This window comes from Meiothermus granaticius NBRC 107808 (genome assembly GCF_003574355.1).
Taxonomy (GTDB): Bacteria; Deinococcota; Deinococci; order Deinococcales; family Thermaceae; genus Meiothermus; species Meiothermus granaticius.
Map to the genome: position 1 here is coordinate 1 of NZ_QWLB01000024.1, position 52,533 is coordinate 52,533.

51 protein-coding genes are annotated in these 52,533 nt (G+C 64.2%); 24 read left to right on the forward strand and 27 right to left on the reverse strand.

The window, feature by feature from the left end:
* The first annotated feature begins 233 nt into the window (after positions 1 to 233).
* The 4 genes from Mgrana_RS09595 (at position 234) to Mgrana_RS09610 (ending at position 5,230) form a co-directional block, all read left to right on the forward strand.
* Positions 234 to 2,141, forward strand: a complete 1,908-nt coding sequence (locus tag Mgrana_RS09595; protein WP_119357393.1) for an alpha-amylase family protein — start codon at positions 234 to 236, stop codon at positions 2,139 to 2,141.
* Positions 2,142 to 2,152: 11 nt separating this feature from the next.
* Complete coding sequence (locus tag Mgrana_RS09600) at positions 2,153 to 3,742, forward strand: alpha-amylase family glycosyl hydrolase (RefSeq protein WP_119357394.1); 1,590 nt, start codon at positions 2,153 to 2,155, stop codon at positions 3,740 to 3,742.
* 76 nt (positions 3,743 to 3,818) lie between these two features.
* Complete coding sequence (locus Mgrana_RS09605) at positions 3,819 to 4,304, forward strand: low molecular weight protein-tyrosine-phosphatase (protein ID WP_119357395.1); 486 nt, start codon at positions 3,819 to 3,821, stop codon at positions 4,302 to 4,304.
* 164 nt (positions 4,305 to 4,468) lie between these two features.
* Entirely contained in the window at positions 4,469 to 5,230 is a 762-nt protein-coding gene (locus Mgrana_RS09610; protein WP_119357396.1) for a DUF4388 domain-containing protein, read from the forward strand.
* Positions 5,231 to 5,265: 35 nt separating this feature from the next.
* Here Mgrana_RS09610 and Mgrana_RS09615 read toward each other — a convergent pair whose 3' ends face one another.
* Both Mgrana_RS09615 and Mgrana_RS09620 read right to left on the reverse strand, forming a co-directional pair.
* The gene (locus Mgrana_RS09615; RefSeq protein WP_119357397.1) at positions 5,266 to 6,201 is read right to left on the reverse strand and encodes a RodZ domain-containing protein; all 936 of its coding nucleotides are present in this window, start codon (positions 6,199 to 6,201) and stop codon (positions 5,266 to 5,268) included.
* A 42-nt stretch (positions 6,202 to 6,243) separates the two neighbouring features.
* Positions 6,244 to 7,125, reverse strand: a complete 882-nt coding sequence (locus tag Mgrana_RS09620) for a pseudouridine-5'-phosphate glycosidase (protein ID WP_119357398.1) — start codon at positions 7,123 to 7,125, stop codon at positions 6,244 to 6,246.
* Positions 7,126 to 7,237: 112 nt separating this feature from the next.
* On the opposite strand from Mgrana_RS09620, the gene Mgrana_RS09625 reads away from it, so the two are divergent.
* Positions 7,238 to 8,674: an HD-GYP domain-containing protein gene (locus Mgrana_RS09625; protein WP_240631314.1), complete on the forward strand. Its 1,437-nt coding sequence runs from the start codon at positions 7,238 to 7,240 to the stop codon at positions 8,672 to 8,674.
* A gap of 26 nt (positions 8,675 to 8,700) precedes the next feature.
* On the opposite strand, the gene Mgrana_RS09630 is transcribed toward Mgrana_RS09625, so the two are convergent.
* The 5 genes from Mgrana_RS09630 to Mgrana_RS09650 form a co-directional block, all read right to left on the reverse strand.
* Positions 8,701 to 9,309 (reverse strand): helix-turn-helix domain-containing protein, encoded by a 609-nt coding sequence (locus Mgrana_RS09630; RefSeq protein ID WP_119357399.1) that lies wholly within the window; start codon positions 9,307 to 9,309, stop codon positions 8,701 to 8,703.
* Between the two features lie 125 nt (positions 9,310 to 9,434).
* On the reverse strand, positions 9,435 to 10,292 hold the full coding sequence (locus Mgrana_RS09635) for a serine/threonine-protein kinase (RefSeq protein WP_119357400.1): 858 nt from the start codon (positions 10,290 to 10,292) through the stop codon (positions 9,435 to 9,437).
* Positions 10,293 to 10,321: 29 nt separating this feature from the next.
* Positions 10,322 to 10,999, reverse strand: a complete 678-nt coding sequence (locus Mgrana_RS09640) for a metal-dependent hydrolase (RefSeq protein WP_119357401.1) — start codon at positions 10,997 to 10,999, stop codon at positions 10,322 to 10,324.
* Positions 11,000 to 11,050: 51 nt separating this feature from the next.
* Positions 11,051 to 11,497 (reverse strand): DUF3809 family protein, encoded by a 447-nt coding sequence (locus tag Mgrana_RS09645; RefSeq protein ID WP_119357402.1) that lies wholly within the window; start codon positions 11,495 to 11,497, stop codon positions 11,051 to 11,053.
* Between the two features lie 26 nt (positions 11,498 to 11,523).
* Positions 11,524 to 11,727 (reverse strand): DUF3248 domain-containing protein, encoded by a 204-nt coding sequence (locus Mgrana_RS09650; RefSeq protein ID WP_119357403.1) that lies wholly within the window; start codon positions 11,725 to 11,727, stop codon positions 11,524 to 11,526.
* Positions 11,728 to 11,804: 77 nt separating this feature from the next.
* Here Mgrana_RS09650 and mobA point away from each other — a divergent pair, with 77 nt between their 5' ends.
* Positions 11,805 to 12,521 (forward strand): molybdenum cofactor guanylyltransferase, encoded by a 717-nt coding sequence (mobA, locus tag Mgrana_RS09655; protein WP_119357404.1) that lies wholly within the window; start codon positions 11,805 to 11,807, stop codon positions 12,519 to 12,521.
* A 48-nt stretch (positions 12,522 to 12,569) separates the two neighbouring features.
* The gene (locus tag Mgrana_RS09660; RefSeq protein ID WP_119357439.1) at positions 12,570 to 13,109 is read left to right on the forward strand and encodes a hypothetical protein; all 540 of its coding nucleotides are present in this window, start codon (positions 12,570 to 12,572) and stop codon (positions 13,107 to 13,109) included.
* Between the two features lie 11 nt (positions 13,110 to 13,120).
* Here the strand turns inward: Mgrana_RS09660 and Mgrana_RS09665 are convergent, their stop codons facing one another.
* Together Mgrana_RS09665 and Mgrana_RS09670 are read right to left on the reverse strand one after the other, a co-directional pair.
* Positions 13,121 to 13,777 carry an MOSC domain-containing protein gene (locus tag Mgrana_RS09665; RefSeq protein WP_119357405.1) on the reverse strand — a complete coding sequence of 219 codons (657 nt, stop codon included), beginning with the start codon at positions 13,775 to 13,777 and terminating at the stop codon, positions 13,121 to 13,123.
* A 21-nt stretch (positions 13,778 to 13,798) separates the two neighbouring features.
* Positions 13,799 to 14,350, reverse strand: coding sequence for a YIP1 family protein (locus tag Mgrana_RS09670; RefSeq protein WP_119357406.1), 552 nt, complete (start codon positions 14,348 to 14,350; stop codon positions 13,799 to 13,801).
* Positions 14,351 to 14,485: 135 nt separating this feature from the next.
* Between Mgrana_RS09670 and lipB the strand changes: the two genes are divergently transcribed.
* The 3 genes from lipB to Mgrana_RS09685 are packed head-to-tail and all read left to right on the forward strand — an operon-like array spanning position 14,486 to position 16,571.
* Complete coding sequence (lipB, locus tag Mgrana_RS09675) at positions 14,486 to 15,187, forward strand: lipoyl(octanoyl) transferase LipB (protein WP_119357407.1); 702 nt, start codon at positions 14,486 to 14,488, stop codon at positions 15,185 to 15,187.
* Positions 15,184 to 16,170 (forward strand): lipoyl synthase, encoded by a 987-nt coding sequence (gene lipA, locus Mgrana_RS09680; RefSeq protein WP_119357408.1) that lies wholly within the window; start codon positions 15,184 to 15,186, stop codon positions 16,168 to 16,170. The genes lipB and lipA overlap by 4 nt, the downstream gene beginning before the upstream one ends.
* Before the next feature lie 8 nt (positions 16,171 to 16,178).
* On the forward strand, positions 16,179 to 16,571 hold the full coding sequence (locus tag Mgrana_RS09685) for a DUF3054 domain-containing protein (protein ID WP_119357409.1): 393 nt from the start codon (positions 16,179 to 16,181) through the stop codon (positions 16,569 to 16,571).
* 127 nt (positions 16,572 to 16,698) lie between these two features.
* Here Mgrana_RS09685 and Mgrana_RS09695 read toward each other — a convergent pair whose 3' ends face one another.
* Together Mgrana_RS09695 and Mgrana_RS09700 are read right to left on the reverse strand one after the other, a co-directional pair.
* Entirely contained in the window at positions 16,699 to 19,500 is a 2,802-nt protein-coding gene (locus Mgrana_RS09695) for a fibronectin type III domain-containing protein (RefSeq protein ID WP_119357410.1), read from the reverse strand.
* Between the two features lie 265 nt (positions 19,501 to 19,765).
* Entirely contained in the window at positions 19,766 to 21,820 is a 2,055-nt protein-coding gene (locus Mgrana_RS09700) for a galactose oxidase early set domain-containing protein (protein ID WP_119357411.1), read from the reverse strand.
* Between the two features lie 209 nt (positions 21,821 to 22,029).
* Between Mgrana_RS09700 and Mgrana_RS09705 the strand changes: the two genes are divergently transcribed.
* Positions 22,030 to 22,905: an NAD(P)-dependent oxidoreductase gene (locus tag Mgrana_RS09705; RefSeq protein ID WP_119357412.1), complete on the forward strand. Its 876-nt coding sequence runs from the start codon at positions 22,030 to 22,032 to the stop codon at positions 22,903 to 22,905.
* Between the two features lie 10 nt (positions 22,906 to 22,915).
* Here the strand turns inward: Mgrana_RS09705 and Mgrana_RS09710 are convergent, their stop codons facing one another.
* The 6 genes from Mgrana_RS09710 to trxA all read right to left on the reverse strand — a co-directional run bounded on the left by Mgrana_RS09710 (position 22,916) and on the right by trxA (position 28,842).
* Positions 22,916 to 24,544 (reverse strand): long-chain fatty acid--CoA ligase, encoded by a 1,629-nt coding sequence (locus Mgrana_RS09710; RefSeq protein WP_119357413.1) that lies wholly within the window; start codon positions 24,542 to 24,544, stop codon positions 22,916 to 22,918.
* 62 nt (positions 24,545 to 24,606) lie between these two features.
* Positions 24,607 to 25,596: a phosphate acyltransferase PlsX gene (plsX, locus tag Mgrana_RS09715; RefSeq protein WP_119357414.1), complete on the reverse strand. Its 990-nt coding sequence runs from the start codon at positions 25,594 to 25,596 to the stop codon at positions 24,607 to 24,609.
* Positions 25,597 to 25,631: 35 nt separating this feature from the next.
* Complete coding sequence (locus Mgrana_RS17265) at positions 25,632 to 25,757, reverse strand: hypothetical protein (protein ID WP_276309159.1); 126 nt, start codon at positions 25,755 to 25,757, stop codon at positions 25,632 to 25,634.
* Between the two features lie 74 nt (positions 25,758 to 25,831).
* Positions 25,832 to 27,109 carry an Nramp family divalent metal transporter gene (locus Mgrana_RS09720; RefSeq protein WP_119357415.1) on the reverse strand — a complete coding sequence of 426 codons (1,278 nt, stop codon included), beginning with the start codon at positions 27,107 to 27,109 and terminating at the stop codon, positions 25,832 to 25,834.
* A 100-nt stretch (positions 27,110 to 27,209) separates the two neighbouring features.
* A complete protein-coding gene (locus Mgrana_RS09725; RefSeq protein WP_119357440.1) occupies positions 27,210 to 28,436 on the reverse strand; it encodes a cytochrome P450 in 1,227 nt (408 codons plus the stop codon).
* Between the two features lie 73 nt (positions 28,437 to 28,509).
* The gene (trxA, locus tag Mgrana_RS09730) at positions 28,510 to 28,842 is read right to left on the reverse strand and encodes a thioredoxin (protein WP_119357441.1); all 333 of its coding nucleotides are present in this window, start codon (positions 28,840 to 28,842) and stop codon (positions 28,510 to 28,512) included.
* A 78-nt stretch (positions 28,843 to 28,920) separates the two neighbouring features.
* On the opposite strand from trxA, the gene Mgrana_RS09735 reads away from it, so the two are divergent.
* Positions 28,921 to 29,250, forward strand: a complete 330-nt coding sequence (locus Mgrana_RS09735) for a DUF309 domain-containing protein (protein ID WP_170146439.1) — start codon at positions 28,921 to 28,923, stop codon at positions 29,248 to 29,250.
* Between the two features lie 3 nt (positions 29,251 to 29,253).
* Here the strand turns inward: Mgrana_RS09735 and Mgrana_RS09740 are convergent, their stop codons facing one another.
* Positions 29,254 to 29,601, reverse strand: a complete 348-nt coding sequence (locus Mgrana_RS09740; protein WP_119357417.1) for a YegP family protein — start codon at positions 29,599 to 29,601, stop codon at positions 29,254 to 29,256.
* Between the two features lie 120 nt (positions 29,602 to 29,721).
* Here Mgrana_RS09740 and Mgrana_RS09745 point away from each other — a divergent pair, with 120 nt between their 5' ends.
* The 4 genes from Mgrana_RS09745 (at position 29,722) to Mgrana_RS09760 (ending at position 33,854) form a co-directional block, all read left to right on the forward strand.
* Positions 29,722 to 31,479: an alkaline phosphatase gene (locus Mgrana_RS09745; RefSeq protein WP_119357418.1), complete on the forward strand. Its 1,758-nt coding sequence runs from the start codon at positions 29,722 to 29,724 to the stop codon at positions 31,477 to 31,479.
* A 66-nt stretch (positions 31,480 to 31,545) separates the two neighbouring features.
* Positions 31,546 to 31,968, forward strand: coding sequence for a hypothetical protein (locus tag Mgrana_RS09750; RefSeq protein ID WP_119357419.1), 423 nt, complete (start codon positions 31,546 to 31,548; stop codon positions 31,966 to 31,968).
* A 12-nt stretch (positions 31,969 to 31,980) separates the two neighbouring features.
* A complete protein-coding gene (locus Mgrana_RS09755; protein WP_119357420.1) occupies positions 31,981 to 32,658 on the forward strand; it encodes an ABC transporter ATP-binding protein in 678 nt (225 codons plus the stop codon).
* Positions 32,655 to 33,854, forward strand: coding sequence for an FtsX-like permease family protein (locus Mgrana_RS09760; RefSeq protein ID WP_119357421.1), 1,200 nt, complete (start codon positions 32,655 to 32,657; stop codon positions 33,852 to 33,854). Before Mgrana_RS09755 ends, Mgrana_RS09760 begins: the two co-directional genes overlap by 4 nt.
* A 6-nt stretch (positions 33,855 to 33,860) precedes the next feature.
* Here Mgrana_RS09760 and Mgrana_RS09765 read toward each other — a convergent pair whose 3' ends face one another.
* Positions 33,861 to 35,480 (reverse strand): alpha-amylase family glycosyl hydrolase, encoded by a 1,620-nt coding sequence (locus Mgrana_RS09765; RefSeq protein ID WP_119357422.1) that lies wholly within the window; start codon positions 35,478 to 35,480, stop codon positions 33,861 to 33,863.
* 115 nt (positions 35,481 to 35,595) lie between these two features.
* Between Mgrana_RS09765 and hrpB the strand changes: the two genes are divergently transcribed.
* Positions 35,596 to 38,067 (forward strand): ATP-dependent helicase HrpB, encoded by a 2,472-nt coding sequence (hrpB, locus tag Mgrana_RS09770; protein WP_119357423.1) that lies wholly within the window; start codon positions 35,596 to 35,598, stop codon positions 38,065 to 38,067.
* 2 nt (positions 38,068 to 38,069) lie between these two features.
* Here hrpB and Mgrana_RS09775 read toward each other — a convergent pair whose 3' ends face one another.
* From Mgrana_RS09775 to Mgrana_RS09805, 7 genes are all read right to left on the reverse strand, one after another.
* On the reverse strand, positions 38,070 to 38,513 hold the full coding sequence (locus Mgrana_RS09775) for a sensory rhodopsin transducer (RefSeq protein WP_119357424.1): 444 nt from the start codon (positions 38,511 to 38,513) through the stop codon (positions 38,070 to 38,072).
* A 72-nt stretch (positions 38,514 to 38,585) separates the two neighbouring features.
* Positions 38,586 to 39,575, reverse strand: coding sequence for an autoinducer 2 ABC transporter substrate-binding protein (locus Mgrana_RS09780; protein ID WP_119357425.1), 990 nt, complete (start codon positions 39,573 to 39,575; stop codon positions 38,586 to 38,588).
* Between the two features lie 95 nt (positions 39,576 to 39,670).
* Positions 39,671 to 40,633 (reverse strand): ABC transporter permease, encoded by a 963-nt coding sequence (locus Mgrana_RS09785; protein ID WP_119357426.1) that lies wholly within the window; start codon positions 40,631 to 40,633, stop codon positions 39,671 to 39,673.
* Complete coding sequence (locus Mgrana_RS09790) at positions 40,630 to 41,601, reverse strand: ABC transporter permease (protein ID WP_119357427.1); 972 nt, start codon at positions 41,599 to 41,601, stop codon at positions 40,630 to 40,632. Before Mgrana_RS09790 ends, Mgrana_RS09785 begins: the two co-directional genes overlap by 4 nt.
* Before the next feature lie 57 nt (positions 41,602 to 41,658).
* A complete protein-coding gene (locus tag Mgrana_RS09795) occupies positions 41,659 to 43,155 on the reverse strand; it encodes a sugar ABC transporter ATP-binding protein (RefSeq protein WP_119357428.1) in 1,497 nt (498 codons plus the stop codon).
* Positions 43,145 to 43,930, reverse strand: coding sequence for a DeoR/GlpR family DNA-binding transcription regulator (locus Mgrana_RS09800; RefSeq protein ID WP_170146440.1), 786 nt, complete (start codon positions 43,928 to 43,930; stop codon positions 43,145 to 43,147). The genes Mgrana_RS09795 and Mgrana_RS09800 overlap by 11 nt, the downstream gene beginning before the upstream one ends.
* A gap of 128 nt (positions 43,931 to 44,058) precedes the next feature.
* Positions 44,059 to 44,511: a thiol-disulfide oxidoreductase DCC family protein gene (locus Mgrana_RS09805; protein ID WP_240631315.1), complete on the reverse strand. Its 453-nt coding sequence runs from the start codon at positions 44,509 to 44,511 to the stop codon at positions 44,059 to 44,061.
* 150 nt (positions 44,512 to 44,661) lie between these two features.
* Between Mgrana_RS09805 and rapZ the strand changes: the two genes are divergently transcribed.
* The 5 genes from rapZ (at position 44,662) to Mgrana_RS09830 (ending at position 49,180) form a co-directional block, all read left to right on the forward strand.
* Complete coding sequence (rapZ, locus tag Mgrana_RS09810) at positions 44,662 to 45,492, forward strand: RNase adapter RapZ (RefSeq protein ID WP_119357431.1); 831 nt, start codon at positions 44,662 to 44,664, stop codon at positions 45,490 to 45,492.
* Between the two features lie 103 nt (positions 45,493 to 45,595).
* On the forward strand, positions 45,596 to 46,807 hold the full coding sequence (locus Mgrana_RS09815; protein WP_119357442.1) for a gluconeogenesis factor YvcK family protein: 1,212 nt from the start codon (positions 45,596 to 45,598) through the stop codon (positions 46,805 to 46,807).
* Positions 46,808 to 46,827: 20 nt separating this feature from the next.
* Positions 46,828 to 47,517 carry a glucodextranase DOMON-like domain-containing protein gene (locus Mgrana_RS09820; RefSeq protein ID WP_119357432.1) on the forward strand — a complete coding sequence of 230 codons (690 nt, stop codon included), beginning with the start codon at positions 46,828 to 46,830 and terminating at the stop codon, positions 47,515 to 47,517.
* A gap of 94 nt (positions 47,518 to 47,611) precedes the next feature.
* Positions 47,612 to 48,205 (forward strand): hypothetical protein, encoded by a 594-nt coding sequence (locus Mgrana_RS09825; protein WP_119357433.1) that lies wholly within the window; start codon positions 47,612 to 47,614, stop codon positions 48,203 to 48,205.
* Positions 48,206 to 48,277: 72 nt separating this feature from the next.
* Positions 48,278 to 49,180, forward strand: a complete 903-nt coding sequence (locus Mgrana_RS09830; protein WP_170146441.1) for an AlkZ-related protein — start codon at positions 48,278 to 48,280, stop codon at positions 49,178 to 49,180.
* A gap of 7 nt (positions 49,181 to 49,187) precedes the next feature.
* Here Mgrana_RS09830 and Mgrana_RS09835 read toward each other — a convergent pair whose 3' ends face one another.
* Positions 49,188 to 49,892, reverse strand: a complete 705-nt coding sequence (locus Mgrana_RS09835; RefSeq protein ID WP_119357435.1) for a gamma-glutamyl-gamma-aminobutyrate hydrolase family protein — start codon at positions 49,890 to 49,892, stop codon at positions 49,188 to 49,190.
* Here Mgrana_RS09835 and lysA point away from each other — a divergent pair.
* Together lysA and Mgrana_RS16955 are read left to right on the forward strand one after the other, a co-directional pair.
* Positions 49,885 to 51,063: a diaminopimelate decarboxylase gene (lysA, locus tag Mgrana_RS09840; protein WP_119357436.1), complete on the forward strand. Its 1,179-nt coding sequence runs from the start codon at positions 49,885 to 49,887 to the stop codon at positions 51,061 to 51,063. The two genes, Mgrana_RS09835 and lysA, sit on opposite strands and share 8 nt — an antisense overlap.
* A gap of 77 nt (positions 51,064 to 51,140) precedes the next feature.
* Positions 51,141 to 52,533, forward strand: a 1,393-nt coding sequence (locus Mgrana_RS16955) for a vWA domain-containing protein (protein ID WP_206075074.1), incomplete at its 3' end; no start/stop codon positions are given.

Genomic DNA, 52,533 nt, shown 5'->3' on the forward strand with positions numbered 1-52,533 from the left:
CCCCCAGGGCCAGCATTCCCCCGGCCAGCAATGAAACAAACCTTATGCGCTGCATTCCTCCTCCTTCGGGCCAACCCCCAGTGCGACAGATTGGGGTCTGTGGGCAGAGTCTTAACCTCAACTTACCCCGACCCCATCCCCCCCGCTTCCCTGGATTAATCTCGCCTAAAGAACGTTACTCAGAAATGCCCTTGCCCCTCGAGGCTTTGCAAAGCCCGTAAAATACGGAGCGAATGGAGGCTTCCGCTTTTTTCGCCACGATTTGGAGTCGGCTCGGCCACAGCTCCTACCTTTCAGCCGACCTAGAGGCCCGGGTAGAGCGCTACTGGGAGGACCTCGAGACCGGACTACAAGCCCTCTATCCCCAGAGCGAGGGGGTTCTGGGGCGGGTGGCCGAGACCCTAGCCCGCAACCTGCAGGAGCGCTCGATCGAGCTGCAAGCCCTGGATCTGAAGCGCGTCTATCAGCCAGACTGGTTTCAAAAACCCCACATGCACGGCTACATCGCCTACGCCGACCGCTTCGCCGGGAATCTGAAAGGGGTGGCCGAGCGCATTCCTTACCTCAAGGAGCTGGGCATCCGCTACCTGCACCTGATGCCTCTGCTGCTGCCCCGCGAGGGCGAGAACGACGGGGGCTACGCGGTAGCCGACTACCGGCAGGTGCGCCCTGACCTGGGCAGCATGGACGACCTGCAAGCGCTCTGCACCCAGCTCCGCCGGGAGGGCATCAGCCTCTGCCTGGACCTGGTCTTGAACCACGTGGCCCGCGAACACCCCTGGGCTGTGGCCGCCCGCCAGGGCGCCCCCCGGTACCGCGACTACTTTTACATCTACCCCGACCGCACCCTGCCCGACGCTTTCGAGCGCACCCTGCCGGAGGTCTTCCCCGACTTCGCCCCCGGCAACTTCACCTGGGACGACGAGGTAGCGGGCTGGGTCTGGACCACCTTCAACCGCTGGCAGTGGGACGTGAACTGGAGCAACCCCGAGGTGTTTCTGGAGTACCTCGACCTGATTTTGTGGCTGGCCAACCGGGGGGTGGAGGTCTTCCGGCTGGATGCCATCGCCTTCACCTGGAAGCGCCTAGGTACCAACTGCCAGAATCAGCCCGAGGTACACGCCCTCACCCAGGCTTTGCGGGCGGCGGTGCGGATTGGCGCACCGGCGGTGGCCTTCAAGGCCGAGGCCATCGTGGCCCCCGAAGACCTGATCACCTACCTGGGCACCGGGGCGCACTATGGCAAGGTCTCCGAGCTGGCCTACCACAACACCCTGATGGTGCAGATCTGGAGCAGCCTGGCCAGCCGCGATACCCGCCTCTTTACCCAGGCCCTACAGCGCTTTCCGGAAAAGCCCCCCACCACCGCCTGGGCCACCTACCTGCGTTGCCACGACGACATCGGCTGGGCCATTTCCGACACCGACGCCGCCGCCGTGGGCCTCGAGGGGGCCGCCCACCGCCGCTTTCTGTCCGAGTTCTACCGGGGCGAGTTTCCGGGGTCGTTTGCGCGGGGGATGCACTTTCAGGAAAACCCCGCCACCGGCGACCGTCGCACCTCGGGCAGTGCGGCCAGCCTGGCGGGCCTCGAGACCGCGCTCGAGTCCGGCCACCCCCGCCTGATTAACTTGGCCATAGAGCGCCTCCTGCTGGCCCATGCGGTCTTTATCGGCTACGGTGAGGGCATCCCACTGATTTACATGGGCGACGAGCTGGGCCTGCTCAACGACTACGACTACGGGCAAGAACCCGCCCACCAAGACGACAACCGCTGGCTGCACCGGCCCCGGATGGACTGGGCCAGAGCCGAACGGCGCAAACAGGCAGGTACGGTGGAGCATCGGCTCTTCCAGGGCCTCAAGGCGCTGCTAGAAGCCCGTTCCCGCACCCCCCAGCTCCACGCGGCCTTTCCCACCCGTCCCCTCTGGCAGCCCAACCCCCACCTGCTGGTGCTGAAGCGCCCCCACCCCGAGGGCACCCTGGTCCAGGTTTACAATTTCAGCGAACAAGACCAGGCCCTCCCCTGGGAAACCCTGCGGGCCGAGGGCATTGTGCAGCCTTTCGACCGGATCACCCAGACCCCCGCCCCGGCCTACCTGATGCCCTACGCCCGGCTGTGGCTCACGCAGCCCCGACTTTGAAGGAGCCCTTTATGGAATGGTGGAAAACCGCAAGCATCTATCAGATTTACCCGCGCAGCTTCCAGGACTCAAACGGCGACGGCATCGGCGACCTGCCGGGCATCCGCAAGCGCCTCGGCTACATCCGCGACCTGGGCTTCGAGGCCATCTGGCTCTCGCCTTTTTACAAAAGCCCCATGAAGGACTTCGGCTACGACGTGGCCGACTACTGCGACGTAGACCCCATCTTCGGCACCCTGAAAGACTTCGACGGGCTGCTCGAGGATGCCCACCGGCTGGGCCTGAAGGTGCTTATCGACTTTGTGCCCAACCACACCTCCGACCAGCACCCCTGGTTTTTGGCGTCGCGCTCATCGCGTGACAACCCCAAACGCGACTGGTACGTCTGGCGCGACCCGGCCCCGGACGGCGGCCCCCCCAACAACTGGCAGGCCTACTTCGGCGGGCCTTCCTGGACCTTCGACGAAAAAACCGGGCAGTACTACCTGCACCAGTTTTTGCCCGAGCAGCCCGACCTCAACTGGCGCAACCCCGAGGTACGACAGGCCATGTACGACACCCTGCGCTTCTGGTTGGACAAGGGCGTGGATGGCTTCCGCATCGATGTGATCTGGCTTCTGGTCGAAGACGCGCTCTTCCGCGACGAACCCGACAACCCCCACTACAAGCCCGGCGACATCGACCGCTTCCGTCACCTGCACATCTACCAGGAAGACCAGCTCGAGACCCGCGAGATTGTACAGGAGATGCGGGCGGTGCTGGACGAGTATCCGGGCCACCGGGTGATGGTGGGCGAAATCTACCTGCCCTACGAGCAGCTCATGCCCTACTACGGCACCGCTGAGAAGCCCGGCTGCCACCTGCCCTTCAACTTCCACCTGATTTTTAGGGGCCTCTCCAACTGGACCGCCGAGAACATTCGCAGCATTGTGGAGGAGTACGAAAAGAGCCTGCCGCCCTTTGCCACCCCCAACTGGGTGCTGGGCAACCACGACCAGCACCGCCTGGCCACCCGCATCGGGCACGCCCAGGCCCGCGTGGCCGCCATGCTGCTCTTTACCCTGCGGGGCTCGCCCACCTGGTACTACGGCGACGAGATCGGCATGGTGGATGGGCACATTCCCCCCGAAAAGGTACAGGACCCCGCCGCTTTGCGCCAGCGCGGGGCCGCCGGCGAGCACGGCCTGGACCCTGGCCGCGACCCCGAGCGTACCCCCATGCAGTGGACGCCCCACGCCTACGCCGGGTTCAGTACGGTGGAGCCCTGGCTGCCCATCCATGCCGACTACCCCGAGCGCAACGTAGAGGCCCAGGACGCCGACCCCTTCTCCATGCTGACCCTGGTTCGCACCCTGCTGCTGGTGCGGCGGGAGACCCCGGCCCTGCTCGGCGGGGCCTACCAGACCTACAAGGCCCCGGAGGGGGCGCTGGCCTACCTGCGCGGGGGCGAGGTGCTGGTGGCGCTGAACTTTACCAGCGAACCCCGTACCCTCTCCACCCCTGGGGGGGAAGTTTTGCTCTCGAGCCACCTTGACCGCTACGGAAAGGTGGAGGGGATGCTCGAGCTCCGGCCCAACGAAGCGATCATCCTCAAGTTGTAACCGGTTTATCACGTTGCACACGTAAATCCAGCGCTCTGCCGCTCGGCGCAGCAGCGGATTGGATACACTGGGCTCAATGACCCGAATTCTCTTTGTCTGCGCGGGTAACATCTGCCGCAGCCCCATGGCCGAGGGGATTTTTCGCAGGATGCTGCGGGAGCATGGGCTAGAGAGGGCCTTTGAGGTGGATTCCTGCGGTACCGGCGGGTGGCATGCCGGAGAGAGCGCCGACCCCAGAACCCGCCAGGTGCTGGCTAGGAACGATGCCGATTTCCTGCACGTGGCCCGCCAAATTCGAGTGGAAGACTTCACTCACTTCGACCACATCTGGACCATGGAGCGGACCAACCTGCGGGACCTCGAGCGCGCCTTTCCGGCCCACTCGGGCAAGGCCCGGTTGCTGCTCGAGGCCCTGGGCTTCGGTTTTCTGGAAATTCCCGACCCCTACTACGGGGATATGGCCGATTTCGAAGCGGTCTATGCCACCCTCGAGCAGGCCCTGGAAACATTCTTCCAAAAGCAGGCGGAGGAGAACGGACAAGGCCGGGAGGCGAATTCTTAATGTAACGCCGCCTGCCGGATTTGCACCCCTCCGGCTGCCGTTCTGCCGTATGCTAGGGCCCGTGGGTGGGCTTCTAGTCCAACGCTTCCCAAACGTCTTCTCAACTCCGTCGGATGATCCCTCCACCTTCAACCTCATGGAAGCCCCCCATATTCTCGCTTTCAATGGAAGGCACCTTCGAGCTGCTCGGCCCCATTGAACTGCTGCAGCTAATCTCGCAAGCAGGAGGGAGCGGGGTATTTCGTGTTCCCGGTGGCGAGGTTTTTTTAGAAAAAGGCTTACCGGTCCACGCGCAGTACAAAGGCCGGACGGGGCGGGAGGGGCTGTTCCAAATTCTGGCCCTCAAGGAGGGGCGGTTTCGCTACCTGGCTGGGGAGCGGGCCTCGAGGTCGAGCCTCGAGGGGCCGCTGGAAAACTATCTGCTCGAGGCCATCCGCTTCATTGACGCCCATCTGGACCTGAGTCCCTTTGACCAAATCGAGTTCACCGACCCTGCCCGCACCAGCCACCTTACCCTCTCCCCCGACGAGTTCGAGTTGCTGCGGCATCTGCGCCACCCGCTCAGCCTCATTGACCTGACCGCCAAAAGCGGTCTCCCCTCCGAGACGGTGATCCTGAATGTCAGTCACCTGGCTCGACTGAGCCTGGTACGGGTTACCAGCCGCATCCCCCACACCGTGCGCTTGACCGTGGAGCGGCTCGAGGGTGAGGGCGAGACCGCCCGCCTGGATACCCAGCTCCTGCGGGCCTGGCGCAACCACTACGGCCCCTTCCAAGAGCTGGAGGTGCGGGCGGCGCAGCACTCCGTGCGGATACCGATCGCCCCTCAGGCCGGGGCCGAGGCCCGGCTGCTGCTCCCCACCGACCTGCTGTTCTTTTACAACCTGCGGGTAGGTGAGGAGGTACTGGTATGGCCTGCGCTCTAGCGGTTTCCGCGCGATTCAGACCAAAAGCCGCGCCCTCACGGGCCAAAGCGCTGGGTGACCACCTGTCCTGCTTGGCCCATTAGCCCGCGGTCTTGCCCATTGAGAATCACCCGCACGGCCTGGGCATTTCCCACCCGCACCACCACCGGCAGCGAGTAGGTCTGCTGGGTACCTTTAGCCGGCTGACCCTCAAATAACGCGGTGCCTCCTGGGGTGGTAACCCGCACCCAGCTGTTGCCCTCGAAGCGCAGCACCAATCCGGTGGAAGGCGCAGCGGGACTGGAACCGGGAGCAGGGGCAGGGTTGGCCGCATTGGGGGCGGGAGCCGGGGGGGCTGAGGGAACAGGCTTCAGGGCAACGCTGAGGTTGCGGTCATTGGCCAGGGTAACCACCTGCTGATAGGACTGAAACCCCTTGGCCTCTACCCGCAGGGTGCGTTCCCCGGCTTCTACCCGCGTCTCCACCGGGGCTTGCCCTAGCAAGAAACCATCCAAATACACCCGGGCTCCGGCAGGTTGGGTCACCACCCGCAGGCTTATCTGGGCCGGGGGGGGAGGCACTACCGGAGCAGCCGGGGCCTGCACCGAAGCCGGGGCCTTTGGACGAGAGAGGGTTTGCCAGCCATACCAACCCAAACCGACCAGCACCGCCAACAGCAACAGCCACCCCCAACCCCCTCGGCGAGGGGGTTGAACCTGCACTGGGCTGGCGGTAGGGGGAGCGGTTGTGGAGGGCGCGCTGGATATCTTGGAGGGATACAGCAGCAACAGGGGGGCCGGATCCAAGCCCAGCAGTTGGGCATAGCGACGCAGATAGCCCCGGGCCAAAGCCGGTTCGGGCAGCTCTTCGAAGCGGCACTCCTCCAGCGCTAGCAGCAGCGCCCGGCGAATCTTGAGGGCCTCTGCCGCTGCCGCGACATCCAGACCCTTGGCTTCACGGGTCTCCCGTAAGCGCTGCCCCAGTTCACACATCGCCTCATTCTAAGACACGGGACAAGCCGTGCGTGAGAGGGGCTATTGGGCCAAGGCCACCGCGATCTGGGCCGCTAGGCGGGCATTTTCCTCGAGCAACCGCAGGTTAACCTGCACGGTCTGCCCCCCCGAGAGCTCGGCCAGCCTCGAGAGCAAATAGGGGGTTAGGGCCTTGCCCTGAACCCCGGCCCGTGCAGCCTCCTGGGTAGCGCTCTGGACCCAAACCTCGACCTGAGCGAAATCCAGCCCTTGTGAGACTGGATTAAGGATCAATGAAGCCCCTGGCAAGCCCAGCTCCCGGGCCGCACGAAAAGCCTGCGCAGCCTCCTGAGGGGTTTCCACCCGAGCCGGGAGTTTGTAGGGGCTGCTGGGGGAGTGAAACGCCGGCAGGAAATCGGTGCGATACCCCAGAAGCGCCACCCCCAACGACTCGAGGCGCTCGAGGGTGGCCGAGAGATCCAGGATGCTCTTGGGCCCCGCCGAAACCACCACCATAGGGGTGCGCGAAAGCTCGATCAGATCGGCGGATTCGTCGTAGGGATGGGGATGCACCCCGCCGATGCCCCCGGTCGCAAAAACCGCGATCCCCGCCTTATGGGCCAGGAAGGTGGTGGTCGCAACGGTGGTTCCGGCGCTGCGGCCCTGGGCCAGGATGGCCCCCAGGTTCCACAGGCTGGCCTTATCGGCGGTCTCGTCGTGGGCAATGTGCTCGAGCTCCTCTGCGCTGAGGCCCACCACCACCTCTCCGCGCAGTACCGCAATGGTGGCGGGTAGGGCTCCATTCTCCCGCACGATGGCCTCGAGGGCCCGGGCCAGCTCGAGGTTGGTAGGACGGGGCAGGCCATGGGTGATGACGGTGGATTCCAGAGCGACCACCGGTTGATGTAAGGCCAGAGCCTGGGCAACTTCGGGGTGTAGACGCATGGAGTCTAGCTTACCTGCTCTTCCAGGAGATGGGCAGGGCCATACCCCAGCTGGGGTATGTGCAAAATACCCAGATGGGGCCTCGAACGCGGCTAGACTGGCCCTGTGCAATATGGCCTCCTCTGAATTTATGCGCCGCTTTCATCACCCCCGCATTCTAAGCCTGATGGGCCTGTTGGTCTGGGGCCTCATCTCCCTTTGGTTTCTTCCCGACGCTTACCAGGTGTTCAGCTTCATCTTCTTGATCCCCTGGGTCTGGCACGATGGGTTCAAAGGACTGGTCTGGGCCGTACCAATCTCGGTAGGGTACAACCTTCTCGAGCTGCTGCTGCCCAGTCCTGCCCTCAACCCGGAAAGCCTCATCATCACCCTGCTGCCGGGATTGATCGCCTTGGGTATTGTGGCCTACTTGCGCGAGCGAGACCGGCGTACCCAGGCCGAGCTTGAGCAAAACCTGCGCTTCATGCAGGTGCTCGAGCAGGGCAGCCTCAACATCAGCGCGGCCAGCGACCCCTTAGAACTTACCGATACCGCTATGGAGGCCCTATTTAACCTGGACATCGCCCCTCACATCGCTTTCGTCCGCTTCCGCGAGGGCAAACCCGTGGTGGTGAGCGCCAAGGGCGCCTTGAGCCGTTACCGGGGCCGCCACCTGCCCCAGCAAAAACTGAGCACCCACGCCTCACTGAGCGATGCCTTTACGGTAGGCAACTACCTCGAGGGCATCCCCGAGAGCGCAGGCTGGTCCACCGCCGCCGTACCGGTCTCCGCCCGGCAAAACCGCCCTTTAGGGGTGGTGATTCTGGCCCGCGAGGGCAGCCGTCCCTTCCAGGCTGACGAAAAAGCCCTGGCGACCTCTCTGAGCCGGGTGCTGGGGGCTCAGCTCGGGCAGATGGAGGCCCTTAAGCAGCAAGAAGACGCCTACGATGGCACCTTGCGAGCCCTAGGGCTGGCCCTAGAATGGCGGGATCACGAAACCCAGGGCCATACCAAACGGGTGGTGGCCTGGGCCGACCGGCTGGCCCAGGATCTGGGGCTCAACCCTCTCACCCGCAAGTTCCTGCGCTGGGGCGCCTATCTGCACGATATCGGCAAGCTTTCCATTCCCGACGGTATCCTGCGCAAGCCCGAAAAGCTCACCCCAGAGGAGTGGGAGGTCATGAAAAGCCACGTCACCATGGGTTGGGAGATGCTCTCGAGGGTTCCCTTCCTACCGGCGGAGACCCTCGAGGTGGTGCGCTACCACCACGAGAACTGGGACGGCTCCGGCTACCCCAACGGGCTTCGCGGCGAGGACATTCCCCTGTTGGCGCGGGTTTTTGCGGTGGTGGATACCTTCGATGCCCTCTACAGCACACGGCCCTACAAGCGGGCCTGGAAACCGGCGGAGATCCTCGAGGAGCTCAAGCGGCAGCGGGGGAAAAAACTCGACCCCAAGCTGGTGGACATCTTTATTCAGCACATCACCTCCCCAGCGGCAGACAAAGCCGCTCCGCTCAAAGCCCCGGCCTATCGTGAGGGGCTCGCGGTAGAAAACCCCCTGCCCTAAGGCAGGGGGTGGAGCAGGTTCGGGGCTTAGGCGGCTTGCTTGGAGAGCAGCTCGAGGCCGCTGGGGTTCTCCAATACCAGCTTGCCGTAACCAGAGCGGATGTACCCCTCTCGGGTCAGCTCACCGATCACCTTGGTCACGGTCTCCCGCACCGACCCTACCGCCGAGGCGATCTCGTCATGGGTGGCCTTGACCCCTACCCGACCGTTCTTCTCGGTATAGGCCACCGGGGTGTGCGAAAGGTCAATCAAGGTGGCGGCGATGCGGTTTTTAAGCCGCTGCCCAGAGATGCGCTGAATGGTCTGGTAGGTCTGCGCCAGCGAGCCCACCAGGGCCTGGACCAGCTGGCCCAGCTCTTGGGGCGAGAGGTGCTGAGGGTCGAGGGTGTCCACTTTGGTCTCGGTGACCGCTTCCGCAAAGTAGGTGCGCTCCCCGCCGGAAATGGCCTCCTCCCCAAAAAACTCACCGGGCCGAACAAACCGCAAGGTCAGGGCATTGCCTTCATCGTCTACGCTCTGAAGCCGAACCAGGCCTTCGCGCACCCGATGCAGGCTATCTTTAGCGGTGGATTCTCCTGGGTAAAGGATGATCTCACCGGGATCGAATGTCAGGGTATCGAGGATGCTGTTTGGCATTTATGATCACCTCTTGAACCCAAGCATACACCTCGAGCGTGATTTTGTAAACATTTTTGTTTATATATTGCCGGCGCCACAATATGGGTTCAGCCCCCCGGCCCAGGTTCAGCGGTCAGGGCCGGCTACCGCTTACGGAAAAGGCCAAACAGGCCCTTGGATTTGTTTTTGTCTTTGCCTTCAGCAGGCTCATTGGCCGGCTGAGGTTCAGGGGTGCGGATGGCCTTGAGAAACGCCTGGGGGGTGGCCCGGATGGCGGGGTCCTTGGCCAGCAGGTTGCGCACAATCCGGTCAAGGTTGGGCGGCAGGTTGGTGGGCGGGGGGAGCTTGTGCAGATGGGCGTAGGAAAGCTCCTCGAGGGTTTCCCCGACGAAGGGGCGCTTGCCCACCAGCAGCTCATAGGCCATCACCCCAAAGGAGTAGGCATCCGACTCCGGGCCGCTGCTCCCACCCGCAAACAGTTCCGGAGCCATATAGAAAGGGCTTCCGGCCCGCTCCAACGGTTTAGGGTTTTCCCGCGTCTTGGCCACCCCAAAATCGCCCAGCTTGAACAGCAAGCCATCAATGAAGATGTTGGAGGGTTTGACATCCTGGTGGATGATGCCCCGATCGTGCAAAAAGATGAGCGCTTGCGCGATCTGGCTCAGGCACTCCAAAGCCACCTCACGGCTCAGGGGGCCATTTTTCAAGCTGTCCTCGAGGGTGCCCTCTTCAAAGTACTCGATGGCCAGAAAGGCCCCGTCCCCCTCGGGTCGCCCGGATAACCCGCGCACCAGGTTGGGGTGGTTGAGGGTCAGGGATAGGGCCACCTCCTGGGCAAAGCGCTCGGCCATGGCCCGATCCTCCCGCACCTCACGCCTGGGGACTTTGAGGGCCACTTTAACGCCATCCGGGCCGTGAGCCAGATAAACCTGCGAGCTGCGCCCGAGCCCCAAGAGCATCTCGAGACGAAAGTTTTGACGGGTAAGCCGACGATAGTCCATGGGTCCTTTTTGGCGATGGCCTATAGGGATTACGAGAGCGTTAGGCTTTCCCCGCTCTCCAAGGCCCGTCCCCCAATCCCCAGGAGCCCGGCTCGAGCCACAAAAGCTGGGCCGTCTTGGGCGATGAGGGGGAAGGTGTTGTAGTGAACAGGCACGACCTGTTTGGGACGCAACAGCTCGAGGGCCTTGAGGGCATCCTCGGGGCCCATGGTGAAGTGGTCACCGATTGGAACCAAGGCCAGGTCCAGGCCATGGTCACCCACCAGGCGCAGGTCAGAGAACAGGGCGGTGTCTCCCGCGTGATAGACCCGCACCCCTCCGAGTTCGATCAGAACCCCCATGGGGATGCCCCCGTAGGCACCATCGGGGAAAGAGGAGGTGTGCCAGGCCGGGAACCACTTGAGCCAACCGCCCTTGAAGCGGTAGGTGCCCCCGGTATTCATCCCCACAGCCTTGGGCACCCCCAGGGTCTCAGCATGGGTGGTCATCTCCACATTGGCGATCAGGGTGGCTCCTTTCTTGCATAAGGCCACACTGTCCCCCCAGTGGTCGCCGTGGGCGTGGGTGGTGATCACAAAATCCGCCTCGAGGGCCTCGGCGCTCACCGCGGCTTTGGGGTTGCCGGTAAGAAAAGGGTCTATCAGCACCCGCGTCTCGCCATCGCTCAGCCAGATCGCGGAGTGTCCCAGATAGCGCAGTTCCAGCATGACTGGCTCCTCCTAAACAGTTCAGTATAGCTCTTTGGATCCGGAAGGCCGTCACTCGCGTGACAGTCTGGCCTCGCCCAGCTCTTCCAGGGCGCGGTTCAGGTTGCGCTCAAAGGCGGCTTCAGCCATCCGGCGCAGGGCCCTCCCGCCCCATTTCTCCCCCTCCGGCAGTCCGGCGTGAACGCGCAACTCCAGATCATAGGCAATTGTACCCTCCATAACCCGCCCAGCCCCGGCCAGCTCCACCCAAAATTCCCCATGTTCCATGGGTACGGGCTCGAGCCGGGCGCTCCCCTCCTCTTCTACCACAATACGGCTCCTAAAGGGGAAGTGGATGTCCCCCAGCAGCGGGATTTCCGCCACCAGCTCCCCCTCGAGCAGTTCCCCGTTGCGCTCCAAACGGCCAAACGGGGGCCGACCCGCAAAGACCTGTTCTGGCTCGAGCAGGTGCTCCGGGGGTACGGCGAGCCTGAGGTGAAGGCGCTTCTCCAGAATCATGGGTCAGGGGCCCGGCCTTTCCCCACTCAGTTCACCCACTCCACCCGCACCTGCCCGGCCTTGACCAAGGCCTCCATCTCCTCGTCGGTGGCGTTGCGCAGCCGCGAGAGGTGGCTAAACTCGCTGGCGGCGCTGGCCAGCCCTACCCGCACCACCAGCACCTCTTCCCCCTCCGCTTTGCCAATGCGCCAGACCAGGTGCGAACCCAGCCGCTCGAGCAGGTCTTCCATAGGCCTTAGGGTACAAGACCACAGGGCCGGAGTACAGATTTGGGCCGCGGGGCCAAAAGCCTAATAAACTGGCGTCTATGGAAGCCCTCGTCCTCGCTGGGGGAAAGCCCAGCGATCCCTTGGCCCAAGCCTTCAAGGTGGCGGCTAAAACCCTGATCCCCTACCGAGGCCGCCCGCTGGTGGAGTACACCCTCGAGGCCCTCACACAATCCGGTTTAGAGGTTATCTTCATCGGCCCTAAAGTGAGCCTTTACCCCTCCCCCCAGCAAGCCCTCCCCGACCGGGGCAGCCTGATCGAAAACCTCGAGGCAGGGATGGCTGCTGCCAAGGGCGAGCGGGTATTGGTGGCCACCGGGGATATGCCCTTTCTCACCCCAGAGGCGGTGCGCTGGGTCCTGCGCCAGGCCCCCCCGGCAGGGTTCGTCTACTGCGTGGTCCGCAAAGAGGCGATCGAGGCCCACTTTCCTGGAATGCGCCGCACCTATGCCCGGGTGCAGGAAGGACAGTTCACCGGAGGGAACCTGGCCATCGTGGACAAACAGCTCTTTTACCGGGCCCTGCCCCTCCTGCGGCGGGCCCTGGCCCTGCGCAAACGCCCCCTGGCTCTGGCCCAGCTCATTGGCTTTGGAACCCTGCTGCGGGTGCTGTTGGGCCAGGCTGATATCCCCAGCCTCGAGGCCAGGGTTTCCCAGATCTTGGGCGTTCCCGCCAGGGCGCTGATCACCCCGTACGCCGAAGTCGGGGTGGATCTGGATAAGGAAGAAGACCTGGTGTGGCTCAAGGAGCCCCAGTAGGCCCAGTTTTCCGTGCGTATCGCCCTTGGGGTAAACTGTATGCGGGATATGCGAACGATCCGCGATTTACGCTTAGCTGGCCTCATCGCCTACCTTGCCGCGTTGATTGCGGGTCTTCTGGCTTCTGGGCTGGTTCACCTATTGTTTCGCCGTCAGGGGCAGTTCGGCTGGGAGGGGATCAACTTCTATGGGCTCCTGGAGGGCCTGGTCTTTCTAATCGTGTTTACCCTCTCCCTCTGGGTGGCCAAGCGGGCGGTTAAGGTCACCACCACCACCTTGCTCTCGGCGGGCCTATTCGTCCCGACCTCAGCCCGGCGGATGGCCCGGACCGTCCCCGTAATCAACGCCCTGCAATCGTTCGAGGGCAACATTGCGGTGCTGCTGGAGCACGGCCAGCCGGTCGGGATCATCGGCATCGCCGACTCGCTGGTTCCCTGGGATGAAGCCCCGGTAGTCCCCGGCGACACCGCGGCCAGCGAGCTCGGCTCGCTGTTTCGCCAGCATCAGATCGTTTTTGTGGCCGATGGCAGCAAGGTTTACGGGATGATCACTCGAGAGCGCTACTTCAAATACCTAGGGGCCAAGTAGGCCCCAGAGGGTCAGGGATTGGGCTCAGGGGTCGCTACGGCTTGGCGCAGCCGCTCCTGGTAGTTGGCTCGAGTGCGGGCGGCAATCGGGGCGGCCAGGATGCGCTGGAGGGTCTCGGGTTGAGGGGATTTTTCGAACCACACCCTGTAGACCTCGAGCAGCGTGGGGTAGGTCTCGGGGGCGGGAACCTTCTCGATGGGGTCGCCGGGCCGAACCTCGCCGGGCTGCAGCACCCGGGCATAAAACCCCGGACGCCCCGCCTCCTGGAACTTCCGAACCCACTGGGGATCCTTCATCCGGTGTGCGAACACCGAACAGGGGATGCGCGGGGCCGTGACCTCGAGCTCCGCCACGCCCACCCGGTAACGGTCCCCGATGCGCAGTTCCCCAGGGCCGAAGCTCGAGAAGGTCAGGTTTTCTCCAAAGGTGCCGTAGGCTTGAGCCTGGCCCAGGCGTTCTCCCCACCAAGCGTAGTCCTCGGCGCTGTACACATACACCGCCTGGTCGGGGCCGCCGTGATGCTTTTGGTCCACCACCACGTCCTCGGCCAGACCCAAGGGACCCATATAGGCCCGGGCCGTCGAAGCCTTGTCAATCCCCGAAGACACGCTGCGAGCGCCAAGCTGTAACGTGCGGGCCGAACCGATGTTGATGGAGAGGAGCTGCATACCCCACTTTACAGGAGCGGCTCAGAAGCGGCTGAGGATGAGGTTCACGATCAGGGTACCCACAAAGGCCACAATCAGGGTCAGCCAGATCTTGCCGCTTTCCCGAAGGTTCAGGCTAGACTGCACCGCCAAATACGCGAAGTAAACATTGGCCACAATCGCGGCAATGGCCACCAAGGGGATCAAAAAAATGCCGATGATGGTGACCAAGAGGATCAGCGTGAGGATCCCGAAGAGCACCGCCAGCGGCGCCCAGAACAAGGCAAAGGTGTACCCCACCTGGTCCAGGGTACCGGTGCCGCCTTGCTGTCGGCCAAACCAATGCACCAGGTAGACGAACACGAAAAACCCGATGAGGGTGACCAACACCCCCCGAATAAAGCCCCCAATCCCTCCCGGTAGGCCCAGCAGCCCGGTCAACACCGCCGCCAGGGCAACATAGATCAGGGCGTCGCGCAGCGTGCCCTTGCTTTCATACTGTTCAAAGGTGGCCACGCTGGGCTTGGTGAGCACCTGAATGCTCTGGTTAATCATGGTCATAATGGTATCGGTGATAGACGGCGTGGCGTTCATACCCTTCCCCCCTCTACAGTGACCGGCTCGTTTGCTTTACCTGTAGTCTACACCCAAATTCTCATCCCGGTATCAGAATTGCCAGTATGTAACCTCGCCCCCAAGCGCCGGTGGGCGTAGGCGTATGCTAAAACCGTGGAAGCTAGAGCATTCCAGGTGGAGCGGCTAGGGCGGGTCCCCTATGCCCAGGCTTGGGAATACCAAAAACAGGTGCATGCCGAGGTGGTGGCGGGCCAGCGCCCCCCCACGCTGTTGTTGCTCGAGCACCCCCGCACCATCACCCTGGGACGGGCTGCCAAACCGGAGAACCTGCTTTTGAGCGAGGCCCAGTACCGGGCGCAGGGGATTGAGCTGTTCAGCATCGAGCGCGGCGGGGATGTAACCTACCACGGTCCCGGCCAACTGGTGGGGTACCCCATCTTCCCGGTAGGGCGGCGGGTGCGTGACTTCTTGCGGCAGCTCGAGCAGACCCTCATTCGCGCGGTGGCCACCTATGGCATTGAGGCCTATCCCAGCCCAGGATACGCTGGGGTGTGGGTCAAGCGGCCCGCGCCGGTAGCTGGCTGGCCCGAGCTCGAGGAAAAACTCTGCGCCTTCGGGATCGCGGTCAAGCAGGATGTGGCCTTCCACGGCTTTGCCCTCAACGTCAACACCGACCTCGAAGACTTCAGCCTCATCATCCCCTGCGGCCTCAAGGACAAAGGGGTGACCAGCCTGAAGAAACTCCTAGGGCACGAGGTTTCCTTAGATGAAGCCGCCGAGCGGGTCATTGAGGCTTTCCGCGTTGAGTTTTCTACCTTGGACTTGGGGCAGCCCCACCCACAGGAGTTCGCATGAGCAACCTCAAAACCGTCCAGCTCGAGGATTTCCAAAACGGCGGCCTGATCGAACTCAAAGTCATCCCCAACGGTGTGGCCACCGACCGGCCCGAGCCGGTAGACCGCCACAAACCGAGCTGGTTGCGGGCCAGCGTCCCCACCGGCCCCAACTACCAGCGCCTCAAGGAGATGACCCAGCGCCTGCGCCTCAGCACCGTCTGCCAGGAGGCCATGTGCCCCAACATCGGCGAGTGCTGGGGGCACGGCACCATGACCATCATGGTGCTGGGCGGCATCTGCACCCGGGCCTGCAAGTTTTGCGCGGTGGACACGGGAAACCCTAAAGGCTGGGTAGACCCCCTGGAGCCCCTGCACGTGGCCCAGGCGGTGGCCGAGATGCACCTACAGTATGTGGTGCTGACCTCGGTTGACCGCGACGACCTGCCCGATGGCGGGGCCTCGCACTTCGCCGAGGTGGTGCGGCAGATCAAGGCCCGCGACCCCGAGGTCAAGGTCGAGACCCTCACCCCGGATTTCCAGGGCAACCTGAGCCATGTCGAAGCGGTGCTGGCCGGCGGACAGGAGGTGTTCGCCAATAACCTCGAGACCGTCCGCCGCCTGACCCCCAAAGTGCGCGACCCTCGGGCCGGGTACGACCAAACCTTGAAGGTGCTGGGGTACGCCAAGAAAGTCCGCCCCGAGGTGCTGACCAAAAGCAGCCTGATGCTGGGGCTGGGCGAGACCGAGGAGGAGGTTCGCCAGGCCATGCGCGATCTGCGGGCGGTGGGGGTAGATATCCTGACCCTGGGCCAGTACCTCCGCCCCACCAAACACCACCTTCCGGTCGAGCGCTACGTTACCCCCGAGCAGTTCGCCGAGTATGGCCGCTGGGGCTACCAGGAGGGCTTCATGGAGGTCTTCAGTGGGCCCCTGGTGCGCAGCAGCTATCGGGCCGAGAAGGTTTTCTATCAGGCGGTAGAGCCGGGAGCCGAGGGACGCTAGCCTGGGGTATGGCCAACCTCCCGACCCGCACCTCTCCCCACCCAGGCCGACGGCTGGCCCTGGGGGATGCCTTGGCCATTGTGCTCTTTGCGGTGATTGGACTGGCCTCGCACCGCGAGGCGCTGAGCCTGGGGGGGGTTGTGCGCAATGCCCTGCCGATCCTGGTGGTGTGGTTTTTGGTCGCCCCCTTCTTGCGCACCTATTCCGCCCCGAGCTGGCGCAACCTGCTCTACACCTGGGCCATCGCGGTAAGCGCCGGGGTTTGGCTGCGTTTCATGGTGCTGGGACATCCCTTCGGGATCGGGTTCTTTGTCTTCTGGGTCATCGCCCTGGCCTTTACGCTGATCCTGTTGCTGGCTTGGCGGTTGCTGGCTCGAGCCCTCCTGCGGCGCAGGGCATAGACTGGGGGCATGCGCCAAAACATCTCAGGAACCTCGCCCTACGAGCCCATTGTGGGGTATAGCCAGGCGGTACGGGTCGGGCCTCACATCCATGTGGCCGGGACCACCGCCACCAACAAGCGGGGCCTCAGCGGCTCATCTGCACGATCTGGGCCACCGAGGGCACCCCGTCGGCGTCCAGCACGAACAGGAAGTAATAGCCCGGTGGGGCCACATTGTAGTTGCCGGGGGCGCTCACCCTTAGGGTATTCCCACTGGGGCTGGAGATCGTCAGCTCGTTGAAGTTCTGGCCCATGTTGAAGGCGTGGGTGGTTGAGCCCAGCTTGAGGAAGGTCACCCGGGCGATGTTCCCCGCGGGCCGGTCGGTGGTGAGGGTCAGGCTATCCCCGGCCCGCACCCTGGGGTGCCCATACCCATCGGTTCCGCTGGGGCTGGTCAGGCTGAGGAGGGTCGGGCGGGGGGCCAGCGAGCCATCGGGCTTGAACAGGTAGGGCGGGTAGTAGATCTCGGCGTTGAACTGGTTGATGCCGCAGGTGAGCCCGGCGGTGGGCACCCCGTGGGCATCGGTAGCCCCACAGCCTGTGGTGCCGTCTCCCCCGCCGCCCACGGTCAGCACGGTGCCATCTTGCATCAGGGTGGCGGTGGCGTGGTAGATGCGCGGCTGCGTGGCAGTGGCCATGGGGGTAAAGGCCAGGGTGGTGGGGTCCCACATCTCGCTGGTGTAGACCGCGTTGGCGGTGCTCCAGTTGGCCCCGTCGGTGTTCCCCCCATTCACCCACACCTGCCCGTTGGGCAGGAGGGTGGCGTCGGTGTGGGTGCGCCCGGCAATCATGTCGTTCGCGGTGGGTTGGACGCTCACCGTGTTGCCCGGGCTCAGGGTCAAGACGGTCGCGTCTTTGCGGGAGGGTTTGGGTGGGGTGTCATTGGGCAGACCACCCCCGCCCACCAGCAGGATCTTGCCCGGCTGGTACATCGCCGCGCTGCCGTAGTGCCGGTAGGCCAGGGCGTTGCTCATGACATCCGTCCAGTAGCCGGTTCCGGTCACATTCAAGTAGCCCGCGGTGGTCTCCCCGCCGGCCATGAAGGCCTGGTTGGGGTTGTAGGGGTCCTGGAACATCCAGGGGTAGTAGTGGTCATAGCTAAAGAGGGTGTCCATGCGGGCCCCGGTGAGCTGGGTCAGGGTGTTGGTGGTGGTGTCCCAGACCTCGGGGATCACGTTGTCGCCGTAGGGTGGGGTTTTGGTTTTGGGCAGCCCGTCTCCACCAGAGTTGCCAACACCTGTATACCAGGAGGTCACGCCGTCGTTCTGGTAGGGGTTGCCGAAATACCCCAAGCCCCCGTTGATGAGCAGCTTGCCGCTGCTGAGGGTGATCACGCTGGGGTACCAGCGCCCGCCCACGTTATAGCCCCCGTTCAGGGTCAACTGACCGTTGGGGTCGAGCGAGGTGAGGTTATACAGGGCCGCGTTGGGATAGACCGAGGAGGTGCCTGGGGCCTGGGGGGTATAGGGGTATTGCGGGTCGCCCTTCATGTTGGGGCCCGCGCTCCAAGACTGGGTGCGCCAGTCGTAGATGTTGGTCTGCCAGCCCCCCGGATACCAGTCACCGAAGTTGCCCAGGTTGCCCCCGGCCACATAGAAGCGCCCATCCGGGCCGATCACCTGCCCGGCGCAAAACAGGTCGGTGCGGTTGTTGTCCACGCGGGCAAACGCACTGCCGGGGCGGGCCCCGGCGGGGGTGCCGTTGTTGGGGTCAAAGTCAATGGTACGGCCCTTGGCCGGGTTCCAGACCACCGCGTAGGACGATTTGTGCTGGTTGTAGTCGAGGTAGTTTTTGAACACCCCGCTTCCCGAGGGGTCGGTGGAGTACCAGGCCAGGAAGGTGCCATCCGGTTGCAGCCCCCCAAAGGTAGCCACCAGCGGCCACTGGAAGGGAGCACCAAAACAGCCGGTGGTGGCGGCGGTGGGGATATCGGGTCCGGCGGGGTTGCACAGCCCTGGGATTCCGCCCGCGGAGGCGGTAACGGGCGCACCGGGGCCCCCGGCCCCCACCGCGGTGAGGCGGTAGAGGGCCGAGCGGGGGGCGGCGAGGGCATTGGCCGAGAGGTCGGCGTAGGTGGTGGCGCTGGCGGGGAGCCCGGTGCTGAGGGTGAGGTAGCTCGAGCCCCCATCGGTGCTGCGCTCGAGGGTATAGCTTTGCACCGGGCCGCCCGCGCTGGGGGGGGTCCAGGTCAGGGTCACCACGGTCGAGGTGCCGGTGACCACGCTGGCCGAGAAGCCCCCTGGGGCCCCTGGGGCCGCCACCCCGGTGTTTATGTCCACGGTAACGCCGTTGCTGCTGCCCGCCGCGTTGACGGCTTTGAGGCGGTAGGTATAGGCGGTACTGGGGCTCAGGCCGGTATCGGTGTAGGGGGAGCCGGTGGGGGTTGCAATCTGGGCATAAGCACCCGAGCCTGTCTTGCGCTCGAGGGTATAGCCGGTGGCGGTGTTGGGGGAGGGAGGGTCCCAGGCCAGGCTTACGCTGCTGCTGCTGACCGCGGTGCTGCGGAAGTTGTTGGGGGGGTTCGGGGTCTGCAGGGCCGCCGGGGTGACCACCGGGGCGGATTCCACGTAGGGGCTCGAGCCGGCTGCATTCTTGGCGGCGATGCGGTAGGTGTAGGTGGTGCTGGGGCTTAGGCCGGTATCGGTGTAGGTGGTGCCGCTCAGGTTGGCCGCACCGGGTAGATCGGCGTAGGCTGCAGAAGCGGTTTTGCGCTGAAGGGTATAGCCGGTGGCCCCAGGGACTGCGTTCCAGCTCAGGCTAATCCCCGAGGCGGTGTTTGTGGCGGTAAAGCCGGTAGGGGCGCTGGGGGGTTGAGCCGGAGGAGTGCAGGACGCCAGAAATAAGAGCAAAAAGCCGAATACCCATGCTGTTCTTACTGCCTGCTTCATTGGATCACCCTCGCTCTGCTTGACGCTGCCCTAAACCCCAGCAGTGGCACACTTATAACCCTAATAGCTCTAGCCTACCCAGACCCAGCACCGAGGGTAGGGACAAACAGCCCGAGCTCTGTTACGGGGTGATTTCACCGATCTGGAGGGAGTTAAGAGGGGTTCAGCAAACCTATCGTGCGCCCATAACTGGGCCTTAACGGCAAACGTTACACCGCGATGACCCTGCAGCAAGGCATTTAGGCTACATAGGCTACAGACGCAACTAGGGTCCACCTCCGATCTTGACCATCTTGGCCGCTGAAGGAACCCCGCTGCTGTTCAGCACAAACAGCATGTAGTACCCCGGTGGGGCCAGCCTTCCGCTGGCCGGTGCGACCACCGTGAGCTGATTGCCAGACCTGGCCGTAATCTGTAGCTCGTTGAACAGCTGACCCATATTAAAGGCATGGGTTGCGCTACCAAGCTTGAGGAAGGTCACCCGGGCGATGTTCTCGGCGGGTTGGTCGGTTTGCAGGGTAAAGGACTGCCCATAGTTCACCGCGCTGGGGGCCGCCACAATCACCGGGCGGGTTGCGGGTGAGCCGTCGGGGTTGAACAGGTAGGGAGGGTAGTAGATCTCACCGTTGGGCTGGTTCACCGTGAGGCCGGGGTGGTTGGGGTCTGCGTTGGCCTCAGGTTGGAAGCGGTCGCAGCTATCCCCGCACCCCCCTCCCCCCGCGGTGAGCACGGTGGCATCGGGCAGGAGTACCGAAGCGGAGTGATAGATACGGGGCCGCTGGGCCATAGCAGCCCGGCGGAAAGTGGGGTTGGGCTCGTTGGGGTCAATTAATTCGCTCTCGTAGACGGCATGGGTGATGACATAGTTCTGGCCATCGGTATTGCCGCCATTGACAAAGATCTGCCCATCGGCCAACAGAGTGGCCATCAGGTGGGTACGTTGGTAAGCCATGTTCGGGCCAGGGTCAACGGTGTAGGAAGTTCCCCCCGAGAGCGTGATCCTCACCGTGCTGTTGGCACCCGTGACGGCCCCGCCCCCACCGATCACCAGAATTTTCCCCGGCTGATACATCACCGCCGTGCCATAGGTGCGCCACACGTCCAGGGTGCTGCCCAGGCTCCGATTGGAAACAGCGCTCCAAGCCCCCGAGCCGGTGGTGTCGAGGTAGCCGATGGTATTGGCCGAACCCGCCATGAAGGCCTGCTTGTCTTTGAAGGGGTCTTGGAAAATCCAGGGGTAATAGTGCCAGTAATACCCGTAGGCCGGTTGGTTGTTATTGGCGTATTTGAAGGTGGCCGAGGCCGCATCGGTGGTGGCATTGCTGAGGGGGCGAATAACGCCGGCGACGGTATCCCACACCTCGGGCAGGATGTTGGGGGTATCCACCACCGCCCCCACCCCGTTGCTATCGCCCTTGTCATCGGCGGAGTTACCCCCCACCATCAGCAGTTCGCCGCTGCTCAGGGTGATCATGGTGGGGTACCAGCGCCCGTCGGCCATATCCGGGCCAGCACTCCAGGTGTTGGTGGTGGGGTCGAAGATATCGGTGTGGTTGGAGCCGGGGTTGGAGTTTGGGGTTGCCCCATTGGCGCTGGTGCTCTGCCCCAGGTTGCCGCCGCTGGTGTAGTACCGGCCATCTGGCCCCAACACATGCCCCGAGCAAAACAGGTCGGTGTGGAGGTTGTCCACCCGCTGGAAGCTGTCCTGGCCGCTGCCTTTGGCCGGATCCCACAGCACCGTAACGGAGTGGTTGTGCTGGCTGAGCACCTTGTAGTTGTCGCGGGCAAACTGGCCTTGGGGGTCCAGCCCGAAGTAGGTCATCAGTCTTCCGTCGGGCAATAGGCCAATGTGGGTGGGCACCACGCCCCGGGTCTGGCCATCCTCGAGGGCGCTGGTTCGGAGCCAGTCAAACACCTCGCCAAAACAGCCCTTGGTGCTGGGGGAACTAGAGGCAACCGAGCAGAGGGTCGGGGGGGTCACAGGGTTGGATTCTTTGCCACCGCTCAGGGCATTGCTGCTCTTGGCCTTTACCCGGTAGGTGTAGCGCACCCCGCCGCTCACCGAAAGGTCGGTAAAGGAGGGGGTGGTCGGTTCGGCAATCTGGACGTAGCTGCCGGTATCCGACCGGCGCTCGAGCAGATAGCCGCTGGCCCCCGGGACCGTGCTCCAGCTGACCGTGACGAGGGTGGGCAGCTTGGCCGCAACGGTGACGCTGGCCGGATCGGGTAGCGGCGGGGTGGGGACCGAAACAGGGTTTTGGGTACAGGCCATTAGGGTCAACATCAACCCCAGCCCCATTGCCATTGTCGAATGCTTCATCTGCAGACTCCCTGGTGTTTGGTCTAAAAGCAATACCCAGATGCGGACAAGTTAAAACACTGCCCCACGCTCGAGCCCTCATTGTAGAACGGTCCAAGGCAGCTTGGATAAAGGCGGTATTTATTTAGTATAAGTCTCCTAGGGTCTTGTGGGGTAGAGGCATTTGCCCTGCCTAGGCCGGGCGAGGCTCGCGGTACACTGGATCCCATATGAGCAAAGTCGCGTTCATCGGGTTGGGAGCGATGGGGTATCCGCTGGCTGGGCACCTGGCCAAGCGGTTTGAAACCTGGGTCTACAACCGCACCCCGGCCAAGGCCGAGGCCCACGCCGCCGAGTTTGGTAGCCATGCGGTCAGCCTCAGGGAAACCGCTCAAGCCGATCTGATCTTCACCTGTGTGCCGGTTTCCCGCGATGTGGATGAGTTGGCCCGCCGCCTCCTTCCGGATTTGCGGCCCAACACCCTATGGGTAGACCACACCTCAGGAGAACCCACCTTGGCCAGGGAGACCGCGGCCCTGTTGGCTACTCGAGGGGTGACCTATCTGGATGCCCCGCTCTCCGGTGGGGTGATCGGGGCCCAAAACGCCAAGGCCACGGTGATGGTCGGGGGCGACCCAGCGGCTTTTGAGCAGGCCAAAGGGGTGATGGAAACCTACGCCGCCAAGATAGTCCATGTGGGGCCGCTGGGGTCAGGGCATGCGGTTAAAGCGGTGAACAATGCCCTGTTGGCGGTCAACCTGTGGGCCCTGAGCGAGGGGATGGTGGCCTTGGTCAAAGAGGGGGTCAACCCCCGGCTGGCCCTCGAGGTGATCAACGCCAGTTCGGGGCGCAGCAACGTCAGCGAGAACCTGTTTGGGCAACGGGTGGTGAGCCGGAGCTTCCCCAACACCTTCGCGCTGGGGCTGTTGGCCAAGGACCTGGGAATCGCCAACCAGGTGTTCCAAGAAGCCGGTACGCCGGCCCCCCTGCTGCGCCAGTTGCGCGAGTTCTTTGAGGTGGCCAAGCGCGAGATTGGCTCGACAGAGGTAGACCACACCGCCGTGGCCCGCCTTCTGGAGAAGTGGGCCGGGCTCGAGATCCAGTAAATACCCCCCCTTAGGGCTGAGCCTGCTCCCAGCGCCAGTTCTGGTATTCCTCGCGCAGGCGCGATTTCATGAATTTGCCGGTGCTGGTGCGGGGGATTTCGGACACGAACACAAACGCATCGGGAAGCCACCATTTGGCAAACTTGGGCTCGAGAAAAGCCCGCAGCTCCTCGGGCGTGGCGCTCTGCCCCTCCTTGAGCACCACGGCGGCCAAGGGGCGCTCGGCCCACTTGGGGTGGGGGATGGCAATCACCGCGGCCTCTTTCACCGCCGGGTGGCCCATCAGGGCGTTCTCGAGGTCGAGCGAGCTGATCCACTCCCCTCCCGACTTGATCAGGTCTTTGGTGCGATCGGTGATCTTGACATAGCCTTCGGGGTTGATGGTGACCACATCCCCCGTGCGGAACCAGCCGTCTTGGCTCCATTTGTCCGACTCCGCCGGCAGGTTGTAGTAGCTGCTGGCCACCCAAGGCCCGCGCACCTCGAGTTCCCCCATGCTCATCCCGTCCCAGGGCACCACCCCATGCTCCCCTACCGCCCGCACCTCCACCAGCGGCGTGGGCAGGCCCTGGGTGGCCCGGTAGGCATACTGCTCGTCGAGGGAGGCCTTCTGTAGGTGTGGCTTGAGCCGACTGACCGTGCCCAGCGGGCTGGTCTCGGTCATTCCCCAGGCGTGCAGCACCTTCAGCCCAAACGCGTCGAAGGCCCGAATCAGGCTCTCCGGGGCCGCACTCCCCCCCACCACCATCTCCATGTTCTGGAGCTTCCAGCGGGTGGGCTCCTTCTGCAAGGCCGCCAGAATCCCCATCCAGATGGTGGGCACCCCTGCGGTTTTGGTGACGGCCTCCCCCTCGTAAAGGTCCAGCAGGCTGACCGGGTCGAGGTGCGGCCCCGGCAACACCATCTTGCTGCCGATCATCACCCCGGTAAACGGCAGCCCCCAGGCCATCACGTGGAACATCGGTACCACCGGGAGCAGGGTGTCCCGCGCCGAGAGGTTGAGGGCATCGGGAAGGGCCGAGACCAGGCTGTGCAGCACCGTGCTGCGGTGGCTGTAGAGCACCCCCTTGGGTTTGCCGGTGGTTCCCGAGGTATAGCACATCCCGCTGGCATCGGTCTCCTCGAGGGTGGGATAGCTCCAATTGCCGGTGGCCGTCTTCAGCAGGTCTTCATAGCTCTCCAAGCCCTGTCCTTCGGGAAGGGGCTGTCCGGTCAGGGGGACCACAAAGATGCGCTCCGGCCTGATCTGGGCTCGGCACTGGGCCAGCAAGGGCAGCAGCACATCGTCCACGATCAGAAAGCGGTCTCCGGCGTGCTCCACGATGTAGGCCAGGTCGTTGGGGTGCAGGCGCAGGTTGAGGGTATGCAGTACCCCACCCGCCACCGGAACCCCGAAGTACGCCTCGAGGTGGGCATAGGTGTTCCAGGAAAGCGTGGCCACCCGGTCGCCCTTCTGCAAGCCCGCGCGCTGTAGGGCTTCAGCCAGGGCCCTGGCCCGGCGGTAAAACTCCGCATAGGTGTATCGGTGCAGCGATTTGTCGGGTAGACGGGTTACGATCTCCTGCGAGCCGAACAGGGTTCCGGCCCGCTCGAGCACTGAGATCAAGGTCAGGGGGTAGTTCATCATGGCACCTTGCATAGCCGCTCCTTTGGATTTGCCCCAGTGTACGCCCTCGGCTAGGGAAGGAGGTAACCGCCCCCTCACTTGTCTACCGCTAAAGCGGCAATCCCGGCCCGCACCCGCCCCATCAACCCAGCCTCAACCGCGCCCTGGCCCTTGCGCAAGGCGTTCAGCACCGCCCTGCTGTCGGCGGAGCCGTGCCCGATAAACACCGGCCCCTCCACCCCCAAAAGCGGCATCGCGCCGTATTCTGCGGGGTCCATCTTGGCCCGCAGCCCCTGTAAGGCCCTGCGCACCAGCAGCCCGCCGAGTTTGCTGAGGAGATCCTGGGTCAAGGCTTCCCGTATCCACTTCATCAGGGTTCGGGCCTCCCCTTCGGAAAGCTTCAACACCACGTTCCCGGTATATCCGTCGGTGACCACGATATCGGTGGTGCCCTTGAAGATATCGCGGCCCTCCACGTTGCCGTGAAAGCGAAGTCCGGGGGTGGCTTTGAGCCGGGGGAAGGCCTCGAGGGTCAAGGCATTCCCCTTCCCCTCCTCCTCCCCAATCGAAAGCAGGCCTACGGTGGGGGCCTGGACCCCCTGGGCCTCGGCATAGGCCGTGGCCATCACCGCAAACTGCACCAACCACTCGGGCTTGCAGTCCACGTTGGCCCCACCGTCGGTAAGGTACACCCGGCCCCGCTCGCTGGGCATCTCAATCAGCAAGGTAGGCCGATCTACCCCGGCGATGCGCCCCAGGTTAAACAGGGCCGAGGCCAGCGTGGCCCCGGTATGGCCCATCGCCACCACCGCCGAGGCATCCCCCCCCTTGAGCAACTCCATACACACATTGATGCTGGCCCCCCGCTTCTTGCGCACATCGGTGGCGTGATCCTGCATGGTGATGAACTCCCGGGCGTCCTGAATGGGTAGATCTCCCCCCTGGGCCCTGAGCTCTTCCTGTAGGCGCAAAATGGGGCCCACCAGAAGTACGGGAATACCCTCCTTGGCCGCGAGGAGTGCCCCCGCTACGGTGGCTCGAGGGGCATGATCCCCCCCCATAGCATCTAAGGCGATGGGTTTCATAGGCATAGCTTACCCATCCGCAAGCGCCCACAGGTTTACGGGGCCTTGAATCTAAAGTAGAAGGCGACAAACCCCAAAACAATGCCGATATTGACCGCCAGGCGCTCCCAAAACCGATCCCGGAAAAACAGCAGGTCAACCCCGACAATGGTCACGATCATCGTCACAACATAGGGCCAATGCCTCGCCATGCTCCCTCTCCTCCCGGATGCTCGAGCCCAGCACCGGTCCCGGATCAAAAGCTCTGTATCACCAGGTATAGGTTCAATCCGATGATAAGGGCCGCGATGAGCCAGCCCAGGGCTTGAACGAGCTTGCTGTTGGCCAGCTCCCCCATCAATCGGGGGCTATTGGTAAAGAGCAGCAGCGGTATCAGGGCAAAGGGGATGGCAAAGGAGAGCACCACCTGGGAGATCACCAGCACCTGGGTGGGGTCGAGCCCCAGCAGGATGACGACGAAGGAGGGGATCAGGGTGACCAACCGGCGCACCCAGAGCGGAATGCTAAAGCCCACAAAGCCCTGCATCACCAACTGCCCAGCCATGGTGCCGACCGTGGTGGAGGAAAGCCCTGAGGCCAAGAGGGCCACCGCGAAGGCCGCACTGGCCAGCGGGCCCAGCAGCGGGGTAAGGGTTTGGTAGGCGGTGGTGATGTCGGCGATATCGGTACGGCCCGTCTTGTGAAAGACGGCTGCCGCGGCCACCAGCATGGCCATGTTCACAAAGCTTGCAATCGAGAGGGCCACCACCACATCCACATTGCTAAAGCGCAGCAAGCGCCGCTTGAGCGCAGGGTCTTGCACCGGGATGCGCTGCTCGGTAAGGGCGGAGTGCAGGTAGATCACGTGGGGCATCACCGTGGCCCCCAAAATGCCCACTGCCAGCAATATGCTGTCGCTGCCGGAAAAACGAGGGATAAAGCCTTGGATTAATCCGAGGTCCGGATGGGAGAAAAAGAGCTCGAAGATATAGGCCAGGGCGATCACCCCGACCAAAACTGAGATGGCCGCTTCCAGCGGCCGAAAACCATAGCGCTGGAGGATCAGGAGGGCAAAGGTGGTTATCGCGGCCAGCACCCCTCCCCAGACCAAGGGAATTCCCATCAGCAGGTGAAAGCCCAGGGCCGCCCCAATGAACTCGGCCAGGTCGGTGGCAATTGCGGCCAGCTCGGCTTGGATCCAGTAGAAATAGCGCACCCAGGGGCGGTACTCCTGGCGCACCACCTCCGGAAGACTTTTGCCGGTGGCGATGCCCAGCTTGGCCGAGAGGCTCTGGATTAGCATCGCGATCAGGCTGGAGGCCAACACCACCCAGATGAGCAGGTAGCCGAACTGGGCCCCGGATTGGATGTTGGTGGCGAAGTTGCCGGGGTCCATGTAAGCCACACTGACCACGAAGGCGGGGCCCAGGAAGGGCATCAGCCGGGCCAGACCGCGCTTTTTAGAGTGGCGCTCGAGCACCTCCAAGGCCTTGGTCTGGGTGTCTTGGTCGCTCAGGGGGCCGCGGTTGGTCATGAGGCATCCTTTCTATGAAACATGGGCATCACCAGAGGACAGGGTACCTCATGGCGGGCCTGCCTTTTGCGGGGAGGCCAACCCCATAGCCCCCGCCGGTCTAAAACGCCACCGGCATGGCCTTGTGCCCCCGAATGACAAACCCCCCCGTATACTCGACCTCAGCGGTGGCCAGGTGCACCCCAGGGAGCCGCTTCAGCAGGGTTTGCAAGGACGTTTGCAGCTCGAGCCGAGCCAATGGGGCCCCGATGCAGTAGTGGATGCCCAAGCCGAAGGTCAGGTGCTGGTTCTCCTTGCGGGTCAGATGGAGGCGATCCGGCTCGGGGAATTTGCGTGGGTCGCGGTTGCCCGAGGCGTACATCAGGGCTACCTCTTGGCCTTTGCGCAGGGAAACACCGCCGAGCTCGAGGTCCTCCAGCACCCAGCGCTCAAACATCGGCAGCGGGGTGTCGTAGCGCAGCAGCTCCTCCACGGCAGTTTTGAAGAACTCCGAATTGCCCTTTGCGGCGGCCTCTTTGGCCAGCTCGAGCTGGTCGGGGTTCCTGGAAAGGGCTAAAAACCCCGCGGTCGTCCCGTTCACTGTGGCCTCGTGCCCCGCGTTCAGCAGCAGGATGCAGTTGGCCACCAGCTCGTCGGCGGTGAGCTTGTCGCCCTGTTCCTCCACCTCGACCAAGGCCGAGATGAGGTCTGGGCCGGGTCGCCTGCGGCGTTCCTCAGCCAATCGCTTGATGTAATCGGAAAACTCCACCACCGCTTGGTTGGCGGCTTTGGCCTGCTCCTCGGTATAGCCCAGCTCGTACAGCTTGACGATACGGGCCGACCAGGGCCGCAGCAGGGGGCGATCCTCCTCGGGCACCCCCAGCAGCTCGGCGATCACCGTGACCGGGAGCGGTTCGGCGTAGTCGGCCAGGAGGTCCATGCCGCCCCGGTCCTCGGCCTGGTCAATCAGCCCATGCACGATGGACTGGATTTTGCCCCGCAGCGACTCCACTCGAGCCGGGGTGAAGGCCTTGAGCATCAACCCCTTGAGCCGGGTGTGTTTGGGCGGCTCGTTGTCGAGCATGTGGTTTTCCTGAAAGCGATCGAAATCGCGGGTTAGAGGGTTGGGTGGGGGCCAGCCGAGTTCGTCGCGGGAGAGAATATGGGTGATCGAGCGGCCCAAGCGCTTGTCTCTCAGCAGGCTGGAGATATCGTCGTAGCGCAGGAAAAACACCTTGTTCCACCCTTCGTCGTAGAACACCGGGAGGTTTTCCCGCAGCTCCGCCAGAAGCGGGTAGGGATCGCGCACAAACTGTGGATGGTTGAGATCTAAGTGGAAGGTCTGCATAGGTGTTACCAGGATAATCGGCGGGCTATAAAGCAAAAACCCCCCTTGCGGGGGGCGCTTCATCTGCCATGGCTTAGGCCGTCACGGGGATGTGCTTGGAGAGCTTGGCCACGAAGTTGGCTTTGGGCGCGGCGCCCACCATGACCTCGACCGGCTGGCCGTTCTTGAAGAGGATGATGGTCGGGATGCTCATCACCCGGAAGCGCATTGCGGTCTGGGGATTGGTGTCCACATCCAGCTTGGCCACGATCAGCTTCCCCTCGTACTCTTTGGCGATCTCCTCCAGCACCGGGGCCACCATGCGGCAAGGCCCACACCACTCCGCCCAAAAATCCACCAGCACCACAGGATTGTCCTTGAGCGTTTGGTCGAAGCTGGCATCGGTTACTTCAACAGGTTTGGCCATGTCAAAACCCCTCTCGAGCTCCCACTCTAACACCCTGGGGTCGGGCCGGGGCAATCCAGTACACTTTTTATAGCGCCTATGCCCCTCCTCCAGACCCCCGAGTTTGTCCAGGCCCTCAGGCTGTGGCAGGAGGGCCAGTTTTGGGAGGTGCACGAGGCCCTCGAGCCCCTCTGGAAGCGGCTCAGGGGTCCCCAACGGGAGCTGGTCCAGGGGGTCATTCTGCTGGCCGCATCCCTGCACCAAGCCCGGCTGAACCCCAAGGGGGGGTGGCGCAACTTTCACAAAGCCCTGCGGCACCTCGAAGGGCTGCCCGAGCGCTTTGAAGGCGTGCGGCTGGAGCCCCTGATCGGCGAGGTGCGCCGGGCCCTCGAGAACCCCCAGCAACCGCCAGGGTTTCCCCTCGGTTAGGGGCTACTGAGCTCCCGACCCGGTCTCGTCAACCACTGAGGCCTCTGGCGCGTTCCGCATCACCGACTGAATTCCATTTTCCATAGCCCCAGCCGAGGAGTAGGTCTCGCTGCGGCCAATCTCCTCCCCGTTGGCGGCTTTGAGCACAAAGTAGGGGCTGCCATTGGTGGCGGCGCGGCGGTCATAGCGCCCTTCCAAGGCCGCATTCTTCTTCACCGACTCGATGCCGTGTAGGGCCCCGCTCTTGCTGGTGTACAGCTCGCTGGTGAGGATCGTCTCCCCATTCCCGGCCTTCAGGTTGAACATGTACTGCCCATTGCTGGCCTGCGAAAGTACAAACCTTCCCACCATACCCACCTCCTGAAATGCGCAATGTTGGAGCAGGCTCAGTATACCCCGGCTGGGTGTGGTTGGGGAGATTGACACTCTGATGAAGCTGCCCCGGTACGGTTTTCCGGTGGAGGATGGGCTATGAAGAGAGGACTTCTGGCACTGAGCACCCTGAGCCTGGCTTTGGGTTCAGCCTGGGCAGCCAAAATCGCGATATACCCCTACGACGGGGCCAGCGTTCTGGCCGGGCAACGCTTTGACCTAAGGGTGGAGGCCTCGGAGTTGCAAGGCAGCCCCAGCACGTACCGCATCACCCTTGATGGTCAGCCCTTGAGCGGGTTCCAGCAAACCTCGCAAGGCCCTGGGCAGGCCGAATGGACCCTTAGGGACACCTTCATTCGAGTGGGGGAGCATACCCTCGAGGTGAGCGTGACCGACGGGACCGGTGAGAGCAAGCGCAGCGCGAAGTGGGTAGCCAGGGCCAACCCCCGCCTGCCGCGGGCACCCAAAAACATCATCCTGTTTATTGGCGACGGGATGGGCTGGAACACCCTCAACGCAGCCCGGATCATTGCCAAGGGCTTCAACCCCCAGAATGGGATGCCCAGTGGGAACCTCGAGATCGAGACCGGCTACGGTGGGATGGCCACGGTGACCAACAGCAGCTTCGACAGCTTCATCGTGGACTCGGCCAACTCGGCCTCCTCCATCATGACCGGGCAGAAGGTGCAGGTCAACGCGCTCAATGTCTACCCTTCTAACCTCAAGGACACCCTGGCCTACCCCCGGATCGAGACCCTGGCCGAGATGATGAAGCGGGTGCGCGGGGCCAGCATCGGGGTGGTGACCACCACCTTCGGCACCGACGCCACCCCGGCCATGGTCAACGCCCATACCCGCCGCCGCAGCGACTACCAAGGCATCGCCGACCAGTACTTTGGCCGTGGCGGATTCGGGATCCCCCTGGACGTGATGCTCTTCGGGGGCTCGCGCGACTTCATCCCCCAGAGCAACCCCGGGTCGCGCCGTAAGGACAACACCGACTGGATTGCGGAGTCGCAGAAGCTGGGCTATACCTTCGTCAGCAACCGCACCGAGCTGATGGCGGCCCAGCCCAGCGATAAGCTCTTCGGGCTGTTTAATCTGGACAACTTTCCCAGCTACCTAGACCGCGCGGTTTGGAAACGGCCCGAGATGCTGGGCAGCTTCACCGATATGCCCTACCTCTGGGAGATGACCCAAAAAGCCGTGGAGACCCTCTCCAAAAACGACAAAGGCTTCTTCCTGATGGTCGAGGCCGGGATGGTGGACAAGTACGAACACCCCCTGGACTGGCAGCGGGGGCTGTGGGATGTACTCGAGCTAGACCGTACGGTGCAGTGGGCCAAGAATTACGCCGCGCAAAACCCCGACACCCTGGTGATCGTCACCGCTGACCACGCCCACTCGATCTCGGTTTTCGGGGGCTACGACTACTCCAAGCAGGGCCGGCAAGGCGTAGGGGTGTACCAGGACGCCAAGTTCCCCACCTATGGAGACAGGCGGGACACCAACGGCTTCCCCCTGCCCGAGACCGCCCGGGGGATCGCGGTAGGCTTCGGTGCAACCCCGGACTACTGCGAGACCTACCGGGGCCGTGAGGTCTACAAAGACCCCACCATCTCCGATGGGAAGGGGGGGTATGTGGCCAACCCTGAGGTGTGCAAGGAGCCTGGGGCGTTCTTGCGGGTTGGCAACCTCGACCCCGCCAGCGCCCAGGGGGTACACACCGCGGACCCCATGCCGCTCTTCGCGTTTGGTACGGGGTCGCAACTGTTCAACGGTTTGATAGACCAGACCGAGATCTTCTTCCGCATGGCCCAGGCCTTGGGGCTAAACCCCTACCTGGAAAAACCCTGAACCCGCCCTTCGGAGGCTGCACCCTGCGCCGGGGTTCCTGGCGCAGGGTGTGACGCTAGGAGCCCTATGCGCCTGATGTTCCTCTTGCTGCTGGTCTTAGGGGGCCTTGGCTGGGCCCAAAGCCCCCTCGAGTTCAGCGAGCTGTATGGCAGGATCACCATTCGCGGGGTGGAGTTTTCCCCCAAACTCCAAGCCCTAAACGGCAAGACCGTGAGCATGACCGGCTGGATGGCCCCCCCGCTCAAGCCCAAATTGGACTTCTTCGTGCTGACCAAAGTCCCGCTGGCCACCTGCCCCTTCTGCTCCACTGCCGCCGACTGGCCACCGGACATCGTGCTGGTGATCATGCCTCCGGGGCGGGCGGCCGAGCCCACCACCCGACGCATCCAGGTCACCGGGCGGCTCGAGATCGGCATCAAAACCGATGAGGACACGGGTTTTGTCAGCCTGGTACGCATCTATGCCGACAAGATCAGCGAAGCCCGGTAAAAGGAGGCCCCCATGGCCGATGTGCGGCTGCTCGGCATAACCCAACGCTACGGCGAGGAGGTAACCCTCCGCTTGCCCGACCTTGAGCTCGACTGGGGTCAGCAGGTGGCCTTGCTGGGGCCCTCCGGCAGCGGGAAAACCACCCTGCTCCACATTCTGGCCGGTCTGCGCCTGCCCAGCCAGGGTGAGGTCTGGGTAGGGGGGCAGGACCTGACCCAGCTCTCCGAGGCCCAGCGGGACGCCTACCGCCGGAGCACCGTGGGATACCTGTTCCAAGACTTCTACCTGGCCGAGGGGTACAGCGCGCTCGAGAACGTTCTCCTGGGGCTGGGGGTGGCGGGGATCCGTGGACGGGCGGCCCAGGGCCGGGCTGCGGAGGTGTTGACCCAGCTGGGGCTGGGCCAGCGCCTTGGCCATGCTCCACGGCACCTCTCCACCGGCGAACGACAGCGGGTAGCCCTGGCCCGCGCGGTGGCCCACCGGCCCCGGCTCCTGCTGGCCGACGAGCCCACCGCCCACCTGGACCGGGCTCGAGCCACCACCGCTCTGGACCTGCTCACCCAAACCGCGGCTTCGCTTCGTGCACTGTTGGTCGTGGCCACCCATGACCCCTGGGTGATGGCCCGCTTTCCCCAGCAGATCGAGCTATCCAGCCCCCCCTCGGCCCCGGTCCAGGAGGAAGCCCGATGACCCTTTGGATCGTACTGCGCAACCTGCGGGTGCGGGCTCTGGCCACCCTCCTGACCCTCCTGGGGGTGGCTTTGGCTACCGCCACCGCCCTGGTGGTGCCGCTGGTGCTGCGCTCCTTGGAGCGCGGGGCCGCCGATGCGGCCCAGGTCTTCGACCTACTCATCAGCGCCAAAGGCAGCCCCACCCAGGCGGTGCTCTCGAGCCTCTACCTGCTCCAACCGCCCATCGCCAACCTGCCCTACGCTACCTATGCGGACCTCGAGCGCGACCCTCGCGCACGCCTGGTGATCCCCCTAGGGTTTGGGGACAACTACCAGGGGTTTCCCCTGCTGGGCACCAACACCCAGGTGTTTGAGCTGCGGCTCAAGCCCACCCTGCCGCCCTACTTCCGGCTGCGCCAGGGGCGGCCCTTCCGGAGTACCTACGAGGCGGTGTTGGGGGCCCGGGCCGCCCAGGCCACCGGCCTGAAGGTAGGGGACCAATTTCTGAGCGCCCACGGCTTCTTCGCCACCCAGCAAGAAGCCGCCGAGGCCAGGGAGCACCATCAGGAGGAGAAGTACCGGGTGGTGGGGCTGCTCGAGCCCACCGGTGGCCCCTGGGATCGGGCCCTGCTGGTCCCCATCCAGGCCTACTGGGAGGTGCATGAAGAGGGGGCGGCCCAACGCCAGGTGACCGCGGTGCTCTTCACCGGCAAGCGCCTCTCCGACGTGTATCAGGTGGCCCAGGAGGTCAACCGGGGAACCCAGGCCCAGGCGGTGTTCCCCGGCCAGGTCTTTGCCCAGACCAAGGATGTCCTCCTGCAAGGGCAGTCGGCCTATGGGGCCCTCTCGCTGCTGGTGCTGTTTCTGGCGGCCCTGCTGATCTGGCAGGGGGTCTATGCCCAGGGCCTGGAGCGCCGCCGCCGCACCGCCTTGCTGCGGGCCCTGGGGGCCGGACGGGGAGTGGTCTTTGGGGTCGTGCTGCTGGAGACCCTGCTCGAGGTGGCGATCGGGGTGCTGCTGGGCATCCTGTTGGGCTGGGGCCTGGCTGCGCTGGGTTCAGGACTCCTGGGCGAGCGCTTGGGGTTCTTCCTCCCCCCACCCCTGCTCGAGGTGGGCCTAATCGGGCGGGTGCTGTTGCTGCTGCCCCTGGGGGTGCTGGCCGCACTGCCTCCGGCGATTCAAGCCGCGCGCGAAAGCCCGCTCGAGTACGTTTAGCCCAGTTCAGCGGTGAACGTAAATCTTTGCGCTGCTGGCGGGAAAGGTGTCCCCCAGCTGTCCGCCCTGGGTCTCGAGCTCGTAGTTAAAGGTCAGCTCACGCCAGGCCCCCTCCGGGAAGGGAATGGCCAGGGCTTGATCCTCGTCCTTGAGGTTGGCCACCACCAAAACCTCGGCCTCACCAAACCCCCGCCGGTAGGCGATCATCTTCTGCTCCTCCTCGAGGTAAAGGACTTCGAACTCCTCCCCCTTGAGCGCTGGCGAGCCCTGGCGCAGCTTGGCTAAGAAGGCGTAGTGCTCCTTGAGGTGGAGGCCATAGTCCGCCCGCAAAAGCTCCCACTGCAACGGGCGAATTTCCCGGGGTCGGTGACCGCCGAACTCCTGCCCCTGATAGAGCATGGGGTTGCCCATCGCAGTAAAGAGCAGGCTGGCCCCCAGCTTGTTTTTCCGGGCGGCCTTCTCACCCAAAATGCTGGCTTCTCCCAGCTTCTCCATCAGGGTAAACTCGTCGTGGGATTCGATGTAGTTCACCACCCGCCCCGGCGAGATGTACCCATCGTTGCGCGGGTCGAGCACCTTCAACAGCTCCTCCGCGCTCCAACCCTCGGCTTCGCAGAGGGTCTTGGCCGCGACAACCTCGAAGTGCTGATGCCAGGCCCCGTCGGCAGGGGCCTCCGGCCCGGCGATGCTGGGGTCCTCGGGAATATGCTCCGCCACGATGTAAAAGGGCTTACCCCCTGCGTGGGATTTGGCCGTTTCGCGCACCGCCCGCACAAACTCAAAGTTGTTGAGGGTGGCGGTGGCGTCCAGGCGGTAGCCGTCGATGTGGTATTCCTCGACCCAGTAGCGCACCACCTCGAGGCCGAACGTAAAGGCCGGACGAAGCCCAAGCCGATCATCGGTCCGCTCGTAGTCGAACTTGGGGCCGAAGCTTGGCTCGCCCTCCCGAGGGTCACGAAACCAGTAGTAGAAATCTATCTTGTTGAGGGGGTTTTCGACCTCGGTGTGGTTGAGCACGATGTCCATGATCAGCCGCATGCCCCGAGCGTGGCACTCATCCACCAGGCGCTTGAAGTCCTCGGGGCTGCCGTAAGCGTTCTCCAGCGCAAAGGGGTGGCGCACATTGTACCCCCAGCTTCGCCCCATGGGGAAAGCCGCGACCGGCATGAGCTCGAGCGCGTTCACCCCTAGGTCGCGCAGGTAGTCCAGTCTACCGATGAGATCGTGGAAGGTGCCCTGGGTGCCCTGGTGAAAGCCAAATTCCCCCACATGCAGCTCGTACAGAATCAGCTCGTTATCCTGCGGCAGGGGGACATCGTCGTGTTGCCAGGCGTAGTCCGGGGCGGTGGTCACATCCCGACCCTCCCGCACCACCCTCACCGCGGCATCGCCGTTTTGCGGATCCACCAACCGGGCCTGCGGATCAGGGATCTCCACCACCTCCCCCAACATGAAGGGAGAGAGCGAGGGCAGGCGAAACTTATAGCCATGGCGCCCATCGGGAAGCTCGAGCTCGACGCGCCAGTACCCCTTAGGGTCTCGGTGCAGGGGGATGGGCTGATCGCTCCAAGAGCCGATCAACTCCACCCTCTTTGAATACGGCGCGAACAGTTGAAATGAGATCATGCACTCTCCTTGCAGACGGGACCAATACCCAAGCCAGGCTAGAAATCTGGGCTGAACCCCAATTTAGCCCCCGCTGAGCCCCTCCTGAGGGCCCCGCAGCCGCTACAATTGGCCTGTGCCTGCTCTGCCCATCCACACCCATCTGCCCGCCTTGCGTGCAGCCCTGAAGGAGCAGCCCATCGTGATCCTGCAAGCCCCCCCAGGGGCCGGAAAGAGCACGGTGGTCCCCCTCGAGCTCCTGCACGAGCCGTGGCTTAGGGGCCAGAAGATCGTGATGCTCGAGCCCCGGCGCCTGGCCGCCCGGGCTGTGGCCGCCCGGATGGCCGCGCAGCTCGGGGAGGCCCTGGGGCAGACGGTGGGGTACCGGGTGCGGTTCGAGAGCCAGGTAAGCCCACAAACCCGACTCGAGGTGCTCACCGAGGGCATCCTCACCCGCTGGCTGCAGCGCGACCCTGGACTGGAAGGGATCGGGCTGGTGATCTTTGACGAGTTTCACGAGCGCAGCCTCGAGAGCGACCTGGCCCTAGCCCTGGTCCGCCAGGTCCAGGCCCTGCTGCGAGAAGACCTGCGCCTGCTCCTGATGTCCGCTACGCTCGAGGCCAAAGGTTTGAGCGCGGCCTTGGGGGAGGCCCCGGTGCTGCAGGCTGAAGGTCGTCAGTACCCCGTAGAGCTCCATTACCTACCCAAAGACCCCGAGGGCCCCCTTCCAGGCACGGTCGCAGCAGGGATCTCACGGGCCCTATCCGAGGCTCGAGGGGATGTCCTGGCCTTTCTGCCTGGGGTGGGGGAGATCGCCCGCACCCAGGCCATCCTGGCCGAGCGCCACCCCGAGGTGCTCATTCGGCCTCTGTACGGCGATCTACCCCTGGAGGCTCAGCAAGCCGCCCTCCTCCCCGACCCCCAGCGGCGCAAGGTGGTGCTGGCGACCTCCATCGCCGAGACCAGCCTGACCATCGAGGGGATCGGGGTGGTGGTGGATTCTGGGTTTGCTCGAGCCTCACGCTTTGACCCAGGCAGCGGACTCCCCCGCCTCGAGACCGTCCGGGTCACTCGCGACGCAGCGGATCAACGGGCCGGGCGAGCCGGTCGCCTGGGACCGGGGGTGGCCTACCGGCTGTGGAGTGAGCCCACCCAGCGGGGGCTTCTGGCCCAGCGGCCCCCGGAAATTTTAGAGGCCGATCTAACCCCCTTGCTGCTGACGCTGGCGGCCTGGGGAATTCGCGAGGTGAACGAGCTTTCATGGATCACACCCCCGCCCCCCGGGGCCATACGGCAGGCCCAGGCCCTGCTCCAAACGCTGGGGGCCCTGGAGGGGGGTGGGTTGAGCCCTCGAGGAGAGCAGATGCTCGAGTGGCCTACCCATCCCCGCATCGCCCACCTGCTGCTGGAGAGCCGCTCGCTCGGTCTGCAAGCGCTGGCCGCAGACGTGGCTGCGCTGCTGGAGGAGCGGGACCCGCTGCCACGGGCAGCGGGAGCCGACCTGGATTTACGGGTACAGGCCCTGCGCCAGTGGCGGGCCGGGCAGAGGGGCGAGGCCGGGGGGCTGAAGCGGCTCGAGCGATTGGCCCAGGAGTGGCGCCGGCGCTTGGGAACCGATGTGGACAACCGCGCCCCAGACCCCTACGCCACGGGCCTATTGTTGGCGCAGGCCTATCCTGATCGGGTCGCCCAGTTGCGCGAGGGAAGCCGTACCCGATACCGCCTTTCGGGAGGGCGCGGGGTACGTCTTTCCGAGGAGGATCCGCTGGCCGGTTCCGGCTGGTTGGTGGCGGCTCACCTGGATGCGGGAAACGAGGAGGGTCGAGTTTTCCTGGCGGCCCCGGTTCATCCGGAGGAGCTGAAACCCCTGGCCCAGACCGTGGAGGCCGTAGGCTGGGACGCCAAAGCGGGGGCTCTGATAGCCCGGCAAGAGCTCAGGCTTGGCCAGGTGCTGCTGGAAAGCCAGCCGCTACAGCACCTCTCCGAGGCCCGCCGGGTGGCCATTCTGCTCGAGGTGGTGCGCTCGGAAGGCCTGGAGCTCCTGCCCTGGAGCGAAGCCCTGCGGCAGTGGCAAGCCCGGGTCCTTTCCCTGCGGAGCTGGCGGCCCCAGGAGGGGTGGCCGGAGGTCTCCGATGCGGGGCTGCTCGAGGGGCTCGAGGCCTGGCTCGGCCCCTGGCTGGGCGGAATCTCCCGGCGCGAAGGGTTCCAGCGCCTCGACCTAGGTCCGATCCTGACCGGCCTGCTGTCCTGGGAACAGCAGCGGCGGCTGGATGAACTGGCCCCCACCCATCTAGAGGTGCCCAGCGGCTCGAGGATTCGCCTTACCTACAGCCCGGAGGGCAGCCCGCCGGTTTTGGCGGTTAAGCTGCAAGAGCTGTTCGGCCTGGCCGATACCCCACGGGTCAATGCAGGCCGTACCCCAGTGATGCTGCATCTCTTGTCGCCGGCCCAGCGCCCCATCCAAATCACCCAGGATTTGCGCAGCTTCTGGCAAAATACCTACCCCGAGGTACGCAAGGAACTGCGCGGGCGCTACAACAAACACCCCTGGCCGGAAGACCCTTGGAGTGCCGAGCCCACCCGCAAAACCCACCGACGGGGCCGGTAGCCTTACTCCGGCCGGCTAACCCGTACCCTTCCCCGCCGCCGATTCTGGGTAAAGGTGCGGGGTTTGCGCACCCGCCCGGTGGCTACCGGGTAGCCCATCACGCTCAGAAAAGCCATGTTGGGCTGGGTCACATCTAGTCTCGAGTACTGCGCCACAATCGGCACGTCCGAGCGGACTCGAGCGGAGTAGGGGGTCTCTCGAGGGAGCTCATACCCGCCCAACCTCTCCGGCTGATCCAAGCGCAGGTGCAAGGAACGCCGGGCCCCCAGTCGAATTTCAATATCCAGCACCGGGTCTCGATCCTCAAAAAAGAGGTCAAGCCACACCTTGGCTGCACGCTCGCCGGTATTCACCAGGCAAATGCAGTCGTGGCCCACGTATTTCCCCTCGGGGCCTTTAGCCGGCAGATAACCGTCAGGGAAAATCCACACCTTTGCGCCTTCCATGGGGTCCTCCCAAAAAGAGGGGCGCACAGAAGTGCACCCCAGGTCTCTAGAGCCAAGCCGCTCTGCAAAAGCTCAGAAGTTAAACTTGTCAATGTTGCTCTTGTTGAAGATGAAGGGCTTACCCAACAGAATTTGTAGGCTGATGTTGTCCTTGGTCACGGTAAACTCGCCCAAGCGTCCCGCTTTGATCTTGGCCCCTTCCTTGAGGGTGCCATCTACCGCAGCCCGCGCGGCATAAATCGAGAGGTATCCCAGATCAATGGGGTTCCAAAGCACTACATCCCGCACCGTGCCGTCCTTGACAAAGGGGGCCATCTGCTTGGGCGTGGAAAGCCCCACCACCGCCACCTTCCCGCTCTTTCCGGCCTGCTTTACCGCATCGGCAGCACCGGGAAAAGCCACCGACGAAAGGGCGAAGATGCCCTTTAGGTCAGGATAGGCTTTCATCAAATCCTGAGCGGCTTGAAAGGCTTTTTGCTGATCTTCCCCAGGAGCTTTGGTGTCCACAATCTTGAAGTTGGGGTATTCCTTGGCAATCTTGGCCTTCATTGCCGCGATCCAGGAGTTCTGGTTGGGAGCGGTAAGGTCGGAGGTGATGATGGCCGCCGGACCGTTCTTGCCGATCTGGTCCACCATGCTGTCGAGCAAGGCCTCACCAATCCCGGTAAAGGTGGCCTGGTTGCAGAACACATCCCGCGAATCGGCATCCGCGTCCCAGGTGACCACCTTGATCCCGGCGTCGCGGGCCTTCTGCAGGGCCGGAGCCAGGGCCTTGGGGTCGTTGGCTGCGACCGAGATCACGTCCACCTTAGCCTGGATGGCGTTCTCGATCAGCTCGATCTGCTTGGCTGCGCTGGCCTCGGTGGGCCCAACGTAGCGCAGGGTCACGTTGCCGAGTTCCTTAGCGGCTTCCTCGGCCCCCTTTTGGGTGGCGTTGAAGTAGTCAATACCGACCAGCTTGGGGATCATCACCACAGTGATCTTCTTGCCAGCCTGGGCCATCGCCAAAGCACTGGCCAGGACCATCGCCAGCACGCTGAGCCATATCCACACACGCTTCATGGGTTCCTCCTCGAGACGTTTCTGCCGAGCTTCTTAACAACCCCTGAACCAACCCCGATTTTCCGATGGCTTTCGTGAACCTCGCACCTCCTCTTTCAGTTGCGCCCCAGGCGCAACCGAATGACCTGGTTGAGCAGCACTGCCACCAGCAAAATAGCCCCGATAATGATGGCTTGCTGTTCGGCAGGGATGAAAGCTAAGGTCAAACCATTGCGTACCACCCCGACCAGAAGGAGTCCTAGCAAGGTGCCCACCACGCTGCCGGACCCCCCGGCGATTGAGGCCCCACCCAGCACCACCGCGGTGATGGCATCCAGTTCAGTGCCTATCCCGGCGTCAGAGCGGGCGGAGGAAACTCGAGCGGTGAAGATCACCCCGGCCAGCCCCGCCAGCAAACCAGAGAGGGTGTACACCCACACCAGCACCCGGTTCACCGGAACCCCGGAGAAGCGCGCAGCGGTAGGGTTATTGCCGATGGCGTACACGAAGCGCCCAAAGGTACTGCGGGCCAGCACCACACCCACCCCCAGGGCCAACAGCACCAAGAGAAAGAGCTGGTTGGGCACCGGGCCCAGGTAGCCAGCCCCTAGAGCCAAGAAAGCCTTGGGATAGTTGCCAAAGGAGTGGGCCTGGGAAATGCCCAGGGCCAACCCCCGAAAAATCGCCAGTGTGGCCAGGGTAACGATCAGCGGCGGGATTCCTGCTCGAGTGATGAGCTGTCCATTGATCCAGCCACACAGCGCGCCGGTGGCTACACCCAGCAGGGCCGCCAGCCAGATATTCAATCCCGCTGTGTATAGGAACCCCATGGTGATGCCCGAGAGTCCCAGCACCGACCCAACCGAGAGGTCTATTCCCCCGGTGATGATGACCAGGGTCATGCCCAAGGCCATCAGCCCGACCTCGGTGACGATCCGGGTGATCTCAAAGAAGTTGGAGAGGCTCAAAAAGGCCGGTGAGAGGCTGTTCATGTACAGCACCGCAATTACCAGCCCCAACACCAGCACCAGTTCCGACCAAGGGATGTTGAGGGTCCTTGGCCTGGACTTGAGGCTCATGCCGACCTCCGCAGCAGCCTACGCACCCAGCTCCCCTCGAGCGCCCCCCGCCGCCGGGCCGCATCCAGGGCCACCGCAAGCAGGATGAATAAGCCCTGCAGGGCCTGTTCCCAGTAGGCTGAAACGTGCAAAAAGGTCAGAGCGGTGCCGGTGACCCCTACCAAAAGTGCCCCCAGAAACGAGCCAAAGACCGTTCCCGAGCCACCAAAAATGTTGGTTCCCCCCACCACCACCGCAGTGATCACCAAGAACTCAAAGCCCTGTCCGGTGTTGGACTGCACGGTGGTGAAGCGGGTGGCAAAGGCCATCGTAGCCAGCCCCACCAAGGCCCCGGCCAGTACGAATACCGAGATATAGGTACGCTCCACATTGATCCCGGCCAACCGGGCCGCTGCCGGGTTAGAGCCCACCGCATACAGCGAGCGCCCCCAGCGGGTATGCGAGAGGACAAAGGCCCCAATCAGCAAGGTGAGCAGCATCAACCAGACTGGGTTGGGTAGCCCGAACGTAGTCCCGGTTCCCACCGCACGGAAATTGGCGGGCAGGTCGTAGATCCAAGTTCCCCCGGTGAGCAGGATGATCACTCCGCGAATCACGGTCAGGGTTCCCAGGGTGACGATGATGCTGGGAATCCGGGCATAGGCCACCAGCAGCCCATTCACCAGACCAATCGCTGCTCCAGTAGCGATGGCGTAGAGAAAAACCAGCGGAATGGGTACCCCGGCTTTGGCGCTCAAGCCAGCCACCGTCGAGCAAGCCGCCAGGATGGCCCCGATCGAGATGTCGATCTGCGCGGTCAGGATCACCGCGGTCATGCCGATGGCCGCGATGGTGATGTAGGAGATGTTGACCAGGATATCCGAGGCGTTCTTGGCGTTGTAGAACTCCGGCGCGAACACCGCCAGCACCATCCCCAACCCCCCTAGGAAAACCATGATGGAAAGCTCTCGGCCTCGGTCAACGTACATGGATCCTCCCTTGGGCGATCCCCCGAACCGCCCCACAGTGGGAAAACACCGGGTGGGTTATGCCGGTACCTCCGTCGCAATCGAGCCGGTAGCCGCGCGCATCACATCTTCCTGGCTCGAGCCCCGGGGCAGCTCGGCCACCAGACGACCTCGGTGCATCACCAGGATGCGGTCGGCCATCCCCAGCACCTCGACCAGCTCGGAAGAGATCATCAGGATACCCAGCCCCTGGGAGACCAGGTCGTCCATCAGCCGGTGAATCTCGGCCTTGGCCCCCACATCCACCCCCTGGGTGGGCTCGTCCAGAATCAGCACCTTGGGGCGGGTCGCCAGCCATTTGGCGATCACCACCTTCTGTTGATTGCCGCCGGAGAGGGCCGAGGCCGCCAGGCTCGCCAGCGGAGGGCGGATGTCAAGCTTCCGGCTGAACTCCTGGAACACCTGCTCCTCGAGGCCCCGGTCCAGCCAGCCTCCCAGGCGCAGCAGCGGCAAGGTCATGTTCTTCCCCAGGGAAAACGGCAAGATCAACCCCTGCCGCCCCCGATCTTCCGGCAGCATGGCCACCCCCCGCTCGATCGCCGCCTGAGGATTGGGAGGAACCGGCTTGCCCTCCAACAGGATTTCCCCCCCTTCGCGGCGGTCCAGCCCGAAGATGGCTCGAGCGACTTCGGTACGGCCAGAACCCACCAGCCCCGCCAGCCCCACGATCTCGCCCTCGTGCACGGTGAAGCTGACCTCTTTGAGCAGCCCCGCCCCACTGAGACCCCGCACCTCCAGGAGCGGCTTTCCCTGAGGTCTGGGGTTGCGGGGAAAGAGCTGTCCGGCCGCCCGCCCCACCATCCTGGAGATTAGCCAGTTGGAATCAAACCCTCCCGCCTGGGCGCTTCCGGCCACCTCGCCATCCCGCAGCACCGTCACCCGGTCGGCTAGGGCAAACACCTCCTCGAGGCGATGGGTGATGTAGATCATCGCCACCCCCTGAGCCCGCAAGCCCCGCACCACCTCCATCAGGCGTTCGGCGTCGCGGGTGGTGAGGGCCGCGGTAGGTTCATCCAGGATCAGGATGCGGGCCTGTTGCAAAAGCGCCTTGGCAATCTCCACCAACTGGGCCCGGGCCTTACCCAGATCTCCCAATCGGGCCCGCAGGGGCAGCTCCATACCCAGCCGCTCCAGCAGCTCTTTAGCCCGGATGTTCATCTGGACCCAGTTAATCCGCCCACCCCGCATGGGCTGATGCCCCATGAAGAGGTTCTCCAGCACGCTCAGGTCAGGGTATAGGCTGGTCTCTTGGTAGATGGTGGCTATCCCAGCGGCCTGGGCCTGGCGCGGGGAGGCAAATGTGGTCTCCACCCCCTCGAGCACGATCCTCCCGCTGTCAGGGCGGTATGCTCCGGAGAGGATCTTGATCAGGGTGCTCTTCCCGGCCCCATTCTCCCCCAGCAAGGCGTGGATCTCTCCTGGCCGGAGGTCAAAGGAAACCCCGCGCAGGGCCTGAATCCCCCCAAAGCGCTTCTCCAGGCCCTCTAGCTGGAGCAGCGGGGTTTTAGCGGCCATTGCGTCGCCCCTCGCTCACCGAAAGCACCCGAACCTGTTCCTGAAGGCCCTCGAGGCTGCCGCTTGGGGCATCGGTAATGAGGGCGTCCAGCGTATCCAAGGGCACCACCGAGGCCAGCGCCACCACCCCCAGCTTGGAGGCATCCACCAGGGCAAACGCCTCCCGGGCCGTGCGCAGCAGGGCCCGCTTTAAGTCCACCTCCGCCAGGTGCGAGTCGGTCAGGCCCGCTTGGGGGTCCAAGCCTTGAACCGAAAAAAAGGCTTTGTCGGTGTGCAGGCCGCTCAGGCTGGCCAAGGCGATCGGGCCCACAAAGGAGTGGGTTTGCAAGCGCAGGGTGCCGCCAACCCCGATCACCTCGGTGCGGCTGGAGGAAAGCTCGACCAGCGCATCCAGGCCATTGGTCACCACCGTGATGGGGCGATCCCGCAAGGCTTTGGCCAGGTACAGCGCGCTGGTGGAGCAGTCCAAGGCCACGGTATCCCCATCGTGGACCAGGGTGGCGGCGAGTGTGGCCATCCGCAGCTTGGCCTCGCGGTTACGCTCGAGCCGCGCCTGATGCGAAACCTCCCGGGCCACTCGAGTGGCCAGCCGGGCCCCACCGAAAACCCGCTCCACCACCCCTGACTCGGCCAGAACCTCGAGGTCCCGCCGCACGGTCATCTCCGAAACCCCAAACCGCTCGGCCAGCTCGCCAATGGGCAACACCTGCTTGTCCGAAAGCAGGCGCTTGATCTCCTCCTGCCGTTGGCTGGGTAAAAGGGCGGGCACATTCACGAGATTCAGGGCTCCTGGGCGAAGTGAAAGGCTTGCTTGTGTGAACTTTTGATAGGCTAACACACAAGTTCACAAAGCGCAACGGCCCGCCCCCATTCAAGGCCCTGAATGGGGAAGTTCAATCCTGCTTACAGAAAACGCTCCGCAAACTCCGGTCTGGGGGTCCAGCAGGTCTGGCGCTTACCGAAGATGCGGTAGCGATGGCGGGCCATCCAGCGGTAGGCCTTATCCCGCCAGGGCTTGGGCAGGACCCGCAGCCCAGCTCCCAACCTCCATACGCCGCCCAGCCGGTACAGGATATGCAGCACGGCATCGGACTCGAGCCACACCCTCCCCCCCTCCATCACCACCACGCTGTCGGCCAAGGCCTCCTCGGCCCGAATCTGGTGCTGGGCCAGCAGGCGCTGCCCCGCCGTGGACTGCTGGGAGGCAAAACGGAACCGCCCCTGCGGATCCCGCCGCAGGATGAACTGCACGGTAGCGCTGCACAGGTTACAGAACCCATCGAACAGCACCACCGTTTTCCCCCCTTCCCCAGGCATGGGCTGAAGGGCGGATGGCGATTGGCGAACTGGCCCCATCCCGTACCCCTTTGCCCAGTCTGCCCCTTACCGGCCCGAGGGAAAGCGGCCCATCCCCCCGTTGCCCTGGCCAGGGGCGAGCGGCCCTGGGATGGGGTGTTGCAACCGCTATACTGTCAGGGTGGGGTACAGGGTTACCCCAGCCAAGCTATGCGACTGGTTGTGTTGAGTGGACAAAGTGGGGCAGGGCTAACCTCGGCCCGGATGGCGCTCGAGGATCTTGGCTATTACTCGGTGGAAAATCTCCCGCCGGAGCTATGGCCCGATCTGTTGGACTCGCTGGCCAGCGCGGGGGTGAAGAAGGTGGTGGTGGTGGTGGACATCCGCACCCGCAAGCTGCTGGAGGACGCCGAGGCCATTCTGAGTCAGCTGCACCCCTTCATCATCTACCTCGAGGCCAAAAGCGATGTGCTCCTCAAGCGCTACAACCTCTCGCGCCGGGTACATCCGCTGGGGATGGGCAACTTGCTGCGCGAGATCGAGGAGGAACGGCAGGCCCTAACCCCCTTCCGGGACCGGGCCGACCTGGTCATTGACACCTCAGAGCGCACCCCCCGTCAGCTCAAGGCCATCCTCGAGCGGGCCCTGGGAGAGGAGGAGGGGTTTCTGCTGCGGCTGCTCTCCTTCGGCTTTAAGTGGGGGCCGCCTCCCGATGCAGATGTGGTGCTGGATGTGCGAGCCCTACCCAACCCCTTCTACGAAGCCCGGCTCAAATCCTTGCCGGGTACCGACCCCGAGGTGGCCGCCTACGTTTTCGCAGACCCAGCCTTTGATCCTTTCTACCGAGCCCTCCTCACCACCACCGGCCTCTCGGCGGAAGGAGCGAGGGCCAGCGGACGGGCTGCTTACACCGTGGCCATCGGCTGCACTGGGGGCCAGCACCGCAGCGTGGCGGTAGCCGAGCGTCTGGCCCAGGAGCTTTCCGGGCGGTTCAGGGTTGAACTGGAGCACCGTGATCTGGAAAAGAACCAAGCCGCCTAACCTGGGGGCTAGCCGCTCGAGCCTGGCCGAGCTGAGCCAGGGCTGGCGGGCTCACCCTGCGGATGATCGCTTCTCCAGCGCCCTTCGGTGGTGGCTGCCCGGGATGCGGGTCAAGCGCTACGCCGCCATCGCTTTGGTCGGCGTGCTGATGATGTTTTTAGGGGTGGTCCACTTCACCTGGCAAACCAGTCTGATCACCCTGTTCATCCAGCTGGTCCATTCCACTGGTTTCGCCGTACCCAAGTGGTTTTCTGGGCTCCTGTGGTTCAGCGGGGGGATGATCCTCTTCTTGCTGGGGCTACGCTGGATGAACCGCAGCATGCTTTCTGCCGTTACCGACGTGGGTTCGGTGTCCAAGCAGGTGTACATCAGCCGCAAGCTGGGGGCGGGGGCCCGTATCGTGGCGCTGGGCGGTGGGACAGGCCTATCCAGGGTGTTGCGGGGGCTCAAGATGGAAACCGCCAACATCACCGCGGTGGTGGCGGTTACCGACGACGGGGGCAGCACTGGACGGCTGCGGGCCAGCTTCGGGGTTCCGGCGGTGGGGGATCTGGTGGACTGCCTAGCCGCCCTCTCGGATGCAGAAGGGCTGCCTGAGCTGATGGAGTACCGGTTTCAGCGGGGCGAGGAGCTCAAGGGCCATACCTTCGGCAACCTGATGCTGGTCTCGCTCTCGGAGCTCTCCGGTGACTTTGCCCACGCCATCCGCCAGGCCAACCAGGTGCTGCGGCTGCGGGGAGCGGTGTGGCCAGCAACCTTCGAGGCGGCTCGGCTGTGGGCCGAGCGCAGCGACGGCCAGCGGGTGGATGGGGAAACCGCCCTGCGCGAGCGGCCTGGGCGCCTGCTGCGGGCGGGACTCAACCCCAGCGGGGTGGTGGCCATGCCCGAGGCGGTAGCCGCGATCCAGCGGGCCGAGATGATCGTGCTGGGGCCGGGAAGCCTCTTCAGCAGCGTGATCCCCAGCTTTTTACCCCGGGGCATCCAAGCCGCGATCCAGCAGTCCCGGGCTCGGCTGGTCTATATCGCCAACATTATGAGCGAGCGCGGTGAAACCGAGGGCATGGACGTCTTTGACCACTACCAGGCGGTGGTGCAGCACCTAGGCCGCAAGCCCTCCACCGTGCTGGTGAATGTGGCCCCCATCCCCGAGGAGATCCTGATGCGCTACAAGGCCGAAGGGCAAGTCCCGGTGCGGTTCACCCCCTCGAGGTTCGAAGGGCAGGGGGTTCGGCTGATCACCGGGGATTTCCTCGAGCCCGGTTTTGCCCAGCACGATCCAGCCAAACTGGTCCGCGCGCTTATGGACCTGCGTTAACCCAATCTTTCTACGGCTTCATGATCCCCCTCCTCCTCACCGACCCTATCGGCGACGACCACGGACTAGGCTATGCCTACCCCCGAGCGGCCCTCTTTGCCGAGGCGGGCTTTGCCGACCTCACCGGTTTTGAGGCCCTCGAGCGGGGCCAAAAGCTGGTACTGCGGGTGCGGCTTCACCGCTACCCCAACGCCCTGAATGCCCCCCATGGTTTTTCGTTGGCTACGGTGGCGATCTACCTGCAGGAGAACGAGGGCGGCAGCCCAAATTTGCCCGGTGCAGGGTTCCGCGCTCCAGCCGGGCAGGGGTGGCACCGGGCCTATCTCCTCACCGGCTGGACTGCTGAGGAGCGGCTCCCCGACGGGAGGGCTCAACCCGTGGGCCTGGAGAAGCGCGAGGATTGGCTGGAGGTGACGCCCACGCTGCCCCCAGGCGACTACCGATACTACGTGGCGGTGGGGATTTACGATCCCTTCGACCCTTGGTACTTCCGCCAGGTACGGCCAGGGGGCGGGGCCTGGAGCCTAGATGGCCCTGCCGGGGCTCCGGCTGCCGTGGATGTGCTGGCCTCTTCCCAACCCCAGGCCTACTCGAGCCGGGTGCTGGAACCCGTACAGGCCCAGCGACCGCTTCGGCTGCCCCTGGCCCTCTTGAGCGCGGGGTTGGGCTTGCTGATGCTGCTGTTGGCCTTTCGGTTTCCCCACCGCTAAGCAACCCCGTTTCAGATGGGGTTCTCGGCCTCTCTGCGAAGGCCCCCCTCGGATTTGAACCTCTTTAGGGGCCCTCTTCTCTTACCCTGAGGGGGTGCGCATCGGGACCCTTCTCCTCATCTTGGCCCTCTCGGGGGCATGGCTGGTACGGGGGATACAGTCTCGCCCCATCCCTCACGGGCCGGGGGTGCTGGCCCCGTATCCCCCGGTGCAGACTGCCCTCCCCAAGCCGGGAACCCTGGAGTTCAAGGGCTATACCCTGAGTGCGGTGGCCCAGTTCGAGCTCGAGGCGCGGGTACTCTCCAAACACCTCTACCGCTACGACGCGGGGGCCCAACTCTCCCCGGTAGATCTGGCCTTGGGCTGGGGGCGGATGTCGGACTCAGCGGTTTTGCGGTACTTCAACATCCGCCAGTCCGACCGCTTCTACTTCTGGAGCGCCGACGAGCTACCGATCCCCTACGAGGAGGTGGTCACCAGCAGCGCCAACATGCACCTAATCCCCCCCGATGAGCGGATGGCGGGATACCTCGAGGGGCTTAAACCTGGCAATCTGGTCCACATCAAGGGATACCTGGTCAATGTCCGCGGCCCGAACGGGTTTACCTGGAACACCTCGCTCAGCCGCGCCGACAGCGGGGCAGGGGCTTGCGAGCTGGTTTGGGTGCAGAGCCTGAGCGTCCGCTGAATTCCGCTCGAGCGGGGCCTCAACCCGGGGTCAAGCCACAGACGGGCCCTCGAGCTCCGTTATGCTATAAGCGTGATTGCGCCGACTGTTTTAGATCAATATCGTAATCAGACCTTCCAGCCTGGAAAGGTGCAAACCCTCGAGCAGGCCGTCCGGTTCGTTCGAGAACGCGGCTTCATCTTCTTCTGGCCCATCCAGGGGATCCCTCTGCCCAGCCTGTGGGTAGCGGTGGCGGGGGATCGCCCGGTCGCCAGCAACCAAAGCGACCCTGGACACATCACCTGGACCTGGAAGGACCGCCTTCTGGGCAAGAAGCGCTGGTACTACGCCAAAGTCTTGAAGCGCAAGGGCACCCTGATCGGCCTCGAGCTGGCCCCGGCCTTTTACGCCCTTAGCCAGAACTACGGCGACCCCGAGGAGGATTACCTCGAGCAGTACCGTGAGGGCCAGCTCAGCACGGAAGCCAAGCAGGTCTATGAGGTTCTGCTGGCCGAAGGCCCGCTGCACACCCAGCTCCTGCGCAAGAAAGCCGGGCTCAAGAACGAGCTATACCGGTTTGGAAAAGCCCTCGAGGAGCTCCAGGCCGATTTCAAGATCCTGCCCATCGGCGTGGTCAAAGCCGGACGGTGGAAGTATGCCTTCGAGTACGAGTGTGTGCACCGCCATTATCCCGAGCTGCTGACCCAAGCCCGTCGCCTGAGCAGCCCAGAGGCGCGCAGCCAGATCCTCGAGGCCTATTTTCGCTCGTTGGGAGCGGCCCTGCTCAGCGAGGTCCGCAAGCTCTTGAGCTGGGATTTGGAGGACACCCTCGAGGCTTTAGAGATCCTCGTGGCTAAAGGGCGTTTGGTCAGTTCAGAAGACCCCACCCCCAACCGTGCGTTCATCCTGGCGGAGCTACTCGCTCAGGCCAAGACTGGGATAGACCCGGCCACCTCGAGGCCCCCCCGGCGGTCTCGCCCCCGCGCAACCCGGTAGCTCGGGCTCAACCCACCGGCTGCCCTGCCGCTTCCACCAAAAGGCGGAAGATCCCCCACTGCTGCGGTAAAAGTTCGGGATGCCACTGCACCCCTAGGAAGAAGGGGTGCCCCTCCAGGTATACCGCCTCCACCACCCCATCTGGGGCCGCGGCCACCGAGCGTAGCCCTGGGGCCAAATCCTTGAGGGCCTGATGGTGGTAGGAGTTAACCCGGAAGCGCGGTTCAAACAAGCCCTTCAGCGGGCTTTCCCCGATCTGCTCCAGGCTATGCGCGAGCACCCCCGGCTCCGATTTCTGCGCGTGCTGAACAGCCCCAAAACCCTGGGTCGGCAAGTCCTGGTACAAGCTGCCCCCCAGCGCCACATTCATCACCTGAATCCCCCGGCAGATGCCCAGAGCAGGAAGGCCGTGTTCGGCGGCATAACGGGCGATGAACAGCTCCAGCGCATCCCGTTCCAGGCTCACCTCCCCCAGCTCCGGAATGGGTTCCTCGCCAAAACGGGCTGGGTCCACATCCACCCCCCCAGGCAACAACACCCCATCCAGCCTCTTTAGGATTTCCAGCAGCCGAGGCTCGAGCTGGGGCGGTAGAAGAACCACCCCTGCGCCCTGCGCCTCCAAGGCCTTTAGGTATGGATCCAGCAGGCCCCAGATTTTATAACGCATGAGGCCCTCGGTCGTGCGATACTGAGAACTGACGCCTATGAGCATAGCCCAATCTAACGCCCTACGGCCCGAATTCCAAGCCGCACTGCACGAAGCCAGCCGGTTTTTCGAGACCCCCTTTTACGCCTATGACCTCGAGAGCCTGCGGAATCGGATAGAGACCCTACAGGCCGCCTTTCCCAGCGCGGAGATCTTCTATGCCATGAAGGCCAACCCCCGGCTGGGCCTCCTGCGCCGCTTCCTCGAGTGGGGTCTCAACCTCGAGGCGGTGAGCCTGGGGGAGGTTCACCGGGCCTACCGGGCGGGGTTTCAGCGAACCGAGGTGCTGCTCAATGGGCCGGTCAAAACCCCGGCCACCCTCGAGGAGCTGGCGGAGATCGGCATCCCCATCCTGGGCCTGGATTCGCTCGCAGACATTCGGCGGGTCGCCCAAATACTGCCCGGCTCGAGGGTCCTGTTGCGGGTGAACCCCGATCTTCCCATCAGCACCCACGACCACCTGGCCACCGGACGGGGGGAGAGCAAGTTCGGAATCCTCCCCGAGGACCTGGGGGAGGCACTGGACGTCGCCCGCAAGGGGGACCTCGAGGTTCTAGGGCTGCACGTTCACCTGGGCTCAGCCCTCTCCCGGCCCGAGGACTACCATGCTGGGTACGAGGTAATGCGGCAGCTATACCTTCAGCACGGGCCGTTCGAGGTGCTCAACCTGGGGGGGGGGTTTGGGCTGGACCTGAATCCAGCCGAGCTGGCCCCATCCGCGACCGCACTGGCCAAGGCCTTTGATGCCGAGCTGTGGCTCGAGCCGGGCCGCTACCTGGTCGCCGAGGCCGGGGTTTTGGTCACCAAAATCTGGGGGACCAAGCGCACCCGGCGCAACTTCATGCTGGTAGATGCTGGGATGATGACCCTGCTGCGCCCAATGCTCTATGGGGCCCAGCACCCCATTTTGCCGCTCTACACCGGTCGGAAGACGGAAACCTGGGACCTGGCCGGCCCGGTCTGCGAGTCCGGGGATATCCTGGCCAAAGAGGTGCGGCTCCCCACCCCCAAAGAAGGGGACGCGCTGGCCATCCTCCAAGCGGGGGCTTATGGCAGCAGCATGAGCAGCAACTATCTCGACTACCCCCGGCCCCTCGAGCTCTTGTGGAATGGGGGCGAGTGGGAGGTTCTGCGGCGCAAACAAAGCTGGGAAAGCCTCTTCGCTGACGAGCTTTAGCAGCCCTTCCGGCGGCAGAGCAGGAACCCTGTCGTCCCTTACTGACAGCGGGCACCCCGCGCAATAGGCTGGAAGGGATGTACCTGACCTTTGGCCTGCCCTGGCTGCTGGCGCTCCTGCCGCCCACGCTGGGGCTGGTGTGGTGGTGGTATCGCCGCAAGCGGCCCCCAGAGCGCAGGGTCGCGGGGCTGTGGCTGTGGCAAAAGGCCCAGCGCCAAGGGCGGTCTCGGCGCCGCCTAGACCTGCGGCTGCTCCTGTTGTTGTTGGCGGCGGCACTGATGGTCTTGGCCCTGGCCGCCCCTCGGCTGGCCCTGGAGCGGCCCGGAGAGGTCATCGTGGTGATCAGTGCGGCGGCCTCTATGGGGGCCACGGATCTGCCCCCCAGCCGCCTCGAGCGGGCCAAAGCGGAGGCCCGTAAGCAGTTGAGCAGAGCCCCCAGGGCGGTCTTGGTGGTGGCCGCCGAGCAGCCCCAAAGCTTCGGGCCTGCCCTGGGTAGAACGCTGCTCGAGCCCCTGGCAACCCTTCGCGCAACCGCCCGGAGCGCAGACCTGGCAGCGGCCATCGCCCGGGGCAAGGGGCAGCTCCCAGGGGCCCGGACCCTGGTGATCGCCGATGCCCCTGCACCCCTGGGAGCCGATGGCTACATCAACGTGGCTGGGAACGGGCCCAACGTGGGGATCACCGCGGTAGGGCCGGGCTTCATGGCCCTGGCCAATGCCGGGCCCGGCCCCTGGAGGGGGACGGTGAGCGTAAACGGGAAAAGCTACCCCGTCCAGGTTCCCGCTGGGGGCTACTCGAGCCTGGAGGTCCCCGCCCAAACCTTCCAAGCCCGGATCGAGGTGAACGACGCCCTGGCCCTCGACAACACCGCCCGCTTCGACCTGCGCCGGGTGCGGGTAGCGGTTTCGGGCGACTCCCCCGCGCTCGAGCGGTTGCTGGGGCTGTTAGGAACCTCGCGGGCCCGCCCCGCCGAGCTGGCCTTTGGGATCGGTACCCCCCCGGCGGTTCCGGCCGAATTCACCGTGTATTTCGCCCCGACCTCGAGCGGCCAGGCCCAGGTGTTTGACGTGGAGCGCACCCTGCCCTACCTGCGGGGGGCCGAGCTGGTGGGGTATACCCTGGACATCCCACCCAAGCCGGAGGGAAGCGGCTGGCAGCCCCTGGCGGTGAGCGAGGACGGGCAGGCTCTGGCTTGGTACCGTCCGAATGGCCTCTACCTGCCCCCTATAGAGAGCCTGCAAAACCTTCCGGCCTTTCCGGTTTTGCTCTACAACCTCATCGCTCCCCGCGCTGCGGTACGCGAGGGATTGCTCTCGAGCCAACAAACCCTGCTTCCCCGCCCTTCGCCCAACCAGCCTCTACCCCCCTCTTTTCAGCTCAGCCTCGCCCCGTGGCTGGCCCTGCTGGCCGCCCTCCTGTTGGCGGCGGAGTTTTATCGCTTCCAGGCCCGCCCCCCCAAGCCCCCCGAAG

Coding starts and splice junctions, on each gene's coding strand:
- Mgrana_RS09595 (WP_119357393.1), top strand. CDS start 234: ATGGAGGCTTCCGCTTTTTTCGCCACGATTTGGAGTCGGCTCGGCCAC.
- Mgrana_RS09600 (WP_119357394.1), top strand. CDS start 2,153: ATGGAATGGTGGAAAACCGCAAGCATCTATCAGATTTACCCGCGCAGC.
- Mgrana_RS09605 (WP_119357395.1), top strand. CDS start 3,819: ATGACCCGAATTCTCTTTGTCTGCGCGGGTAACATCTGCCGCAGCCCC.
- Mgrana_RS09610 (WP_119357396.1), top strand. CDS start 4,469: ATGGAAGGCACCTTCGAGCTGCTCGGCCCCATTGAACTGCTGCAGCTA.
- Mgrana_RS09615 (WP_119357397.1), bottom strand. CDS start 6,201: ATGTGTGAACTGGGGCAGCGCTTACGGGAGACCCGTGAAGCCAAGGGT.
- Mgrana_RS09620 (WP_119357398.1), bottom strand. CDS start 7,125: ATGCGTCTACACCCCGAAGTTGCCCAGGCTCTGGCCTTACATCAACCG.
- Mgrana_RS09625 (WP_240631314.1), top strand. CDS start 7,238: ATGGCCTCCTCTGAATTTATGCGCCGCTTTCATCACCCCCGCATTCTA.
- Mgrana_RS09630 (WP_119357399.1), bottom strand. CDS start 9,309: ATGCCAAACAGCATCCTCGATACCCTGACATTCGATCCCGGTGAGATC.
- Mgrana_RS09635 (WP_119357400.1), bottom strand. CDS start 10,292: ATGGACTATCGTCGGCTTACCCGTCAAAACTTTCGTCTCGAGATGCTC.
- Mgrana_RS09640 (WP_119357401.1), bottom strand. CDS start 10,999: ATGCTGGAACTGCGCTATCTGGGACACTCCGCGATCTGGCTGAGCGAT.
- Mgrana_RS09645 (WP_119357402.1), bottom strand. CDS start 11,497: ATGATTCTGGAGAAGCGCCTTCACCTCAGGCTCGCCGTACCCCCGGAG.
- Mgrana_RS09650 (WP_119357403.1), bottom strand. CDS start 11,727: ATGGAAGACCTGCTCGAGCGGCTGGGTTCGCACCTGGTCTGGCGCATT.
- mobA (WP_119357404.1), top strand. CDS start 11,805: ATGGAAGCCCTCGTCCTCGCTGGGGGAAAGCCCAGCGATCCCTTGGCC.
- Mgrana_RS09660 (WP_119357439.1), top strand. CDS start 12,570: ATGCGAACGATCCGCGATTTACGCTTAGCTGGCCTCATCGCCTACCTT.
- Mgrana_RS09665 (WP_119357405.1), bottom strand. CDS start 13,777: ATGCAGCTCCTCTCCATCAACATCGGTTCGGCCCGCACGTTACAGCTT.
- Mgrana_RS09670 (WP_119357406.1), bottom strand. CDS start 14,350: ATGAACGCCACGCCGTCTATCACCGATACCATTATGACCATGATTAAC.
- lipA (WP_119357408.1), top strand. CDS start 15,184: ATGAGCAACCTCAAAACCGTCCAGCTCGAGGATTTCCAAAACGGCGGC.
- Mgrana_RS09685 (WP_119357409.1), top strand. CDS start 16,179: ATGGCCAACCTCCCGACCCGCACCTCTCCCCACCCAGGCCGACGGCTG.
- Mgrana_RS09695 (WP_119357410.1), bottom strand. CDS start 19,500: ATGAAGCAGGCAGTAAGAACAGCATGGGTATTCGGCTTTTTGCTCTTA.
- Mgrana_RS09700 (WP_119357411.1), bottom strand. CDS start 21,820: ATGAAGCATTCGACAATGGCAATGGGGCTGGGGTTGATGTTGACCCTA.
- Mgrana_RS09705 (WP_119357412.1), top strand. CDS start 22,030: ATGAGCAAAGTCGCGTTCATCGGGTTGGGAGCGATGGGGTATCCGCTG.
- Mgrana_RS09710 (WP_119357413.1), bottom strand. CDS start 24,544: ATGCAAGGTGCCATGATGAACTACCCCCTGACCTTGATCTCAGTGCTC.
- plsX (WP_119357414.1), bottom strand. CDS start 25,596: ATGAAACCCATCGCCTTAGATGCTATGGGGGGGGATCATGCCCCTCGA.
- Mgrana_RS17265 (WP_276309159.1), bottom strand. CDS start 25,757: ATGATCGTGACCATTGTCGGGGTTGACCTGCTGTTTTTCCGGGATCGG.
- Mgrana_RS09720 (WP_119357415.1), bottom strand. CDS start 27,109: ATGACCAACCGCGGCCCCCTGAGCGACCAAGACACCCAGACCAAGGCC.
- Mgrana_RS09725 (WP_119357440.1), bottom strand. CDS start 28,436: ATGCAGACCTTCCACTTAGATCTCAACCATCCACAGTTTGTGCGCGAT.
- trxA (WP_119357441.1), bottom strand. CDS start 28,842: ATGGCCAAACCTGTTGAAGTAACCGATGCCAGCTTCGACCAAACGCTC.
- Mgrana_RS09735 (WP_170146439.1), top strand. CDS start 28,921: ATGCCCCTCCTCCAGACCCCCGAGTTTGTCCAGGCCCTCAGGCTGTGG.
- Mgrana_RS09740 (WP_119357417.1), bottom strand. CDS start 29,601: ATGGTGGGAAGGTTTGTACTTTCGCAGGCCAGCAATGGGCAGTACATG.
- Mgrana_RS09745 (WP_119357418.1), top strand. CDS start 29,722: ATGAAGAGAGGACTTCTGGCACTGAGCACCCTGAGCCTGGCTTTGGGT.
- Mgrana_RS09750 (WP_119357419.1), top strand. CDS start 31,546: ATGCGCCTGATGTTCCTCTTGCTGCTGGTCTTAGGGGGCCTTGGCTGG.
- Mgrana_RS09755 (WP_119357420.1), top strand. CDS start 31,981: ATGGCCGATGTGCGGCTGCTCGGCATAACCCAACGCTACGGCGAGGAG.
- Mgrana_RS09760 (WP_119357421.1), top strand. CDS start 32,655: ATGACCCTTTGGATCGTACTGCGCAACCTGCGGGTGCGGGCTCTGGCC.
- Mgrana_RS09765 (WP_119357422.1), bottom strand. CDS start 35,480: ATGATCTCATTTCAACTGTTCGCGCCGTATTCAAAGAGGGTGGAGTTG.
- Mgrana_RS09775 (WP_119357424.1), bottom strand. CDS start 38,513: ATGGAAGGCGCAAAGGTGTGGATTTTCCCTGACGGTTATCTGCCGGCT.
- Mgrana_RS09780 (WP_119357425.1), bottom strand. CDS start 39,575: ATGAAGCGTGTGTGGATATGGCTCAGCGTGCTGGCGATGGTCCTGGCC.
- Mgrana_RS09785 (WP_119357426.1), bottom strand. CDS start 40,633: ATGAGCCTCAAGTCCAGGCCAAGGACCCTCAACATCCCTTGGTCGGAA.
- Mgrana_RS09790 (WP_119357427.1), bottom strand. CDS start 41,601: ATGTACGTTGACCGAGGCCGAGAGCTTTCCATCATGGTTTTCCTAGGG.
- Mgrana_RS09795 (WP_119357428.1), bottom strand. CDS start 43,155: ATGGCCGCTAAAACCCCGCTGCTCCAGCTAGAGGGCCTGGAGAAGCGC.
- Mgrana_RS09805 (WP_240631315.1), bottom strand. CDS start 44,511: ATGGGGCCAGTTCGCCAATCGCCATCCGCCCTTCAGCCCATGCCTGGG.
- rapZ (WP_119357431.1), top strand. CDS start 44,662: ATGCGACTGGTTGTGTTGAGTGGACAAAGTGGGGCAGGGCTAACCTCG.
- Mgrana_RS09815 (WP_119357442.1), top strand. CDS start 45,596: ATGCGGGTCAAGCGCTACGCCGCCATCGCTTTGGTCGGCGTGCTGATG.
- Mgrana_RS09820 (WP_119357432.1), top strand. CDS start 46,828: ATGATCCCCCTCCTCCTCACCGACCCTATCGGCGACGACCACGGACTA.
- lysA (WP_119357436.1), top strand. CDS start 49,885: ATGAGCATAGCCCAATCTAACGCCCTACGGCCCGAATTCCAAGCCGCA.
- Mgrana_RS09835 (WP_119357435.1), bottom strand. CDS start 49,892: ATGCTCATAGGCGTCAGTTCTCAGTATCGCACGACCGAGGGCCTCATG.